The organism is Aerococcus christensenii, assembly GCF_001543105.1.
Taxonomy (GTDB): Bacteria; Bacillota; Bacilli; order Lactobacillales; family Aerococcaceae; genus Aerococcus; species Aerococcus christensenii.
In genome coordinates, this window is the sequence record NZ_CP014159.1 from 1498955 (window position 1) to 1556625 (window position 57671).

Here is a 57671-nt window from a genome sequence, read left to right on the forward strand (position 1 = left end):
TGGTCATTGGGAGTTTGATCTCGTGATAGGAAAGAAGAGCCGTGTATTATTACTCTAGTTGAACGGAAAACGCGAAAACTTCTCACCCAGAAGACTTGGAAGTGGGATGTCGCTTCAATTGTAAAATCCGTAAAAAAGATGATTCTCAAAGAGGACCAAGAGTATTTAAAAACCTTAACGACCGATAACGAAAGTGAATTTTCTAATCTGTCACAACTTGAAAACGGACTAAAAGATATAGAAGTCTTTTTCACTCACGTTTATTCTGCCTGGGAAAAAGGAACTAACGAAAGGCATAATCGCATGTTAAGAGAATTCTTGCCTAAAGGGACCAGCTTTAAAAATCTGATATAACAAGAGTTGGCACACTACACGAATACTATAAACAATCGCTTCAGAAAGATCTTAGATTATCAAACGCCCAATGACTGTTACATCATGGAAGTTGCGAAACTTCAGGATCCCCTTAGAGAAGTAGGTTAAAGTGCTTAACAAAGTTTAGAGATTCAGAGAGATTCAGGGTGGGCCAGTCAAGGGCCGCTACGCAGTCCCCTTGAATCTCTAAATGGTAATCAAGCGCTTTAAGCTTGAGAAAATGGGCCAAGAATGATTGATTTTATCAGCCTTTTAGCTATTTTGCATGAAACTGAAATTTTTGAATTTAAATATGCATTTGATATTGCAATTTACCAAAAGAAATAAAGTCAAAAAAATGTTTGACTTTTGTTGACATATTTTTTAAAAGATGCTATGATATAAACATGTTAGCAGTTGAAGTCGCCAAGTGCTAAAAGAAGGTGATGAGATGTTGACAAAGCGGCAAACGCTGATTTTAAAAGCGATTATTGATGCCTATAGTGCCAGTGGAGAACCTGTGGGATCCAAAACTTTGTTGGGTTTGACAGGCATCGAAGCGTCCTCAGCCACTATTCGTAACGAAATGGTACGATTAGAAAAACAGGGGTTAATTGCTAAGATGCATTCTTCTTCTGGACGGGTGCCCACAGAAGCGGGCTATCGTTACTATATTAACTTTATTATGCCAGAGTATGGCGGAGCTATTGATTCGGGACTAAGCACTGAAGATTCTAGGCGGTTGCAGGAAGTTTTCCAAGTTCCTTATCTTGCTTTAGGAGAGATTGTCAATCGGTCGACAAGCTTATTAGCAGAGTTAACCAATTATGTGGCAATTGCTTTAGGTCCTAGTGCAAGAGAGTTCCATCTAGCCGGTTTTCGATTAGTTCCTATTGCCTCCCACCAAGTGATGGCGATATTGGTTACAGAAGAAGGAGTGGTTGAAAATCAGATTTTTAGATTGCCGGTTTCTATTGAAGAAGAAGATCTTGAACAAATGGTTCGATTGATCAACCGAGAACTCGTAGGGTGTGATTTGACCACTGTTATGACCAAACTCAGGACAGATTTCTTCCATTACCTGAATGAATCCGTTCAACAGTTGATTGGTCAGGGATCCATGATGGAATACCTGCTGAATAAGGTCAATACACAGCGCGTATATGTTCAAGGAAAGAATAATCTCTATCATTATCTTTACGAATCCGACGATATTGATCAGATTGACTACTTGAATCAACTCTTAAGTAATCCTGATCAGATGAATCAGATGCTTACTCCGAGTGAGCAAGGCATCCAAGTTAAAATAGGACGTGACTTATCGATTGAAGGATTGGATCATTTAAGCGTGATGACTGCTCAGTTGGAAGGACCAAGCGCTCATCAGACAATCTCTGTGGCAATCCTTGGCCCTGAGAATATGTCCTATTTACGGATGGCCCAACTTTTCCAGGGTGTGAGAGTAGAGCTCTGCCACTACATCGATTCCTATTATCACTGTGAGGAGGGAAAAATGAATGGCAAAAACAGATGAAAAATTAAAACAAGAGGCGGTTACTGAAGAAAAAGTAGAAGCCAAAGAAGAAAAAGAAGACGTTTTGGAGGAAACAGCTGAATGTGAAGAAGAAAAGACTTCCCTTGAGGAAGAAGGGGCTGAAGAACCCCAAGAAGATGAACTCACTCAGCTGGAGCAAGCTCTTCAGGAGAAGGAGGAGCAAGTCCTTCGTTTATCCGCTGAAATTGCAAATATCCAACGCCGACATAAAACAGAAGTTCAGAACGCTGCCAAGTATCGTTCCCAAAGCCTAGCGACGCAGATGTTATCGTCTATCGATAACTTAGAGCGGGCCTTGGCCATTGAAGCGGACGATGAAGCCAGCGAAAATATGAAGCGTGGAATTCAAATGGTTCTTGAAAGTATGCAACATGCCTTTAAAGAAGAAGGAATTGAAGAAATTAACCCTAAAGGGGAAATCTTCGATCCGAATTTCCATCAATCGGTGTCTTCTGTTCCTCTTGAAGAGGGACAAGAAGCGAATACAGTCGTGGAAGTTTACCAAAAAGGCTATGTTTTGAAAGATCGCGTCCTACGACCAGCCATGGTTGTTGTCGCACAATAGTTGAAGAGAAAAGGGGAATTTATAATGAGTAAAATTATTGGTATTGACTTAGGAACAACAAACTCAGCTGTTGCAGTGTTAGAAGGGAATGAACCTAAGATTATTCCTAACCCAGAAGGTAACCGGACAACACCTTCTGTTGTTGCCTTCAAAGATGGGGAAATTCAAGTTGGGGAAGTCGCTAAACGTCAAATGGTGACGAACCCTGATACCGTTGCTTCCATCAAACGTCACATGGGCGAAGATGGCTACAAAGAACATGCAAATAACAAAGATTATACGCCACAAGAAATTTCTGCCATGATCTTACAATACTTAAAAGGCTACGCAGAAGATTACTTAGGGGATAAAGTCACCAAAGCTGTTATCACCGTTCCTGCTTACTTTAATGACGCTCAACGTCAAGCCACCAAAGATGCAGGTAAAATTGCTGGCTTAGAAGTAGAACGTATCGTTAACGAACCGACTGCAGCTGCTTTAGCTTACGGTCTTGAAAAAGAAAAGGACGAAGAGAAGATTTTGGTCTTTGACTTAGGAGGTGGGACCTTCGATGTGTCTATCCTTGAATTAGGGGACGGCGTCTTCGAAGTCTTATCTACTGCCGGAGATAACAAATTAGGTGGTGACGACTTTGACCACCGTATCGTAGAATACTTGATTGATTCCTTCAAGAAAGAAAACGGCATTGACCTTTCTAGCGATAAGATGGCTATGCAACGTTTGAAAGACGCTTCTGAAAAAGCGAAAAAAGATCTCTCAGGAGTTACCTCGACTCAAATCTCCTTACCATTTATTTCTGCAGGGGCAAATGGTCCTTTACACTTAGAAGTCACCTTAACACGTGTGAAATTCAATGAATTAACAGAAGACCTCGTTGAACGGACCACTAACCCTGTTCAACGGGCTTTACAAGATGCTGACTTGAGCAAGAGTGAAATTGACCAAGTTATCTTAGTGGGTGGTTCTACACGTATCCCAGCAGTGGTTGACCACGTTAAAGAACTTACTGGTAAAGAACCTAACCGTTCTGTGAACCCAGACGAAGTGGTGGCTATGGGTGCTGCGATTCAAGGTGGTGTGATTACAGGGGATGTCAAGGATGTTGTCCTCTTGGATGTTACCCCACTTTCCTTAGGGATTGAAACCATGGGTGGTGTCTTCACCAAATTGATCGATCGGAACACAACCATCCCAACCTCTAAATCTCAAGTCTTCTCCACTGCTGCAGATAACCAACCTGCCGTAGATATTCACGTCCTTCAAGGGGAACGTCCAATGGCTGCAGATAACAAGACCTTGGGCCGCTTCCAATTAACCGACATTAATCCAGCTCCTCGTGGAATTCCTCAAATTGAAGTCACCTTCGATATTGATAAGAACGGTATCGTTAATGTTTCTGCCAAGGACAAAGGAACCGGTAAAGAACAAGCTATTACTATTCAATCCAACTCCGGCTTAACCGATGAAGAAATTGATCGGATGATGAAAGATGCCGAAGCTCACGCAGAAGAAGACGAAAAACGTAAAGAAGAAGCTGATTTGAAGAATGAAGTTGATCAACTCATTCATCAAACAGAAAAGACCACCAAAGACGTCGAAGGCAAAGTCGATCAACCTGAAATTGATAAAGCCAACAGCTTAAAAGATGAATTGAAGGCTGCTCGAGAAGCAAATAACACAGAAGACATGAAGAAGAAGAAGGATGAATTAATGGAAGTCCTTCAACAACTTACCATGAAACTCTACCAAGCGAACCAAGCAGAACAACAAGCCGCTTCTGGTCAAGCAAGTGATAACAAGAAGAAAGATGACGGCACTGTTGAAGGCGACTTCGAAGAAGTAGACGACGACAAATAATAAATAAAGTATTCGAGATGTCCCTGTCGAGAGGCAGGGACAATCTTTTGTTAAAATAGAACCAAAAGGGGGAGGTTTATGATGGCAGGAAAACGTGATTACTATGACGTCCTAGGTGTCTCCAAAGACGCTAGCCAAAAAGAGATCAAGCAGGCTTATCGACAACTCGCTAAAAAATACCATCCCGATCTCAATAAAGAACCCGGTGCAGAAGAAAAATATAAAGAAGTAACAGAAGCTTATGAAGTCTTAGGCGATGAAAAGAAACGCCAACAATATGACCAATTTGGCCATGCCGGTGCTAATGGTGGCTTTGGTGGAGGTTCTTACCAATACTCTAGTCAAGGATTCTCTGGTTTTGATGATATCTTTAGTCAGTTCTTCGGAGGAGGCGGAGGCTTTGGCGGTTATTCTTCTGGACGTCAGGCCAATGCGCCTCGTCAAGGAGACGATCTCCAATATACACTCGATCTTAAGTTCGAGGAAGCCGTCTTCGGGACGGAAGAAACTATTCGCTACAAACGGGAAGAAGCATGTCATTCCTGTGAAGGGACGGGAGCCAAAGGCGGCTCAGGAAAAGAAACCTGTTCGCAATGTCACGGTCAAGGGATCGTTCAACAAGTCCGGAATACACCATTTGGACAAATGGCTACCCAAACAACCTGTCCAAACTGCCAGGGAACTGGTGAAGTCATTGTTGAGAAATGTACTTCTTGTGGCGGAAGTGGCCGGGAAGAGAAGAATCATACAGTGAAAGTCAAAGTCCCTGCTGGGGTGGAAGATGGCCAATCAATCCGTCTGTCCAGACAAGGGAACGCTGGCTATAATGGCGGACCGAACGGGGACTTGTATGTAGTCTTCAGTGTTCAACCTTCTGATATTTACAATCGCAAAGGCGCTCAGATTTCAATCGAGTTACCGATTAACTTTGCTCAAGCAGCTCTTGGGGATGAAGTCGAAGTGCCTACCGTTCATGGCAAGGTGAAGTTAAAAGTGCCTGCGGGTACTCAGAGCGGCGATGTGATCCGCTTAAGAGGCAAGGGAGCCCCTATCTTAAATCGAGATCAAATGGGCGATCAACTCGTCCACGTTCGTGTGGTTACGCCTAAATCTTTGAACGAAAAACAAAAAGAAGCCCTTAGAGCTTACGCGAAGGCTTCTGGAGATAATGTGACTGAAGCAGAAAAGAATTTCTTTGATAAATTAAGAGATGCTTTCTCATAGAAGGCAAGTTAAAAGGCGGTAGTACTACCGCCTTTTTGTGTGTCTTTTTAGAACTTAGCTTCTTCTTAGGAGGGCAGATTCGATGGAATGCATGATGGCGTCTACCATAGTGTCGCTGGGTTCCCCTTGACCGAATTCCTCTTGGTAAATGACTGTACAATCTATTTGAAGTGAGCCAAAGTAAGGTTCCCAGAGGTAGCGGTTGGTGAGGACGACATCTCCCTTTCCTAGATGAAAAGCGTCAGCGAATTCACGTGCCGAATCAAATTTATGGATGATTGGATGCATAGACAATTGTTTCATAGTTAAGCTCCTTTAATCCCTTAAAAATTAATCACTTTATAGTAAAGCGCTTTCTCACCGCCAATTTAGCACGCTTCGAGGAGCTTGTCAATGTCTTATCGATTTTTCTTTAGTGTGGGGAGGAGGGAAGGCCTATACAGAAGAGATTCTTCAAAATATAGGAGGAAGATTAGGCGAAGAGAGGGATTTCTGTTATAATAAAAAATGATTCTATTTGAGTGAACAAAGGAAGTGAAAGAATTAGTGAGTAAAACACTTGATATGAAAGAACTTCAAGAACGCCAGAAACGGATTCGTAATTTTTCGATTGTGGCGCATATTGACCACGGCAAGTCGACCTTAGCGGATCGGATTTTGCAGAAGACAGGTACCGTTTCAGACCGGGAGATGCATGATCAACTTTTAGATTCCATGGATTTAGAGCAAGAGCGTGGGATTACCATTAAATTGAATGCGGTGGAACTAGAGTATAAGTCTCAAGATGGAGAGACCTATATCTTCCACCTGATTGATACCCCAGGACATGTCGACTTTGCCTATGAAGTGTCTCGGAGTCTGGCAGCGTGTGAAGGGGCTATTCTCGTAGTAGATGCGGCGCAAGGGGTAGAGGCCCAAACGCTCGCTAATGCCTACTTAGCGGTGGAGAATGACCTTGAACTTGTCCCCGTCGTGAATAAGATCGACCTTCCTTCAGCCAATCCAGAGCTCGCCAAACAAGAAATTGAAGATATTATTGGGATCGATGCTTCGGATGCGGTCTTGTGTAGTGCCAAAACTGGGATTGGAATCGATGAAATTTTAGAGCAATTAGTAAGTAAGATTCCTGCCCCAACAGGAGATTTAGATGCTCCATTGCAAGCCCTTATCTTCGATTCGGTGTATGATCCTTATCGTGGCGTGGTGCTGAGTGTTCGGATTATGAATGGAATTGTTCAACCAGGAGATAAGATTGAGTTAATGTCGAACGGCAAACAATTTGATGTGACAGAGGTCGGCATTATGTCCCCTCAAGCGATGAGTCGGGATTACTTGATGGCTGGAGATGTGGGTTATATTACAGCTTCCATTAAGACTATCCAAGATACCAAAGTAGGAGATACGGTCACTTTGGCCTCTCGTCCAACTACAGAAGCTTTACCAGGGTATCGGCCTATGCTTCCTATGGTCTACAGTGGATTGTATCCTGTAGACTCGAGAGACTATTCAGATCTTCGGGATGCGCTCGAAAAACTCCAATTGAACGATGCCTCCTTGACCTTTGAACCGGAATCTTCTCAGGCACTCGGTTTTGGATTTAGGTGTGGTTTCTTGGGGATGCTCCATATGGACGTTACCCAAGAGCGGTTGGAGCGGGATTTTGGATTGAACTTGATCATTACAGCGCCTTCTGTTATTTTTCATGTCTTTAAAACAGACGGTGAAATGATTGAAGTCTCGAATCCTTCTCAAATGCCTGATTCTACTCAAGTGAATCGCATTGAAGAACCTTATGTAAAAGCGGAAATCATGGTTCCTCAAGAATACGTCGGAAATGTGATGGAATTGGCTCAGCGCAAGCGGGGAAATTTCGTCAATATGGAATATCTTGATGATATTCGAGTGAATGTGATCTACGAAATGCCGCTTAATGAAGTTATTTTTGATTTCTTTGACCGGCTCAAATCTTCCACTAAGGGATACGCTTCTCTGGATTACTCTATTGTGGGCTATAAGCCAAGTCAATTAGTGAAGTTAGATATTCTCTTAAGTGGGGATCCAGTTGATGCCCTCTCGACGATTGTTCATAAGGACTTTGCCTATGATAGGGGACGGAAGCTCACAGAAAAACTCAAGGAAGTGATTCCAAGACAAATGTTTGAGATTCCTGTTCAAGCGGCGATTGGTCACAAGATTATTGCTAGAACTACGATCAAAGCTTACCGCAAAGACGTGACGGCCAAACTCTATGGAGGAGATGTTACCCGTCGTCAAAAATTATTGAAGAAACAAAAAGAAGGGAAGAAGCGTATGAAGGCTGTAGGTCAAGTAGAGGTGCCACAAGAGGCCTTTATGGCTATCTTAGACATGGATGAAGAAAAATAGAGTTCTTTGCTGGAGAGAAGACGCACTCTCTATCCTAAGGTATAGAACGAACAAATGAAGGGAATATAATAATAAAGTTCGGAAAAACGACTAAATTTCAGGAAAATTTTCTAAAATTTAGTCATTTTTCTTACACTTTATAGTATACTAGACCTATTCTATTACCTATTCTATTGAAAATATTGGAGGGCAGCTATGGACAGTGATATTCAAATTGCACAAAATAATCAATCATTACCAATCGAAGACATTGCGAAGGCCTGTGGGTTAAAACCAGAAGAAATATTACCGTACGGGCATGATAAAGCGAAAATTAGTCATGAAGGCTTGATGCGATTACAAAGCCATCCACGCGGTCACTTAATTTTAGTAACTGCTATTAATCCAACACCAGCTGGGGAAGGAAAATCTACAGTGACTATTGGATTAGGAGATGCCCTTCATCGCCTGAACAAGAAAGTGATGATTACTTTAAGAGAACCTTCTCTTGGACCAACCATGGGTTTAAAAGGAGGTGCAGCTGGCGGAGGCTATGCGCAAGTCGTCCCTATGGAGGATATTAATCTTCACTTTACAGGAGATATTCATGCCATTACCGCTACGAATAACTTGCTGGCAGCTTTAATTGATAATCATATCCAACAAGGAAATGAATTAGGAATCGATAGTCGCCGCATTATTTGGAAACGGTGTATCGATATGAACGACCGGGTATTGCGTCATGTGGTCCTTGGTTTAGGAACGCCAGGCAACGGTTATGTGCGTGAAGACGGCTTTGACATTACAGTGGCTTCAGAAATTATGGCCGTTCTTTGTCTCTCTCGAGATTTAGAAGAAATGACAGACCGCTTTAATCAAATGATTGTGGCCTATCGGAGAGATAAGACGCCGATTCGAGTTCAAGATCTAGGTTGCGCAGGTGCCATGTCTTTATTGATGAAAGATGCGATTTTACCAAATTTGGTTCAAACTTTAGAACACACGCCAGCGCTCATTCATGGAGGGCCTTTTGCGAACATTGCTCACGGCTGTAACTCTGTGATTGCAACAGATACTGCTTTACGTTTATCAGATTATGTGGTTACAGAAGCAGGCTTTGGAGCTGACCTTGGCGCTGAAAAATTCATGGACATTAAGATGCCTGTTCTCGGTCAACATCCAGAGGCCGTAGTCATCGTGGCGACGATTCGTGCCTTGAAGCATCACGGCAAGGGGGACGACTTTGCGGCCTTAGAGCGTGGGATCTCTAACTTGAAGCACCATATTGTAACGATGCAAAAATATGGCGTTCCTGTGGTCGTGGCGGTGAACCGTTTTATTCAAGATACAGAAGAAGAACTCACTTTTGTTCATCAAACTTGCCAATCTCTTGGCGTCTCTTGTCATACGACAGAAGTCTGGGCTAAAGGTGGAGAAGGGGCTTTAAGTTTGGCAGAAGATGTTCTTCACCAAATTCATCACGCCCACCCCCGCTTTACCCCTCTCTATTCAGCAGAAGAAACCAGTATTGAAGACAAACTCGACTGCCTAGTGAAAGAAATTTATGGGGGCAATCAAATCGAATACAGTCCGCAAGCTTTGAACGAATTGAAGGAAATTAAGGCAAACGGCTGGGACAAACTGCCTCTCTGTATGGCCAAAACACAATATGCTTTGTCTGATAATCCTAAAGATCTGGGCGAGCCGCGTGACTTCACCTTGCATATCCGTCAGTTTATTCCGAAGTTAGGCGCAGGTTTTATCGTTTGTCTAACCGGAAACATCCTCACTATGCCTGGATTACCGAAGCATCCCGCCGCTCTCAATATGTCGATTGACAATCGAGGAAAAATAGAAGGTCTCTTTTAATAGAATTCTATGAAGCAGTCGTCAAATAAAAGTGGCCTGTGCTAAAATAGAATAGCCAAGAAAAGTCGTGAAAGAAATTTCTGGATCGACTTTTTTTATCCGCAATTTTAAGTGAGCGGGACGATTTTGAAGAAAATGAAAGAAACTTCTAAAAAAAATGTAAGTCGACGGGTGGTAGGCTTCGTTTCGTTGGAAATTATGATAAAATAAAACAGAATGTTAGAAGAGGAGCGATGCGTTTTGCGTGATTATCTAGCAAAGAATTGGAGTAAAAGCTACGGCATCAAGGATATTTTAAAAGAGGTATCCTTCTTAGTACGAGAGGGAGATCATATAGGTCTCATCGGGCCTAATGGTTCTGGAAAATCGACGCTTTTGCAAATTATTGCCGGCTATGACAGTGTAGATAGCGGAGAAGTAGATCATCAAAACGATTTTACGATTGGTTTGGTGAAACAAGATCCGAATCTGGATGACCAACAAACCGTTTTTGAAGCGGTTTATATGTCGAATAGCCCCTTGGTTCAAGTGGTTCGTGCTTATGAAGAAGCCGCTAATGACTTAGCCAAGGCTCCAGATGATCCGCAAAAACAAGCAGCCTATAAACGTTGTGAGCAAGCCATGAATACTAAGAACGGGTGGCAATTAGAGACCAAGATTCAAACCATTCTTTCGAAATTACAGATCAAAGATATCTATCAACCGATCGGTCAATTGAGTGGAGGACAAAAACGGCGCGTGGGAATGGCGAAGGTTCTCATTGATGAGCCAGACCTCTTGCTTTTGGATGAACCGACCAACCATATGGATTTTGAAATGGTGGAATGGTTAGAGAACTATATCGGCCAATACAAAAAATCGGTGATTGTCGTTACCCATGATCGGTACTTTTTGGATCGGATCTCTAAGCGTATTTTTGCTTTAGAGGGTGGAGAATTGAGAGAGTATCACGGCAACTACCAAGATTATCTGGATAAGCGTGCCATCGAATGTGAAGTAGCCCAGTCCACCCGCGAAAAGCAGAAAAAACTTTACAAACAGGAACTGGCTTGGATGAGGCAGGGGGCTCAAGCGAGAAGTACCAAGCAAGAAGCACGAATTCATCGCTTCGAAGACCTCAAAGAAAGTCTTAACCAACCAACCCTTACCCGGCAAAACTTGACCATCGATTTGGATCAAGAGCGGTTAGGTAAGAAAGTAATCACTCTGGACCATGTTTCTGTCGGCTATGATAAAGACAAGCCGCTTTTGGAAGATATTAATCTTTTAATTCAAAAGAGTGACCGAATCGGTATTATTGGAGGAAACGGCGTCGGCAAGACCTCTCTCCTTCATACGATTGCTGGGCTTATTCCTTGCTTAGAAGGGACGATAGACTTAGGAAGTACGGTGAAGTTAGCTTATTTCCAACAACTTCCAGATAACCTTCCAGAAGACAAACGGGTCATTACTTATATCCAGGAAGTCGCGGATGAATTTGTCTATTCAGATGGGCGAAAACTTTCAGCTTCTCAAATGTTGGAGACCTTCCTTTTTGATCGGCAAACGCATGGTCAATTTATCGGTAAATTATCAGGTGGAGAGAAGAAGCGGCTCTATCTCTTGAAGCTTCTGATGTCTCGTCCGAATGTCTTGTTTTTAGATGAACCGACCAATGATTTAGATATTGACACCTTGACGGTTTTAGAAGATTATCTCAAGACTTTCCCAGGGGCGGTCATCACCGTGAGCCACGATCGCTACTTTTTGGATAAGGTCGTTGACAAGTTATTAATCGCAACAGATCATCACTGCCAACTCTTCTATGGCAATTATTCCGACTATCAAGTCGTCAAAAAAGAAGAAAGCAAAAAACAGAAAGAAAGCCAGCCGAAGTCTTCCACTAAAGCATCCGCAAAAACGGATAAGCCTAAAAAGAAGATGACCTACCAAGAGAAGAAAGATTGGGAAACCATTGAAGAGGACATTATGGCTTTAGAAGAAAGTATTCAAGCCATAGATGAGGAAATGATGGCCTGTGGGTCTGATTATGGAAAGCTAGCAGACCTCCAAAAAGAAAAAGAAAGCCAGCAAGAAGAATTATTAGATAAGATGACTTATTGGGACTATCTTAGTGAATTAGCTCAATAAATAAGCCTATCAAAGTTTGGAAAGGACCGATAATTGTGAAACAATATCTCGATTTACTGCAATATATTCTAGATAATGGGGTCGATAAGGGAGATCGAACAGGTGTCGGTACCCGGTCTGTTTTTGGCTATCAGATGCGGTTTAACCTGCAAGAAGGATTTCCCATTTTAACGACGAAAAAAGTCGCATTTGGCCTGATTAAATCTGAGCTTTTGTGGTTTTTGAGAGGGGATTCGAATATTCGTTACCTCTTAGAAAATAAGAATCATATTTGGGATGAGTGGGCATTTAAAAACTGGATTGAAAGTGAAGATTATCAGGGACCAGATATGACAGACTTCGGCTTAAGAGCAGAGAAAGACCCCGACTTTAAAGCCCTTTATCTCGAAGAAAAAAAAGCCTTCTGTCAACGGATTCTAGAAGATGATACCTTTGCCCTTCAGTATGGAGAATTGGGAGATGTTTACGGAAAGCAATGGCGGTCTTGGAAAACAAGAGACGGCAAAACTATTGACCAAATTGCGATCTTGCTTGATCAGTTGAAGAATCATCCGAATTCCAGACGAATGATTCTTAGTGCTTGGAATCCAGAAGATGTCCCTCACATGGCCCTTCCCCCTTGCCACACCTTGAGTCAATTTTATGTCAGCGAAGGAAAACTTTCCTGTCAGTTGTATCAACGGAGTGGGGATGTTTTCCTAGGAGTGCCGTTTAATATTGCTTCTTACGCCTTGCTCACTTATCTGTTGGCTAGAGAAGTGGGACTTGAAGTGGGTGATTTCGTACATACTTTTGGAGATGTCCATATCTACAATAACCACTTTAATCAGGTGAAGGAACAATTGACACGGACACCAGGTGAATTGCCACAGTTAGTGATTCATAGTGACCGGTCGATGTTTGAACTCACTAAGGAAGATATTGTCTTAGAAAACTATCATCCGCAGCCAGCGATTAAAGCGCCGGTTGCCGTCTAGGAGGGAAGTTCATGTTAACAGCGATTTGGGCTCACGCCAAAAATGGAATTATAGGAAAAGATAATGCTTTGCCTTGGTCTCTCCCTAATGATATGCGTTTCTTTAAGCAACAAACGCTCGGCAAAAGTGTCGTGATGGGGCGAAGGACTTTTGAATCGATGGGATGTCGTCCACTTCCTCATCGAACGAATTATGTTTTAACTCAAGAAGAAGATTTTAAAGCGACTTGGGAAGGGAAGTTTGACAATTTACAGGTGATTACTGATAAGCAAACGATCCTTACTCTTCAAGAAAAAGAAGAAGTGATGGTAATCGGCGGAGCAACGATTTATCGCCTTTTCTGGGAAGATTTCGACCAACTACTCATTACCAATATTCAAGAAGATATAGAGGGAGATACGCAATTCTTACCAGACCTCCAAGATTTTGAATGTTATAAAGTCGAAGAAGGGCAGCAAGACGAGAAAAATTTTCTGACCCATCAATTTGAATTTTGGCGGAGAAAAGAGAATCCTAAACCATGACAAAGCACAGAAATGGTTGGAAATTTGCTTTTCTAACTCTCCTTTCTCTTCTTTTGTTAGGCCTTTTGGGAAGCTATGTCCTTTTTATGTCAGAGACTCAACCCTTATCTGCCTCTCCTAAAGAAAAGGAAGTTTCTTCCTCTCTTCAAGCTCTGCCAGTACATGCTCATTTAGAAGTGGATGATTTACTGACTTTGATTGAAGAAGCACATCCCGATCTTGATATTCAACGCCAAGAAAATCAATTGCTTTTGAGGGGGCAGAGCGTGATCATGAACCGAAGAGTCACTTATAGTGTCGGCCTCATACCTCTTACTAATGAAAAGAAGAATCTTTGCTTTGATATGAGCCATTTTAAAATTGGAGACCTTGAGATTCCTTTACAGGTTTATTGGCCAGCCGTGAAGGGATATTTTTCCCAGGATAAATTTTTACACGCGACGTCTGTTCCTGGACGTTTAGAGTTAAGATTGACAGATCTTTCGGTGAAGGGAGCGGTCCTTAAGGATTTCCAGATCGATTGGGAAAAGAATCAAGTCTTGCTTGATTTAGAGCTTCCTCATCCCAACATAAGCAAGTAAATAGAAAGAAGGCATGGTTTTGCGTCCTTTTTATCAATATGTACAGAAATATCGAAATCCCTCTGCTCAGCATCCAACAGCAGTAGAGGAACTGGCAGAATTAATTTATTTAGATAGCGATTTTCCAAAATCTTCTACGGAGTTTCACCAATTAAGTGATTATATCGAATTAAACAGTCGTTATTCTCACTTTGTAGGAACTTTTGATGACGTCTGGAAAGCTTATCTCAACAATGACTAACTTAGAAAGGAAGTGACCCGAATGCAAGCAGATCAACCCAAAGAATCACTCAATACATCCAAACAAACGCAAAATATAAATACAAAGGAATCAGAGGCAACATCTTCAACGCAACCCCTACTTCAAAAACACTTCCTTCTCAAATTTTTGAAAAAGAGATCCGTTCAAATCGGAGGGGCGATCCTCCTCACTGCTGTGGTGACTTTTTCCGCAACGAATTACTGGAATACAGGACTTTCGCCCTGGGAAAGTTTGGACGGAGACTGTTTCACTCTTCCAGAATTACAGAAAATTCAGCGAGCTTTTACAGTTTTGAACAAACAATATATGGGGAACATTGACCGTGAAAAAATGATCAATTCTGGTATTGAAGCTATGACCAAGTCTCTCGGAGATCCTTATACCGCTTACTTACAAGAGGAGGACTCTAAAGATTTGGATCAGACCATGGAAGCGAATTTTGAAGGCATAGGGGCCCAGATTAGTTCTGATCACCAAGAAATTGTCGTGATTAGTCCGATTAAGGGGAGTCCTGCTGAGAAAGCAGGCATTCAACCGCATGATGTCTTGGTCAGTGCAGATGGTCAATCCTTATCCGGCAAGACACCCGCCGAAGCTGCTAAAATGATACGTGGAGAAGCAGGAAGTGAGGTCCAACTCGTCGTTCGAAGGGGAGATAGCGAACAATCTGTCACCATCAAAAGAGGCAAAGTGCCCCTTCAAACGGTGCATAGCGAAAAAATAGCTGACCATCCAGAAATCGGATATATTCAAATTTCTACCTTTTCTGAGCCAACCGCTGCAGATGTACGAACAGCTGTCACAGAGCTTAGAAAACAAGGCGTGAAATCCTTTATTGTCGATGTTCGGGGCAATCCTGGGGGCTTATTGACTTCCGCTGTTCAGATTGCTAACTTCTTCTTGAAGAAGGGACAAACCATTGTTCAAGTGGAGAATAAAGAAGGCCAACGCAAAGTTATTACCGCTGGAAAAGATAGCGACTTTCATATCGATGAACCGACCGTCTTATTGGTAGACAAGGGCTCTGCTTCTGCCTCTGAAATTTTGGCAGGGGCCTTGAAAGAATCTGCCCATCTGCCTATTGTAGGAACTCAAACCTATGGCAAGGGGACTGTTCAAACGGTCTTTAAGCTTGATCCCAAAGATAAACTCAAAGTGACTTATGCCCACTGGTTAACGCCAGATGGTCATTGGATTCATAAAAAGGGGATTCAACCCGATGAAACCGTAGAACTGCCTGATTATGCGACCTTACATGTCATTGATACGCAGAAAGAATATCATGAGGGGGATGAAGGCGACGAAGTCAAAAATATTCAGAAATTTCTTCAAGTCCTTGGCAAATTGCAAGAAGATCAAGTGACTTCACATTATGATGCCAATACACAAAAAGCGGTCAAGGAATTCCAAAAAGAAAATCATTTGAGTCAAACCGCTACCATAAATCAAGAAACTGCGTTAAAATTAATCCAAGTTCTCAAACAAACCCTGCAAGCGAATGATCAACAAAAGCAAAAAGCAGTGGATTTATTGAGGAATCATTAGAAGGGATAGGATTATGAGAAAATTCATTGATGCTGTTGGAGAATTTATTATTATTATTGCTTTATCTTTACTTTTATATGTAGGGATTCGGCATTTTGTAGGGTTTCAATTTACAGTCAAGGGAGATTCTATGCTCCCAACTACTGTTAATAACCAACATTTAGTGGTCAACCGGATGGGGGACATCAAACGGTTTGATATCGTGGTCTTAGATGCGCCTGATAAGAGTGGCGACAAATACATCAAGCGGGTAATTGGGATGCCGGGAGATACCGTAGAGTACAAAAATAATCAGCTCTATATTAATGGCAAGCCCGAAGAAGAACCTTACTTAAAAACCTTAAAAGACAAAAATCCAGGAAAAAAAGTGACTCAAGATTTTTCTTTGAAGGATATTATCGGACAGGAAAAGGTTCCTGAAGGGGAATACTTTGTCTTAGGGGATAATCGACCAGTTTCTAAGGATGGACGCTACTTTGGAACCGTCAAAAAAGACTTGCTTTATGGGAATGTCCACTGGCGGATATGGCCTTTGAGTGAATTTGGCCGTGTGAATTAAGGAACGTATAGAAAGGCAGTTCATTTTTGGCTGCCTTTTTGTATGAATAACGAGGTGAAAATATGGCAACAATTCAATGGTTCCCTGGACATATGGCTAAGGCCAAGCGACAAGTTCAGGAGCAGTTAAAAGCAGTAGATGCAGTGATTGAACTAAGGGATGCGCGGATTCCCGAAAGCAGTAAAAACCCTTTAATTGACCACATCATCGGTAACAAACGTCGAATTATTGTGCTGAACAAGTCTGATTTGGCAGACCCAGCGCAGACAAAACTTTGGATGAAGGGCTTAAAAGGTCAAGAAACAGACGTGCTGGCTCTAGATAGTAAGAATCCGAATGCCATCAAACGTTTTAGAAAGGACTTACTAGCCATTACCCAAGATGAACGGGAAAAATGGCTGAAGAAGGGCATGAAGCACAAGCTGATTCGCTTGATGGTGGTCGGAATTCCTAATGTTGGAAAATCTACCTTCATTAACCAATTAACTCAAAAAAAGATCGCTCAAGTGGGGAATAAACCTGGAGTCACTAAGGGACAACAATGGATTCAAATCGATAAGGACTTTGCCTTATTAGACACGCCAGGCATTCTCTGGCCGAAATTTGAAGATGAAGAAGTGGGTAAGCGACTCGCTTTAACAGGAGCCATCAAAGATACTCATTACTATAGTGACGATATCGCTCTGTTTGCTTTAGAATTCTTGTTGGACTATTATCCATCCGCCTTAAGGGAACGGTGTCATTTAACAGAAGAGGAAGCTTGTCCACCTTACCCTGACTTATTGATGACCCTCACCGAAAAGCTTGGGATGAAGGATGACTATGAACGAGCAAGTGATTGGTTGATTCGAGAATTAAGAGAAGGACGCATCGCTCCGGTCACTCTCGATCGTTTTGAAGATTACCTGATGGTTTATGAGAAAGAGGAGATTTAATATGAAAGAATCAGCAGCCACCATCCAAGCCTACCTCACTCAAGATTTGAAACTAATTAATTCAGATAAGGTCCTCCAATGGCGAAAGGATGAACGAAAAACTGTTCAAAAAGCTTTGAAAAGTTATGACAGAAGGTGTGCCAAGGCCCAAGAAGAAACCCACCATCTTCTCTCTCTTCGCAAATTAGAAAGCCAACTCCACCAAGAAGGCTATCGTTATATTGCAGGGGTAGATGAAGTCGGAAGAGGACCTTTAGCGGGGCCAGTGGTTACGGCTGCTGTTATCTTACCAGAAGATATGCCTTTGGTTGCTTTTGATGACTCTAAGCGGCTTTCCCATGCTAAGCGTCAGGAACTGGTTCAAGCCATTAAAACCTACGCGATTGCCTATGCTATCGATGTACAGGGGCCAGAGGTGATTGATGCCATTAATATTTTGGAAGCAACAAAAAAATCTATGAAGGCCAGTCTCCAAGCCTTACAGCCCGCTTGTGACTATGCCGTAATTGATGCGGTAGGATTGGAAGGACTAAGCGTCCCTAGTCAACATCCCATAAAAGGGGATGCGACGGTCTATTGTATTGCAGCCGCTTCTATCCTGGCTAAGGAATATCGGGATGACTTGATGAGAGCTTACGCCAAACAGTATCCTCAATACGGCTTCGATCATCATTTTGGTTATGGGACTAAGGAACATTTAGAAGCGCTTGCTGCTTACGGACCTTGTCCGATTCATCGCAAGACTTTTGCTCCTGTTAAAGCCTATCTTTAAAAAATTCCCTCTTTCTTGAAATGTATCCTAGAAAAATTTACCTTTTTGGCGGATACATTTTAAGAAGGGGGATTCAAAATGTTATCAGAAATTTCTAGTGTCTCAGATGACTTAGAACGCGCACGTCAATTATTAATTTATCTTACAGAATCCGGCTTAGTCGGTTACATGGACCGGGTAAGTCTTTTTAAAGAAGCCTTAGAAAAAGAAGACCTCTTCTCTCTTGTCCAAAGACAATTAGGGGAGAAGAGGTACTTCCCTCGTCTAATGGCTTTTTTTGAGGACTATTCCTTTTCACATTATCTTAAGGAATATCAAAAACGTCACATTCATCCGATTACCTATTTTGATTGGAATTATCCGCCACTTCTCCAAGAATCCTATCGGCCAGCTCTCGTCCTCTTCACGCAAGGCCAGTGGCAATGGCTCCATACACCTTGCCTATCTGTTGTAGGAAGTAGAAAAGCCAGTCAAGAGGCTAAGCAAGTGATCGACTACCTGATTACTCCCTGTCTTCAAGAATTAACCATCGTGTCAGGTCTTGCCTATGGGGTCGATGTTCAAGCGCATAGGACGGCTATTGAAGGGGGCGGCCAGACGATTGCTGTGATTGGAACGGGACTTGCTCATGTTTATCCTTCTTCCCATCAAGAGATTCAGCAGCTCATCGCTAAGAATTACCTCTTAGTCAGTATCCTGCCCCTTTATGCTGGTGTAAAGCCTTGGCATTTCCCTTACCGTAATGAAACGATTGCCGGGCTATCCTCAGCTACCTTAGTTATAGAAGCCAAGAAAAGAAGTGGCTCCTTAATTACTGCTAACTATGCGCTTCAAGCCAATCGAGAGGTAATGGCAGTTCCTGGGAGTGTGCTTGATGAATGCCATGAGGGGTGTAACCAATTGATCCAAGCAGGCGCCTTGCCCGTTCTTCAGGCGGAAGATATTTTGGAACAATACCATCTCTATTAAAAGTATTTTTGTGTTCAGGAGAAGTCCTATACTTGAAATTTGAAGAATAACCAGTGTTAAATGCTTTCATTAATAAAAAAGTCATTTGACAAGTAAAAAAAAATCTCCTATTATGATAAGCGTTTAATACCTATTTAAGAAAGGAACATCTCCTTGGCAAAAACAACAAATTCAAAAAACAAGAAAGATTTAGTGATCGTAGAATCTCCTACTAAGGCCAAGACTATTGAGAAATATCTCGGTAGAAAATATAAAGTAGTTGCCAGCAAGGGCCACCTTAGAGACCTCCCTAAGAGCAATATGGGGATAGATATTGAAGAGAACTATGCCCCTCACTACATCACTATCCGCGGCAAAGGACCGATTATTAAAGATTTAAAAAAAGAAGCTAAAAAAGCGAATAAAGTTTATCTCGCATCCGACCCAGATAGAGAAGGAGAAGCGATCGCTTGGCATTTAGCTTATATTTTAGACTTAGATCCGGAAAGTGCTATTCGTGTCACTTACAATGAAATTACAAAAGAAGCTGTTAAAGAAGCCATTAAAAATCCTCGTTCTATCGACAAAGACCTCGTCGATGCCCAACAAGCTCGTCGTATTCTAGATCGCTTAGTGGGTTACAATTTATCGCCTATTTTATGGGCAAAAGTAAAGAAGGGCTTATCCGCAGGTCGGGTACAATCCGTTGCTTTAAAGATGATTGTCGATAGAGAAATCGAAATTCGTCAATTTGTTCCAGAAGAATACTGGACGATTGATGGCAAATTCAAAAAAGGGAAAAACGTCTTTGAAGCTACAGCTGCCAAATTCAAAAATAAGAAATTAGATCTCAAGAACGAAGAAGCTGTCAAAGAAGTTTTAGCTAGCTTAAACTCGGACAACTTTGAAGTTCAAAACCTCCAAGAAAAGGAGCGCCGGCGTCATCCTCAAAAACCTTTTACAACTTCTTCCTTACAACAAGAAGCCTCTAAACGTTTACGTTTTAGGACACGTAAAACCATGATGATCGCTCAACAACTCTATGAAGGGCTTAAAGTAGGGGACAGCGGAAGTGTCGGCCTTATTACCTATATGCGTACAGACTCTACGCGGGTTTCAGAAGGGGCGCATCAAGAAGCCAATCAGTTAATCTTCAAAAAGTACGGGAAAAATTATATTGGTAAAGGGACCTCGACCAAGAGTGGGCAAGGGGACCAAGATGCTCATGAAGCGATTCGCCCAACTTCCGTTTTCAGGACTCCTGAGGAAGTGGAGCCTTATCTAAGTAAAGATCAATACAAACTTTATAGCTTAATTTGGGCGCGATTTGTAGCCAGTGAGATGTCTTCCGCTGTTTATGATACGGTAGCCTGTGACTTGGTTCAAGGCGATCTCTTCTTCAGAGCCAATGGGGCCAAGCTCAAATTTGCCGGTTATCTTCGGGTCTATCCAGAAGCAACAGAGAAAGAAAATCTTTTACCTGAACTTCAAAACGGAGACGTCGTGACAAGTCAAAGTATTGATTCCCATCAGCATTTTACCCAACCCCCTGCACGCTATACTGAAGCTTCCTTAATTAAGACCTTGGAAGAATTAAAGATCGGACGTCCATCGACCTATTCTCCTATTATTGAAACCTTGATTAAACGTTACTATGTCAAATTAGAAGCCCGTCGTTTTGAACCGACTGAATTGGGAGAGATTGTCAATCAATTAATCTTAGAATTTTTCCCAGATATTGTGGATACGGGCTTTACCGCTTATTTAGAAAAAGAATTGGACGAAATTGAAACTGGCCAGAAAGAATGGGTAAAAGTTATTGATGCCTTCTATCAGCCATTTCTAAAAGAAGTTCAAAAAGCAGAGTCAGAAATGGAAAAAATCGAAATAAAAAATGAACCCGCCGGCTTTGATTGCGAAAAATGTGGTTATCCGATGGTTATCAAATTAGGTCGGTATGGTAAGTTCATTGCCTGTTCGAATTTCCCTGATTGTAGAAATACCCAAGCCATTGTTAAAGAAATTGGGGTATCTTGTCCAAATTGTAAGCAAGGTCAAGTAGTAGAAAGAAAATCGAAAAAGAATCGTCTCTTTTACGGGTGCAGCCAGTATCCAGACTGTGAGTTCGTTTCTTGGGATAAGCCCGTTGGAAGAAATTGTCCGAAGTGCCAAAGCTTCCTCGTTGAGAAGAAGAAAAAAGGAGCTAAACAAGTCGTGTGTGCTTCTATAGACTGTGATTACGAAGAAAAAATTCAAAAAGGCAACGACTAGGAGCCCTAAACGAGGTAAGAAACAGCCTCGTTTTTTTATAGGGAAAAGATATTGCCGTTCATTGAAATTTTAGAAGTCTTGTGTTAAATTTAATGAGGTAAGCGAGGCGATAAAGAGTGAATATTTCGCAACTTAGAAAGACTTTTCACCACTATCTTTCCTATGAAAGACAATACAGCGATGAAACAGTTAAAGCCTATTTAAGAGATTGGGACGACTTCTTTGACTTCCTTCAAGTAGAGTTAGAGCTCAAAGAGCTTAAAGACCTCCAATATCGAGATATTCGCATTTATTTAGGCAAAAAACAACGAGAGGGCTTAGGCCGCCGCTCTCTTGCTCGTCATCTATCGAGTTTACGGACGGCTTTTCAGTTTTATCTGGAACAAGGCATTGTTCAGGAGAATCCTTTTAAGTATATTCAATCTGCAAAAGCGGGGATGCATTTGCCTGATTTTTTCTATGAAGAAGAATTGAGCAAGATTTTAGACAGCCTGAAGGATAGGACTCCTTTAGAGCAGAGGAATCGTGCGCTTTTTGAATTTTTGTATGCGACAGGCGCTCGGGTAAGTGAATGTGTTGGCTTAAAGTTAAATCAGATAGATTTCGACCAAAACATGATTTTTCTACATGGGAAAGGGAGTAAGGATCGCTATGTTCCCTTTGGCACTTATTGTAAAAAAGCCTTGCTTCAATATGTAACAGATGGGCGGCCACAGTTGTTACAAAATAAGAATCATCAGTGGGTCTTTGTGAACGCAAGAGGGGGAGCACTTACGACAGCAGGTGTGCGCTATATTCTTGATCAAGTCGTTAAGAAAAGCGCCAGCTCTCTTTCTATTCATCCCCATAAGTTACGTCATTCTTTTGCAACCCACCTTTTAAATCATGGAGCAGATATTCGAACGGTCCAAGAGTTGCTTGGACATAGCTCACTTTCTTCTACTCAGATTTATACCCATCTTTCCAAGGAAAATTTAAGAGAGAATTACTTAAAGTATTTTCCGACATCTACTCGAAAAGGACCTAATTAATTCATAGGAGGAAATATATGGAACCTATAACTGAAAAGCAGGTTTTAGAAAAAATACGCGATATTAATGCCGTTGTACGTGAAGGCAATATTTATGATAAGAATACAATGGATAACCTTCCTTTTCAAAAACTAGTCCAATTTTTGGCAATTTCGCTACAATCTAATGCATACTTAATCAGTGAAATTGGAGAGTTATTGGGATATTTTGCTTCTTATGAAGAAGTTAATAGCGAACGCACACAAGCGATGATGGAAGCGAGGCAATTGGATCCCCGTTATCTCCAAAGTCTTGCCTTAATCGTCAATACCGTGGCTAATATTCCAATTACAGATGATCGAACCATTTTTGCTTTAGAGAGACGTGACCAATATCAAGAAGGAAATACCACGATTATTCCTATCTATGAAAAACGTCAAAAAATGGGTTACCTGATTCTTGCTCGACCACACGAGAGTTTTACGGATCTGGATTTAATCTTAGGCGAATATGTAGGGACTATCTTGGCTATGGAAATGATTTTTATTCAACGGCGCCGAGTGAGAGAGCAAGAAAAACATCGTCAAGAAGTCGATCTAGCGATCAGTTCTCTATCTTATTCAGAATTAAACGCCCTCTATGTCATTTTCAAAGATGTTCACGAGCCACGTGTTCGCATCACAGCTTCTAAAATTGCCAAAGAAGAAAATATCACACGATCTGTAATCGTCAATGCTTTAAGAAAGATGGAATCAGCGGGCGTCTTTTCTTCTCGATCGTTGGGAATGAAGGGAACCCATATTGATACGCGCACTATGGACAATTTAAACTACTTGAAGAAACGCTTAGCGGAAGAAGTTTAAATAAAAAAATCGCGCCGGGAATGTCGTCGCGATTTTTTTTGCTTATTTTTTCTCTTGCTCTTTGCGATAGCCGAGTCCAAAAGGAACTTTAGATTCGGTTCCCTTGAGGATGCGCTGAATATTCGTATGATGACGAACAATGATCAAAAGACTGACCGTCCAGATAAAGGCTCGAAGTAGCCCATCTGGGTATATACATACAAAACAGGAGGCAAAGACCATCGCCAAAACGCTAGAGAGGGATACCATTCGACTGATATAAAGAACGATGAAGAAAACCCCAATCGAAGCTAAAGGAAGAACAGGAGCAATCGCTAAGCCCACACCAAAGCTTGTAGCCACTGCTTTTCCTCCTTTAAAAGCAAGGAAAATAGAAAAGCTATGTCCCACAATAGCGGCCAAGCCGAATGCCAAGAGGGGCCAAGTAATGCCTGGAAGATTTCTTAAGAAAATTACCGGCAAAAAGCCCTTTAAGAGGTCACAAATAAAAACGAAAAGGCCTCCCTTAACACCTAAAGCTCGAAAAGCATTGGTTGTTCCAATATTTCCTGATCCATATTGGCGAATATCCGTATGATAAAATGACTGTCCAATCAAGAGTCCAGAAGGGATGGATCCCAGAAGATAGGAACAGATCAAAGCAAAACTATTGATTAACATAAGTATTAGTCCTTTCAACGAGGTAAGTATAGTATAGCATAAGTTTTCTCAAAAGAAGACTCAGGGCTTTTCTATTTCCCCCTTCATGATCTCTTAAAAGAAAGTAGGGGTTGATTATTTAGGAAAGTCGCGCTATTCTTTAACCACTTTAATAAAACAAAACCCTATGAAATTGAGGAGCAAACACACTATGCCAAAAAAATCTCAAAATAAATATGATGAATCCTCTATCCAAATTCTGGAGGCCCTAGAAGCGGTTCGCAAGCGCCCAGGAATGTATATTGGATCGACAGATTTTAGGGGGCTCCATCATCTGGTTTATGAAATTGTTGATAATTCGATTGATGAAGCCTTAGCAGGATTCTGTGACCACATTGCGGTCACTCTTCATACAGATAACAGCGTGACAGTTGTCGATAACGGACGTGGGATGCCAATCGGAAAACATGCCACTGGAAAACCCACTGTCGAAGTTATTTTAACGGTTTTACATGCTGGAGGGAAATTTACAGAGAATGCCTATAAAACCTCTGGCGGTCTGCACGGGGTAGGGTCAAGTGTGGTGAATGCTTTATCTGATCAGTTAGATGTTGAAGTCCATCGAGATCACAAAATCTATCGACAGAGCTTCTATCAAGGCGGTCAACCTAAACGTCCGCAAACTCAATCGCTCAAATCTTCCAAAACAGGGACAAAAATTCATTTTCATCCTGATCCTGAAATTTTTGGCGAAGCTCAATTCAATACGGAAATTATTGCAGAAAATCTTAGAGAAAAAGCTTTTTTAACGAAGGGATTAACCATCCAATTCAAAGATGAGCGAAAGCAAGTCGAAGAAGTCTTTCACTATGAGCAAGGGATTGTTGAATTTATTGACTACTTGAACGAAGGCAAGGATACTCTCACAGATACTCTCTATTTTCAAGAGACAGACAAAGCCTTTGCTATTGAGATGGAATTAGCCTTCCAATATAACGATGGCTATTCTGAAAACATTCTCTCTTTCGTCAATAATGTGCGTACCCCAGACGGAGGGAGTCATGAAACTGCCCTAAAATCTGGCATGACGAAGGCCTTCAATGAATACGCCAGAAAAGTCAATCTCATCAAACCTAAAGAAAAGAACTTAGAAGGCAGCGACGTCAGAGAAGGCTTTACGGCTGTTCTATCCGTTCGAATTCCTGAAGAAATTCTACAATTTGAAGGGCAAACTAAAGGGAAACTCGGAACCCCTCAAGCACGACCGGCTGTTGAAAATATGGTCAGTGAACAGTTAGTGATCTATCTGATTGAAAACGGCGAAACCGCTCAAATGTTAGTCAAAAAAGCCCTTAAGGCGAGACAAGCTAGAGAAGCAGCGCGTAAGGCAAGAGAAGAGAGTCGATCAGGCAAGAAAACTAAGAGCAAAGAGACCATTTTATCTGGGAAATTAACCCCCGCTCAAAGCAAAAATTCTAAAAAGAACGAACTCTTTTTAGTCGAAGGGGATTCTGCGGGAGGCTCTGCCAAATTAGGAAGAAATCGTAAGTTCCAAGCCATCCTTCCTTTGCGAGGAAAAGTGCTTAACACAGAAAAGGCGGGACTGGACGATGTCTTGAAAAATGAAGAACTTAATACAATTATCTATACCATTGGTGCGGGTGTTGGGGCAGAATTTAAGTTGGAAGAAGCCAACTACGACAAAGTCATTATCATGACCGATGCGGATACCGATGGGGCCCATATTCAAATCCTTCTGTTGACCTTTTTCTATCGGTATATGCGACCTTTGTTAGGAGCCGGCCGAATCTATATTGCCATGCCGCCTCTCTATAAGGTATCTAAGGGGAAGGGCAAAAAAGAAATCATTCGCTATGCTTGGACCGATGAAGAATTGAAGACGGCTACTCAGTCTGTCGGAAAGGGTTACATCCTTCAACGCTACAAAGGGTTAGGAGAAATGAACGCCGACCAATTGTGGGATACGACCATGGATCCTGATAAGAGAACTTTGATAAGGGTAACCTTAGATGATTTAGCTTTATCTGAAAAGAGAGTCTCTGTCTTGATGGGAAACCAAGTGGAGCCCCGAAGAGAATGGATTGAGAAAAACGTTCAATTTACCATGGATGAAAAAGATCAACTTCTCGAACAAGTCACTCAAGAAGATTCTTCCTACACCAAAGATTTTTCCAAGGAACCGTCTGCCCATGGAGCAAGTTCAGCTTCCTCATCGAAGAGAAAGGCTGCCACTGGTGAGGAGAATCACTATGATAAAAACGGACAAATGTCTTTATTTGGAGAGGAGTAGGCCATGAGTATTGATATTCAAGAACTGAGTTTAGATGAAGTGATGGGAGACCGATTTGGACGTTATTCCAAATACATTATCCAAGATCGTGCGCTCCCAGATATTCGAGATGGCCTCAAGCCTGTTCAACGTCGAATTCTCTACGCCATGTATCACGAAAGCAATGATGCCAGCCATCCCTTCCGTAAATCCGCCAAAACAGTCGGTAATGTTATTGGGAATTATCACCCCCACGGCGATTCCTCTGTTTATGAGGCAATGGTTCGGATGAGCCAGTCCTGGAAGAACGGAATGCCTCTCATCGATATGCACGGGAATAATGGGTCGATGGATGGAGACCCAGCAGCAGCCATGCGGTATACCGAAGCTCGCCTTTCTAAAATTGCCGAAGAATTACTGAATGATCTCAACAAGAAGACAGTAGAGATGATGTTAAACTTTGATGATACAGAAGAAGAGCCAACAGTGTTACCCGCTGCTTTCCCTAATCTTTTGGTGAATGGGGCCCAAGGCATTTCAGCAGGTTATGCTACGGAAATTCCCCCACATAACTTAGCGGAAGTGATTGATGCGGTAATCTACTTGATCGGCCATCCCCAAGCTTCCTTAGAGAAATTAATGACCTTTTTACCCGGACCAGATTTCCCAACAGGAGGAATTATTCAAGGTAAACATCAACTCCTCAAAGCGTATCAAACGGGCCGAGGGAAGGTAGTTGTCCGCGCCAAGAGCACCCTCGAAAGTCTCAGAGGGGGAAGGGAGCAGATCGTGATTACGGAACTGCCTTTTGAAGTGAATAAGGCGGATCTCGTGAGAAGGATGGACGAACTTCGCTTGAACCATAGCATTGAGGGCGTGGCTGAAGTCAGGGATGAGAGTGACCGAGAAGGCCTAAGAATCGTCATCGAATTAAAAAAGAATGCGGACAGTCAACAGATTTTGCAATATTATTATAAATATTCCAACCTCCAGATCAATTACAACTTCAATATGGTGGCTATCAACCGGCAACGTCCTGAACAAGTCGGACTCTTAGCCATGTTAAGGGCTTATATCGCCCACCGCAAAGAGATCGTCAGACGTCGGACGCTCTTTGACTTGAAAAAAGCTGAAAAGCGGCGTCATGTCGTGGAAGGCTTAATTAAAGCGATCTCTATTTTGGATGACGTCATCGCCCTTATCCGTCAAAGTAAAGATAAATCGAATGCTAAAGAAAACTTGAAGAAACAGTTTGGCTTTAGCGAAGTGCAAGCCGAAGCCATCGTTTCCTTGCAGTTATATCGGTTAACTAATACAGATATTACCGCCCTCCAAGAAGAAAAATTGGCTTTGAATGAAGCGATCGCTAACTTCCAAAAGATTCTGGAGGACGAGGGCGTCATGATGAAATTGATTCAATCAGAACTCAAAGCCGTGAAGAAACACTACGGCAAACCTCGTTTAACGGTCATTGAAGAAGAAGTCGAAGAACTTAAAATTAAGAAAGAATTTCTTATTCCTGATGAACAAGTGATGACCATTGTCACACGAGAAGGCTATGTGAAACGAACCGGACTGAGAAGCTACCAGTCCTCCAATTTCAAAGACCTCGGTCTAAGAGAAGGGGACCACGTGCTCTATCTCGCTCAACATTCTACCCTAGATAATCTTATTTTCCTTACGAATAAAGGAAATTATATCTATCAATCTGTCTATGAATTACAGGAACTCCGCTGGAAAGACCTCGGCGAACATCTCTCTCAACGGATTAATTTGGGCAATGATGAAAAACTCATTCAAGTCTTTCCTGCAGATGCCCAGTCTACATCTTGTGTGGTAATGGCCAGTCGAGGCGGGATGATTAAGCAAACCCCACTTGCTCAATTCAAGACCTTCCGCACCCATAAAACCAAAACACAAGAAGCCATGAAACTTCAAGATACGCTCGACGAAGTCGTGAATGCCTATCTCGTTACAGAGAGTCAAAAAGACCAAGCCGAGGTGATTCTCTTCTCCCATTTGGGCTTTAGCTTACGCTATCCAGTAGCTGAAATTAGTCAAGTAGGACTCAAGGCCAAGGGCGTTATCGCGATGAATCTCAAAGGAGGGGACCATGTCGTTAATTTCGTTTACCATGATGCTCCTCAAGATAAGGATCAGATCTTGATTGCCAGTCAGCGGGGCTTCATGAAGCGAATGGTATGGGGGGACATTCAACCCATGACACGGGCTAAGCGTGGACTTATGGTCTTCAAAGAGATCAAAAGCAAACCTCATCGTCTCGTTGAAGCCTTAGGCGTACGTTCTGAGACAGAAGTCTATGAGCTCTATGGCTCAAACGGGGAACTCCTCCAAGTTCAAGCAGGTGACGTTCCTCTCAATCAGCGCTATTCCAACGGCACTAGCCTGGTAGACGAAGAGACATTCGGTTCCTTACTCCGCGTACTTCCTTTGCCTTATCAAGAGGCAATAGAAGGGGACCCATCCTCTGAAAAATAACACTAATCTTTTAAAATTCCCTGGGATTCCTTGGCTATGAGTAGTCATGAAAGGGGATCTATGTTAAAATAATAAAAGTGAATGCTTATAGAATAGAGGGATAAATGTGAAAAAAGTTTTAGTTTTTGGTCATCAAAATCCAGATACTGATGCCATTAGTAGCGCCATTTCTTATGCTTATTTACTCAACCAAATAGGAGTAGCAGCTGAGCCAGTTGCTCTAGGAGAATCAAATGCCGAAACGAACTATGCCTTAGAACACTTTCATCATACAAAACTTCGTGTGGTGAACAAGGCGAGCGAAGAGACAGATACCGTTGCTCTTGTAGATCACAACGAATTCCAACAATCTATTTCAGATATTCAAGAAGTAACTGTTTACTCTGTTGTAGACCACCATAAAGTCGGAAACTTTGAAACTGCTGCACCACTTTATTATGTAGCTAAACCTTACGGATGTACTCAATCTGTCATCTATGGCCTCTATAAAGAACATGGCCTTGCTATTCCTAAAGATATTGCCGGCTTAATGTTATCCGGGATTATTTCCGATACCCTTCTTTATTCTAGCCCAACCTGCACCGATCAAGATGTAGCGATTGCTAAGGAATTAGCCAAGATTGCGGATGTTAACGATGAAGAATATGGGCATGAAATGCTAAGAGCAGGGGCTAACGTGGATGATCGGACAACTGAAAGCATCGTAGACGGCGATGCTAAATCCTTCACCATTGCAGGCAAAGAAATTCGAGTAGGTCAAGTAAACTGCGTCGATGTCAAAGACGTGCTCAAACGTAAAGAAGAAGTGCTCAAAACTATGGAAAACTTCAACCAAGAAAACCATTACGATGCCTTCTTCTTAGTGATTACCAATATCTTAACCAACGATTCAGAAGGTTTACTGGTTGGGGATGATGCCCTCGCTGGTTTCTTCGAAAAAGCCTTCAACAGCACGCTTAGCGACCATCAAATGGCTTTACCTGGTATCGTTTCTCGTAAAAAACAAATTATTCCTCCATTAACCGCTGCTTTTGAAGGTTAATCAGGAATAATAGATCTTTTTTAAGCGTCCTATTCCCTTCGAATAGGGCTTTTTTGTTGTAAAAAGCAGGTAGAGAAGGGAAAATGTCCCTTTCTTTGAGATGGACTTAAAGAGAAGGAGCATAACATGGTACAATAAAAGCAAATTATTTGATAGCTATACGAAAACTGGAGACTGTTAAGGAGGTTAGTCCATGAAAATTCTCATTGTAGAAGACGACCAAATCATTGCCCAGACCCTACAAAAAACCTTAAGGAGATGGCAATTCGATGGAGTAATAGCCGATGATTTTTCAAATATTGTTCATTTATTTCAAGAGATAGCACCCAAGCTTATTTTAATGGATGTGAATTTACCCACTTTTAATGGCTACTACTGGTGTCAAAAGATTCGAGAAATTTCAAAAGTTCCCATTCTCTTTATTTCTTCTCGAACAGAAATTATGGATATGGTGATGGCTATGCAGATGGGAGCAGACGATTACATTCAAAAGCCCATTGATTTAACGCTCTTAGTGGCCAAAATCCAGGCACTTCTAAGACGATCTTATCAGTTTTCCATGGATATTCAACAACTGACTTACCAAGCGATCACCTTATCTCTAAGTCAAGGAAGCCTATCTTACCATGATCAGTCATTGACTTTGACGGGAACGGAACTCAAACTTTTAGAGCCTCTCTTTAAAGAACCCGAAAAGTTTATTAAAAGACAAACCTTGATGGAAAACTGTTGGCTAGGGGATGACTACATTGATGACAATACCTTATCCGTCAATATGTCTCGCTTACGCAAAAAATTAGCCACTCTAGGACTAACACAAGTGATTGAAACGAAGAAGAATTACGGTTATCGGTTAGTCTTTCGAACCGATCAATGAAAGAAGGGCATAGACATGTTTAAAGCGTTTTTGAAGATATATTGGTCAAGACTTTTACTAGTCGGAGAGCCTTTAGGAATATTTGCCCTTATTTTTTATTTAATAGATGGCAATTGGGCCTATTATCGATTGGGGGCTGAGCTTAGTTTATTTTTGGTGGGGATTTATTTGGCATTTAGTTTTTTATTCTTTAAGAAGCAACGATCCCTCCAAGACCAATTAAAAGAGAGTCAAGATCAGCTGAAGCAGTTAACTTACCAATCCAAGAAAAATTACCAAGAGATGGAAGATTACTTTATCACTTGGGTTCATCAAATCAAAACGCCCCTAACAGCCTGTGATCTTCTTTTGAACAGTGAGCAAGAAAACCGCATTACTTTGTTAAGGCAAGAGCTGATTATGATTGAAAATTATACCAATATGGCCATGAGCTACCTTAAATTGAAAAATCCGTCCGCTCAGTTAACCATAACAAAAGTACCTTTGGATCAACTTCTAGCTCCTCTTCTCAAAAAATATCGTTTATTTTTTATTGACAAATCAATTCACTTACATTATCAGCCCATCCTGGATGAAGTCGTCACAGATAATCAATGGACCAGTCTCATGATCGAGCAAGTTTTAAACAATGCTCTTAAATATACCTCAAAAGGGGATATTTGGATAGATTATCATATTCAATCAGAGAAGATAGGATTACTCCGTATTCAAGATTCTGGCATAGGAATTTTGGATGCAGATCTTCCAAAAATTTTTTATAAAGGTTTTTCCGGCTATAACGGCGCTATGAATCAAAGGTCATCCGGACTAGGGCTCTTTCTGGTTAAACAAATAGAAGGCTACTTAAATCAACCTGTTTATGTTTCCTCTAGCTTAGGGAAGGGTACATGCTTTACGATAGAACTCCATCGACAAATTCACTTTGAATAATCAAAAGCTCTCCCTTACAAAAGTGTAAGGTTAAGAGCTTTTTTGTTAGTTAAGCGCAAAGCTTCCCTTTTATAGAAGGCATATACTGTTTATAACCACTTAAAGAAATAAACAGAACCAAAGGAGGAAAGAACATGTTTTTAGAAGTGAAAGACTTACAAAAAGTCTATGGTAAAGGAAGCGGTCAAACTATAGCGCTTCGTCAAATTGACTTAACTGTCAAAAAAGGAGAATTTGTGGCTATTATGGGGGAATCCGGCTCTGGAAAATCAACTCTACTTAACATTATTGCGACGTTAGATCACCCCACCCACGGTCAGGTTCTTTTAAATGGAAGAGATATCACTCAATTAAAAGAAAAGGAAGTTGCTGCTTTCAGACGCGAAAAATTAGGATTCGTATTTCAAGATTTCAATGTCTTAAATACTTTTAACAATCGAGATAACATTTTACTCCCTCTGGTCTTATCAAATGTATCTCTTAGAGAAATGGATAAAAGATTGAGCCAGTTAGCTCCCTCATTAGGAATTGAACAATTCTTGGATAAGTATCCTTTTGAAATATCTGGCGGTCAGAAACAGAGGATAGCCATCGCTCGTGCGCTCATTACGCAACCAGAGATTATCTTAGCGGATGAACCGACAGGCGCTTTGGATTCACATACTTCTGACCAGATCATGACCCTCTTTCAGCAAATTAACGCACAAGGGAACACTTTATTGATGGTGACACATTCTGTTCGTTCAGCAGCATACAGTCAACGAGTACTCTTCATTAAGGATGGCGTCCTCTATAATGAACTCTACCGTGGAGAGGATTCTAATCGAAATTATCAAGAGCGGATTGCAAATGCACTTTCTCTTTTAAACAAAGGGGGAGCTTAAGATGCGAAGGGGACTCTCTTGGAAATTTGCTTTTCAACAACTTGGAACTTTAAAACATTTAAGCCTTCCTTTTATTTTGTCCAGTGGAAGCATGTTCAGTTTGGAGTATATTCTGATATCTTTGATGAATAACGAATACGTGAACAAGCGACATGAAATGTTACCTATGTTGATCAAGATAGCGATCATTTTAGTGACTGCCCTAACGATGATTTTTGTCCTTTACGCCAATAATTTTTACCATAAACAGCGGCGAAAGGAATTCGGCCTTTATACAGTCTTAGGGTTAGAAAAGCGACATATTAGGGGAATTTTAGCCAAAGAAAAAATGCTACAATTTGTCTGTTTAGCTCTTTTTTCTACGATAGGTGGTCATTTATTGGGAAAACTCATTTTTATGGGCTTAAACAAATTAATGAATGATACTGGAGCTACTCTAATGGATTATCCTTTTAAGTGGAATAGTGTCCTTATCACTTTAGGGCTTGTAGCGGTTACTTTATGCCTATGTCATTTTTTGAACTCTTGGTCCATCTATCGGCTGTCTCCTGTAGAATTACTTCATACACAACATGTTGGGGAGAAAGAACCACGATCGAAAAAATTATTAGGACTTGTAGGACTCCTCTTAGTAGGGAGTGGCTATTATATCGCTCTAACCCACGCAGACAATGTCCTTTCTGCTTTGCAAATGATTTTAGTGGCTATTCTTTTAGTTATGGTAGGAACTTATGGCATCTTTATGTCTGTGACTATCATGATTTTAAAAGGATTGAAACGCCATCGCTCCTTCTACTATCGTCCCGTTCATTTTCTGTCGATTTCAGGCATGCTCTCTCGAATGAAGTCCAACGCCATCTCCTTAGCTAGCATTTCTATTTTATGTACGGGAATTTTGCTGACACTCGGATTAACCCTATCTGTTTATCGCGGCATAGAAGATCAAATTAATCACTCAAATGCTTATGACTATACCTTTGTTCAAAATGAAGAAGCACAAGAAGGGAATAAGGACACCTTAAATCACGTATTGGGTCAAGTTAAAGACTATGCTAAGGTCCAAGACGCCACTATCACACAAGAATATTTAGAATTTGTTTATGTCCAAGGTGAAAAATTAGAAAAGCTCCCGAACATTAACGAAGTTGATAGTTCTTCCATCAATGAAAGACAAATTTATGCTCTTCGTGCACTTTCACTCAGTGATTTTAATGACTACTATCATCAAAATTTCCACTTGGAAAAGGGGAAAGTCTTAATGACTGCCACCACTAAGGAAAAAGCTGATCTCAAAGAACTAACTATCATGGATAAGTCTTTTAAAGTTCAGCCCATTACTGAGGATTTTTTGAATACGGGTTTAGCAGTTGATCACTTCCTTATTGTTTTTCCAGACTCTGTGCCTTTAGATCAATTCAATGATTTTTACAATCTGAAAGTAGAAGTTAACCATAAACCGACTATAGAAGGTCCTAAGTATTCCTTGAGTTTCAATGTTAAAGGGAGCAGCGAAGAACTCGATAAACATAAAGAGGAACTTGAAAAAGAGTATCATCTCTCCATAAGTTCCAGAAAAGAAAAAGCTAAGTTGATTTATGAATTAGATGGGGGGTTGCTCTTTTTAGGATTAGTCGTTGGTTTGATTTTAGTGATTGGAGTAGGGCTTATGCTCTATTATAAGCAAATCTCAGAAGGGCAAGAAGATCACGAAAAATTTGTTATTATGGGGCAAATCGGATTACCTGACTCTCTAATCAAACAAACCATTCGCCGGCAAATTCTCACCATATTCTTGTTGCCGATCTTATTTGCTTTAGCAAATATTGCTATTGCTTCTAAAATCTTACAAGCACTTCTTCGTTTAGTAGCCGTTCGAGATATTATGTTGGTTCAGTTTAGCTTTTTAGCTGTTACGATAGGTTTTGTCGTCCTATACGGGGTCTTTTACGGATTAACTTCCCATACGTATTATCAGCTCGTTCATCCAGGGAAACACAAAGACTCAATTATAAAGTCTATTTAAAATAATATAATAATTATCAAAAAGCATCTTATCTTGAGAACGATGAGATGCTTTTTAAATAATCATATTTACAAATTTAGCTTTGATAAAGAGAAAAGTAATTTCATAGAAATGAATCATTGTAAGAATGTAGAAGAATTTTGCTGATCTTCTATTTTTTTCATTGTATAAGCAATTAATATTTCAAAATAAATAAGAGTTCTTCCAAAAAAGAGCTGTGGTTTATAAGTGTTATAACGAAAAATCGTATAGCTCTCTGTACAAATAGTTAAAGAAGCAGTTTGACTAAGTTCGGCACTAGGGTTGCCTGTAAATAAAAGAGAAGTGACACTATTTTTAGAAGCAATATGTGCTAAATGTAAAAGATACTCTGTATTACCAGAATTAGAAACAAAAACAATAAGGGCTTTATCAGAAAATTGTTGCTGAATAAATTCTTCGTAGGTATTGCAAATCGTACGAAATCCAAATGCTGTTAATAAATCCGACATATAATGAGCTAAATGCAGAGAAAATCCTACTCCCATAAAAACAATAAGTTTATCTTGATAAGTGATCAACAATTTAGAAAATTCTTCACCGTATTGCTTAATAAGTGATGATTCTGTCATATTTGAACTTATTTTTTCTCGTTCGCGATTAAATGAAAACAAAAGCTCACTATAACCAGAAAAATGCATTTTTTTTGCAAGATGAATAATAGTAGCAGGGGAAACAAAAGTTTTTTCTGCCAATTCACGAATAGTAATTTGTGCAGGTGCTTGTGTTAAATAAGTCAAAATATTAATTTCGGTAGGCGTTAAATGAAATTTAGTAATAACGTTATCAAGATTCATGACGCACTCCTTTCTAAATTATTTATCTTATTATAGCATGAAGCAAATAAACTCTTAGATGTGTTTATTTATTTATTGAACATGTTCAATACTAACTTCCAAAGGTAGCTATTTTTAAATAAAATTTGTTATAGTATTCACGAAGTGTGCCACACGAAAAAATAAAATATGGGGGTTGTATTATGACAAAAGTGAAATTTATACCTGGAATATATAAAACACGTGCCACTGGACATAACGGTTCTTTACCAATGGAAGTGGAGTTATCTGAGAAACGAATTGAAGCTATTCGTATTGATACAAGTGGAGAAAGTAAAGGAATTACTAATCCAGTTTTTGAACGCATTCCAAAATTTATTATTGAGGGACAAACATTAAATGTAGATACTATTAGTGGGGCTACAGTGACTAGTAAGGGAATTTTAGAAGGGGTTGCGCAAGCGATTCAAAAAGCAGGAGTTAATCCAAAACTTTTACAACAAAGAGACAAATATCCAGTAAATCAAAAAGAATATCCTTCAGAAAAACAAGTTGATGTGCTAGTTATCGGTTCAGGAGGTGCAGGCTTATCTGCAGCTATTTCTGCTCTTGATGAGCACGCAAAAGTTCTAATAATAGAAAAATTTCCTTCATTAGGAGGAAATACGACACGCACAGGAGGACAAATGAATGCAGCTAATCCTTCTTGGCAAAAGCAATTCAAATCTTTCCCAGGTGAAAAAAAGAATTTGGAAAGAATTTACAATATGAAAGAAAAAGATATTCCTTATGACTATTTACCAACATTTAAAGCTTTAAAAAAGGAATTGAATATATATTTTGAAGATATAGAAAATGGTAAAGATTACTTATTTGATTCAGAAAATCTATTCTGTATACAAACTTTATTAGGTGGAATTCGAACAAATCTAGATGGGAAAAAAACACAAGGAAACTATGAATTAGTATCCAATTTAGCACATGAAGCTGTTCATACAATTCAATGGTTGAAAGAGAAAGGGGTTAGTTTTAGTGAAGATCATGTGACAGAACCAGTAGGAGGTTCCTGGAGACGTGCAATTGAGCCAAATCCAGTTGGCGGATACGGATTTATTCATCCACTTCAAAACTACTTTATAAGTCACGGCGGTGAAATTTTTACAGAATGTAGAGCAAAAGAATTACTCATGAAAAATGGCAAAATTACTGGAGTAAAAGCAGAATTTTATAATGGAAGTCCAATTACTATTAATGTAAAAAAAGGAGTAGTAATGGCTACTGGGGGATTTAGTGCAAATTATGAAATGATCAAAAAATACGATAATTATTGGGGCAATTTACCAGAAAATATTCCAACTACTAATTCTCCTGCAATGACAGGTGATGGAATAAAAATGGGGTTAGCGGTAAATGCTGATGTGGTAGATATGGAATTTGCACAATTAATGCCAAGTGCAGATCCTATTACAGGAAATATTTTTAGTGGAATTGATTGTCCGCCATCAGATTTTGTATTTGTAAATACAGAAGGTAGAAGATTTGTTAATGAATACGGAACAAGAGATGAATTATGTCAAGCAATTTTCGATCAGGGGGGCCTTATCTATAATATATCAGATAAACAAATAGCATCTACTCGATTTAATTCTACTGATGAACAATTAGAAAATGATATTAAAAATAAAGCTTGTTTTAGAGCGAATACTATTCGAGATTTAGCTGAACAGATCAATATCGACCCTGATATTTTAGAAGAAACCATTAAAAATTATAATCATTATGTTGAAGAAGGAAATGATCCAGAATTTAATAAAAGTTCCTTTAATTACAAAGTTGAAGTCCCACCTTTTTATGCAACACCAAGAAGTCCTGCAACGCACCATACGATGGGGGGATTAAAAATTAATGTCAATGCTCAAGTCTTGAATAAAGATGGCAATATAATCAATGGATTATTTGCAGCCGGGGAGGTCGCTGGAGGTATTCACGCTGGCAATCGCTTAGGTGGTAATGCGCTCATTGACATATTTACTTATGGAAAAATAGCAGGGAAAAATGCTGTAAAAAATAATCAAGAATAAAGGAGGAAAATCACATAATGGAAATTATTGGTATAATTGGATTAATTATAGCGATAGTAGGAATAATTTATCTTTCTTTTAAAGGCTTAAATATGGTTGTCGCTGCACCTATAGCAGCTTTACTCATTATCTTATGTAATCAAATGAATATTTGGGGGACCTTCATTGGACCAGAACATTCCTATATGGCAGGATTAGCAAGCTTCTTAATTAAAAATTTTGGAATTTTTATTCTTGGAGCTATTTTTGGAAAGTATATGGACAAATCACATGCCACAGTTTCTATTGCAGATTTTATCTTATCTAAAATAGGAACTGATAGTCCTTATAAAGTTTTAGTTGCTTTAACTTTAATTGGAGCTATTTTAACATTTGGAGGAATTAGTATATTTGTCGTATTCTTTACATTGATTCCTTTAGCTCGGCCAATATTTAAAAAACTGGATATTAATTGGAAGCTTTTGTCTATCCCACTTTATTTAGGTGCTGGGACATTCACTATGTCGATGATTCCAGGGACTCCTTCTGTTCAAAACGCTATTCCAACAACAGTATTAGGGACTAAACTAACAGCTGCGCCAAGCTTGGGAATTATTTCAACAATCATCATGCTAGTATTTGGCTTATGGTATATGAAAATAGCTCTTAAAAAAAGTCAAACAAATGGAGAAGGATTTTATAGTTATTTAGATGAAGGAGAAAAGAGACCAGATGAAAATGATGAAGAATTAGTAAAAGAGAATCTTCCGTCTTTTATGATAAGTATTTTACCGCTTATTGTTATGATAGCAACCATTATTTTCTTCAACAATGTCAAAAATATTATTTTAATTGCTTTAACTTTTAGTATTGTTTTATGTGCGATTTTATTTAGAAAATATTTACCTAATCAAATCGATGTTTTAAATGCAGGTGCAATAGGGTCCATTGGATCTTCTTTTGTAGCAGCAAGTGCAGTAGCATTTGGAATGGTTTTAACAAACGCACCTACATTTAATATCGTTAAAGAATTTATTTTACATATTCCTGGACCACCTTTAGTTAGCTTAGCGGTTGCAACTTCTATTCTTTCTGGAGTAATGGCTGCTTCAGGTTCTATTGGAACAGTAATCACACAATTAGCACCTACATATTTAGCTATGGGCATACCTGCTGAAATTATTCATAGAATTGTCGTTATCGGAGGCGGAGTTATTACAGTAGTTCCGCAATCTGGAGTTGTTTTAACATTTAACACTATTAGTGGCTTAAACTTTAAGCACGGATTTAAAGAAGCGTTTATCGTAAGTAATGGGGGATTCCTTATTTCTTTAATTATTACGGTTATTGTTGCTCAACTTTTTTATCTGTAAATTAGTATTTAACAATATTTATAAAATACCTCTAAAAGTTATACTTTCAGTCCGACTTTTGGAGGTATTTATTTTGTCAAAATTTTCTTTAGATTATGTTTTTTTATTTCACACGAATGATACCGATCCTTGTAGGTTAAGAATAACTAAGAGAATGGGAGAAGTGATTAATTTTAAAAATAAAGGTCTGAAATTAAAATCTACTAATAACTTTATATAATGTGTGTTATGTTAACTAAGTATTGTGAAAAAACTAAAGTGAAATAAATAAGTTACTCACCAATTAACAACATATAATTTATGCGAAGATCTAAATTAATTTAAACAAAGGCTGTCAATTTAAGACCGCCTTAATCTATGCTTTCCTTTATTTTATTTCATCATGATTAGAATTTCAACATCTATTTTTGAATAACATGTTTAATATTATGTAAAAGCTGCAAATGGTGCAAAAAAACAAACCACGCGCTTTTAACTTATTTTTGATATATTAAAGCGTATTAGTTTGTTTTTAGTATCTAATCCCAAATACTCCCAAATTATTTCGTATTTTTTCGATTCGACCGGTAAAAATGGATATATTGAGTATATTCTTTTGCATAATTATCAATATAAGGTTGATAAAAAATACGAATTCGTTGGTAAATACTGTAGTCATTAAAAGAATATAAAGGTTTAATTCGATGCGTATCAATGTGATAGTTTAACTGCGTAGGTGACATAGAAAGAATTTCTCTGGCTTTTTGAGGCGAATAAGCGTATGTATCATCTAATTGCCATTTTAAAAGATTAAAGAAATCTTCAGGAGACAGTCTAGTAATACTGTGTTTAATAAAAGTAAGAGTGTCTGTATTAGTGGATTGAAGCGTGTGGTAAATCTGTTCGATGGATTTGTTTGTAGAGTCTTGTTGCTTTCTTTTCATTGAAAACACTCCCCCTTTCTATTACCTTTGCTGCTTTTAGTGCTTCTTGACAGCTTTTTCTTCCAACGAAGGTACTCATTCTTTTAAAAGCTTGAAAAGCACTTGTGTAAGTTACTGTAGCTAGTTTTTCAAAACGAAGAAGTGTCTTAAAATGTTGTATTCCAAAATATTTGGCGATGTAAGGAAAAGAAAATTTATGTTCAAGACTTATTTTTATTGCCGTGTTTCGAAGAAATGTAGGAGTTAAAGGAGAACAAATAATTTTTCCTAAGAAATGGAGATAATCATAGATAATAGATTCCTTTATGAACGGAAAGAGATAATGTGAAGTTAATATATTATCGTGTTGTTTGCTCCAAGCAATAAGGTAAATCCTTGCTCTCCTCTGCAAACGCAATATTTCGTTTTCTATCTCCTTGTCCTACCCAAAAATTGCCATTTTTATGATCAATATCAGTTGTTTTAATATTTAATACTTCTCTGATATAAAGACCCGTTATTAATCATAAGAGAAATAGCAGCTTTATAAGTTATAGGAATGGAAGAATTTTTTAAAGCTAGTTTTAAACGATTAATTTTATAAAGAGATAAATGTAAAGGTAATGGCTGATGTTGCGCTTACTAAACAGTGGTAAATAAGGTCCCTCAATAAATCTTAAATAGCGAATAAAGCTATTTATAGCAGCAATTTCAAAGTTTATGAAACCTAAAGTCTTTTTTTGGGACATACTTTCAGAAATATATAATCGAAAAGCTTTCCTTAATTCTCTTGGATGAAGGAATAATTTCCTTTGATAATTATTAAAGTAAATTTTTGGAATTCTGTTCAAAATATACCGATAAGATTTCAATGTAGAAAAAGAAACGTGCCTAATAGATAGCATGTATTGAGCATACGTCATTGTATTATCCATCATAATAATGAATCCCTCCTTTTTACAAGTTATAAGTAAGTATAACAGATAATAAAAAGAAGGGATTTTTACATATTTTTCAGAAATGAAAGGTGAAACGGATGTAAAAGTTATTATTTAATAAAAAGGTCCGACCTGTTTCGTTGAAATCTCATGTTTAATCCTCAAAACAAAAACTTAATTTTTTATCGTTTTGAAGTACTAAAATAGCTTCAAATTTCTTTTTCTTTTTACTTACGAAAGTCTTCTTTTTTGTTCGACCACTCGTCAATAACTCTTTTATATCCGATAAGGAGAGTTTGCCTCCTGCTATAGTTTTAAAAATATAAAATTTCTCTGTATTATTGCTTATTTCAAAACTTTTATTTTTTTCTATTACTTGATACCCATTAATACATGCTGTTTTATCAGTATTAATCCCTTTGACTTTTGAAGGGTCAATTGCTTTTACTTCTTGTTGCATTTTGTCAAAAATGCTAGGGATTCCTTCCTTAATTTTACCAATGAAAGTTGCAGAATCATTTTTCCCCTCCCCTATTCCTTTCAAGTAAATTTCCCACTTTGCTGTCATTTCAGGAGAGCCTACTAAAAGATTTTTGGTGTAATCGTAGAGTAATAACCCTCTTGGGGTTGGAACAAGTTTTGTTTTTCCGTCATTTTTTATATATTCCCTTGATTTTAATGTTTCTATTATATCTGCTCGTGTGGCTGGTGTTCCTAGATTTAATTTAGCCATCAAGCCAGTTTCACTAACCAATTTGGCTTCAGTGATTTGTTGAGGAGGAGTCGTTTCTTTAGATTCTACTTCAATTGTAAAAGGTATTGTTTGTCCTTTCCCTAATTTAGGTAAACTTGAATTTCCTTTCTTCTAAGAACTTATATCCGCTGTTATCACTTTCCATCCTTCTTTAAAAGATTCATTTCCATTCGTAACGAAAGGAATTCCGTTTGCATTAATTTTTACAGTAGTTTTATAGTATTGATAATCTTCTAAAAATATTGCAAGGGTTTGTTTGATAATTGCTTTATAAACTTTCTCTTCAGTTTCTGTTAGGTCTTGGATTTTATCGAAAGAATCAGTTGGAATAATTGCATAGTGTTCTTTGACTTTATCAGAATCCACATATTGTTTTCTGGGTTCTCTATGTGCAATTGTTAAATTGGTGTGGATGTAGTCTTGATATTTATCAATATTATCTAAAAGATACTTAAATTCATTATCTGTAATAAGTGAGGAGTTCGTTCTAGGATATGAAGTAAGTCCTTTAGTGTATAGGGTTTGAGCAATATATAACGTTTTTTTAGCGGTATACCCGAATTGAGTACTACAATAACTTTGCAATCCACCTAAAGAAAACAGATGAGGGGTACATTTAGCTTTCAATTCTTTTTCAACGGATTCAACTTGTACTTCAGATATTTCATTTAAGGAACAGCGAGCGACTAATTGCGTCACTTCATTCTTATCAAAATACTTTCTATTTTCTTTATCTTCTACAAAGCGAATGTCTTCATTATTCACTTTAGAAGTTCCTATTAACTGATAGTAGGGAACAGGTTTAAAATTTAAACGCTCTAAGTAATTCTTACATATCAGTGCATTAGTGGGCGTTTGAACTCGTCCGATTGACCAAGGCTTCCCTTTAGGCGAATGAATTTTTTGTGATTGAAGCAGGAGAGAAAAATATCGTGTTAAATTCATTCCAATAAGCCAATCAGCGGTTTGCCGAGTTCCTGCTTCTACAAAGTAGTTAAAGGTTTCTTTACTATCTCTCAACGAACGAAACCCTCTTTTAATTTCTTTCTCTTGCAAAGAATTAATCCACAAACGCTGTTTGGGCTTTTTCCAAATATTTGATCCACACATTCTAAAAATGCTATAAGCGATGTTCTCTCCTTCTCTATCTGGATCTGTCGCTATGATAATCCGATCCGCTTTTTTAATTGTCCTTTGACAATATTAAATTGCTGACGAGTGGATTTATTAATCCAATATTTCATTGTTTCAGGGATAATGGGTAAGTCATCAATTACCCACTTTTTATATTTCTCATCGTAGACATCAGATTCTACTAAAGATACTAAATACCCAATTCCCCAGGTAACTATAGAATGACTTTCCTTTTTCTCCTGTTCCACAGCGAGAGAGAACAAGATAAATGACTTGATCAAGTTGATAAACAGAATTTGCAAAACTTTTTAAATATGATTTTTTAATTGATGGTCTAAATAAGGAATAAGCGTGACTGAAATCTTTCACCTCATAGTTTTGATAAATAAACGGTGAGGATGGCATAGGTTGAGATAGATGTTGATTGGCATTGAGTTTATATTCTGGAGATAGCAATTCTTTCACCGCCTCTTGAAAAGGCAGCTGATAGTAATATTCAACGAATTTAATAGCATCTCCCCCCTCAGATGTTGAAAACCGCTGCCACTGTCTTTTGACATTACCTGGAAATAGAACCAAACTATCCATTTCTTTTAAATGAGGATTCTCAGGGGACCCTTCTAACTCAATTCCTTTGGCTTGACAGTAATCAACTAGAGAAACAGATTGAGCATTTTTGATTTCTGCTTTTGTAAACGGCTTCATTCTTTAATCCTCCCTCTAACGCTCTTGTGCGCGTTCAACATCAATCATCATGTCGTGATAATCTCGTAAAGCCCTTTGTCCTTCTTCATACGCACTTTTTCGTAAAACACGAGTTAATTCTCTTTCTGATCTTTTACCGGCTATCCATAATTTTTTAGCTAAATGAAATCTTTTTTGAACCTTTTTATTAAAAGGCTGACTTCTTATTTCTCTCCATAACTTATCTTTGGGATGACTTTCCCTAAAACGCTTGATTTTTTTTGCTCTATCTTCTCTATCAAAAAAAGGCATTTCTTTTGAAAATACCTTTTTTGATTCATGTTCTTTTTTATCGCTATTCTGTGAAAAATCACTTAATGAATATTTTTTATATCGACCTAACTCTTTTAATACCGCATTACCTAACCGCTCTTGTAAGTCTTTTTTTCGCGTTGCTTTAAATTCTCCACTAGGATCCTTCTTCTTCCCATACATTTTTATAAATTCTTCATTGAAATGATTGATCAACCGATCAAAATTTCGTAATTCCTCTTTAAGAGCTGGATCTTTTTCAGCTAATTGTTTAGGAATAGTGTCAATGAGATTTCTCACTTTTTTGTAGCTGAAGTGATTAAATGCTACTTTTTTATACCAATCTGGTTGGACATGTTGATCAAGCCACCCAATAACAGGATGATAAACAGGATTTTCGCTTTTCCTTTGAAGATAGCTTTTCAAGTGATTAAGTGCAGAATCACGCTGACGAGAAACAGCAATAAATAAATCATCCATTTGCATTAATTCTTGCCCAAATCTCGTTTTCATTTTATTGATCGTTTAGAAGGAGTTTGTTCAACCGTAGCTAAGTGAATATGAATATTATCTGTATTGCGATGAATGCTTGCCATCCATCGCGCATCATGTAAATCATCTTCCTTAATCAAAACAGTCATCATTTTTCTTGCTGCCATTTGAAGGCGCTTCTCATCCAGCTCTTGTGTTTTGGAGTTGTAAAGACCATGCTTTTCTAAAAACTGATTGTCAAAGGAAACCACATCTTCCCATAAAATGGATCCCTTTTTTTGAGCATTTGTGAGAACTTTTGAGAAGATCAGCTGATCTTTTTTTGCTCATCTGTTCCTGCTTATCAGAAAAGACACCAGGTAAAATCTTTTCTCCTTTCTCATTTGTTTTATCCATTTCTTTAATCGCATAAGCACGCGTCATGTAATAAATGTATTTTCCGTAGTCTTTTAAGTCGTCAGGAGAATTTCCTTGAATAAGCCGATGGTAATCAATAATTTCTTGAGCTTCTTTACTTCGATTATCTAAACTGTCTTTGTCTTGAAACAATGCTTTTGAACGACTTATATAGTGTGCATAATCACCAAAAGGCTTAGATGAATTAGGAGGAGAAAATTCCATAGTTAAAATAATTCCTGGTTTACCCATAAATTGATTTCCTCCTTATTAATTGGCAAGAAATTTGAGAAAATAGCTTCACGAGTAGAGTTGTCATACTCAACATTAAGACCTAGAGTATAAGCAATATATCTTACTGGAATCATAGTTCTTCCTTGGTCTACATAAGTTTTTACATCCATATAGAGTGTTGTCTTACCATCTTTATTGATAATGTTATAAAAGTTTTTGTCTACTTGGAAAACTGCAAATTCTTTTTTATCTTTAACTTGTTTTTTGCCTTGTTGTTCCTCTTGCTCTTTCATCTTGTTAAGATCAAATTGATTTAGGATATTCTTGTCATCAGCTTTTAAAAGTTCATCTAATTTCTTAGATAGGTCTTGGTTTAGATTTTTTTAGTTTATATGCTTTAAATTTACCAACTCGGCTTTTGTGTAATCGCCCTTGAAATATTTGTAGATATTATTTATAGTATCTGCCGCCCCTTGCTTGAAGGCATCTTGTGAATAGAAAGCTATGTGCGGGGTTATAAATACCTTCTCTAGATTGATAAGTTTATTATTGTAAACATCTGGCTGTTCGGTGGAAAGTACATCTAAGATTGCATAAGAAAGTTTCCCTTCCTTTAGAGCCTCATAGAGGTCATCTTCATTTACCACTCCTCCTCTTGAAGAATTGATAAACACCGCTTCTTCTTTTACAAGAGAGAAAAGCTTTTTGTCTATAAGTTTTTCTGTACTTTCATTTAGAGGAAGATGGGAGGATATATAATCGCATTTTTCAAATATTTCTTCAAGGCTCGCTTTTTTTACACCAAGTTTTTCAAAGTCTTCATCAGAAACAAAAGGATCATAAGCTAAAACATCTGCTCCGAAGGCCGCTAATCTCTTTGTAACTAATCTTGGTATGCTTCCAAAGCCAATGAGTCCAACCTTTTGCTTGGCTAATCTTCTCATACTTGGAAATAACTCATAGTCCCATTTTTTGTCAATTTTTACAGAATTATTGAAATCATTCAATCTCCTATTGTGCATAAGGATGGATCCCAAGACCCAATCAGCTACTTCTTGTGTACAATACTGGCTACAGTGGCCCACTGGAAGTTTGATTTCGTTAGCAAAGTCTAGGTCAATTGAGTTAAATCCTATAGACCTGTACATAACCATCTTTAGATTTGGTAAGGATTCTAAAACCTTCTTTGTTAAGGGTTCATAAACAGCTATGATTACATCAGCATCTTTTGCATTTTCAATAACTTCTTCTTCTGTTGTGGATGGTCTTACCAAAACTTCAGCACAAAATCCCAATTCTTTTATAGTTTTTTCTTCGACTTCATTCATATTATCTTCGAATAATCTAACAATTTTTACCATATATACCTCCTAAGCTATTAATTTTACGAACAAAACGACAAATGGTAGAGCTATAAATGTTCTTTCCAAAAAGATAATAATTACATCAATAAATCTTGGAACCGTTTTTGTAGATGTAAGTAAGGTTGCTGTTTCTGATAGGTAGATTATAGATATAATACTCATCATCGCAACTATTACTCTAGTTTGAACACTTTGGATTGATCCTCCTATAATAACTGGCAAGTAGTTATCTGCTATGCCTGACATTATAGCACTTGCAGCCACCTTAGATTCCTCAACTCCCATAAGAGATAAAATCCACTCTATTGGTAAAGATACATAGGAAATAACTGGTGTATGCGTTGCTAAAATAAGGGCAGCAGTCCCCCAGAAAACTATTATTGGTGTTAACCAAAATATATAGAAGGTCATATTATCAATCTTTGAGATGAAATTTTCACTTGTTACTTGGGATGCTCTGTTTGAAGCCTCCTCAGTTGCTCTTGCTATAACACTTCCTTGCTTAGCTGTATCGTTTTTAATGCTTGTTGCCTTATTACTTTCTGAATATACATCAGCATAAGAAGAAACTGGTTTTATTCTAACAGATATGAAGGCAACTATAATAGAGACTACAAATAAACCCAATAATATAGAACCAAAGTAATCCATAACTCCGAGTACTGAGGAAACAACAACTACCCAGCCTATACTACCAGTTGTAAATTGTGTAGATATGATTGCTGCTTCTCTAAGAGTGTAATATCCTTGGTCAAACAACTCGCTAGTTCCCATAATCGCTGCATTTCCAGGTCCTACCCAAGCGCTTATTATACTTGTCGCACAAATTTCTGAAACTTTAAAAAGCGGTTTTACTATCTTTCCAACAAACTGTCCCAAAAATTCCATAGCTCCAAATTCTAGGATAAAGGTTTGAAATAAAAGCATGGATGGAACAACAACAGAAAGTTGACTTGCTAATGATAACATAGAGCCACCAGTATCTTCTGAAATAATAAAGTCAGGTCCTACTGTAAAGTAAATCATAAGTGCTAAAATAGCTCCTATAATCCTATTTGCTACATAAAATGGTGATGTAACAAATAATTTTTTCATAAGCCTGTTATTCGCAAAGTAAGTCCTATTATTAAACAAGTTAAACAAGGAAATTAAGGCACTAACACAAATGCACAAAATTACCAGGGGTGTAAGAATGTTATTGAACTTACTTACAAATAATTTTACATAGTAAAATAGAACAGTATCTACTTTCCCATCAAAATTAAAAGGCACTAAAACAAAAAATACTCCAAATAAAGTTCCTAATATAAATTTAATTATATTACTTTTTTCAACGTTCTTAGTCATACAATCTCCTTTCAATCTCCTTTTTTATTTTCGGGCGCCGTCCCTTATTGTACATTATATATTATTGATATTTTTTTTACAATTAAAATCTTAACTTTATAACATATTTTTTTTATATATGTATTAAAAAATATATAGGAAGGAGGCTATAATGAGCCCAAAATCGGATACCATTCAGTCAATTATAAATGCTGGAAAAATTATGGATTTTATAAATGCCAAGGGACAGGCTGGGGTAAGAGAGATATCAAAAAAATTGGATATTCCAAAATCAACTGTTTTTAGAATACTAAAATCCTTGGAAGAAGTTGATTATTTGCTTTCAACAAGTGATAATGAATTTTTAGCTATTTCAATTAAATCTTCAAGTATAAGCGTTCCCAAACCTTTGTTTCTATACTCAGGATTTAGAACTATACCCAACTAACAAACATTTTGTTCTAAGTTCACATCATAAATCATACCCACTCCTATATTTACACCATTTAATGAAACAATAAATAAAGAATTGTTAGAGGTACTGAAAAATTCTATTGTCTTTAATATTGAACTCATTTCTATAATTCCCTTTTTATTTACTGCAATGCTATTTATTGTTGGTTCATTATATAAGCTAAACAGAAATTTAGCATGCATTTTTTTCGCTTCATCATAGGTAATTTTAAATTTATTATTTCTCAACATCAAACACCTCGTGAAAATTACTTACAGCAGGAAGTTTTCTAATATTTTTATTTAAAGCCCAGTAAATCGCAACTAAAAGGATAATTACACTTGCTATTAGTATTGCCCTTGGACTTGATAAATATTCTCCCAAGTATCCACCGAGTAAGGCTCCAAGTGGTGCCATAAGAGTCGAAATACCAACTATATCACCCATGGTAGAACCGATTTTTTCACTTGGCACAATCATCTGCACCATGGTTTGGGCATAAACATTAACTATTCCTACTACAAACCATCCAAGACCGTATAAGGCGACTGCAATTTTTATATTTGTAGCAAAATAGAAAACAGATATCCAAAATAAGGATACAACAAGCTTTCCATAAATATAAAATTTTCCTAATGAAACATTTTTTAGTTTTGGAAGACCTGCGAACAAAGATCCCAAAAGGACTCCTCCACCCATGCCTGCAAGATAAGACTGTAAAATATCTCATCTTTGGCAAAGGCAGGTAAGACTGCACTTATAGATGTTGCAGAAAAATTTATAAAGACTACTCCAAGGACAAGGGCAAAAATTCTAGAATCCTTAAATAGGTCTAGACCCTCTTTAAGACCCTTAAAGTGATTTTTAATAAGTGAACCTTGTTTTTTATTTTCTCTTTCATTTTAAGTATCTTGAGTTTATAATGTTATATACCTGTTCTCTTGCATAAGATGTACCCCTTTCAATTCCAAGGTCATTTAGGATTAACAAGGGAATATTAGAGAGGTTACTTATAATTTTGTTTGAATCTAGCTTAAATGTTGATTTTTGTATTTGGTTTATAACTTGAGATAAATTCATAATTTTAACTTTAACTTGCTTTCTTTCGATTAATTCATTTGCAATTGAACAAGCAAGATAGGTCTTTCCACTGCCAACATCTCCATAGAATAAAAGTCCTACATTGTCTTTTTTCATTTGTTCAAAGCTTTTAGCATAGTTGTAAGCAACCTTGTAAGCTTGACCTTTTTCATTTAAGAATTTCTCAAAAGTATATTGGTGTTGGATAGGTGATGAGAAGCAATCTCTTTTTAATGACGATATTTTCATCAGTCTTTCTCTTTCTTCATTTTCTTTATCTCTTTTTATTTCACATTCACATTTAATTCTGGGAATAAACTTTGTAAAGCCAAGGTCAACTAATTCTCCATCGACTCTTTTACCACATACCTTACAATAGATATGTCCAATATCATTTTCTCTTAATACAAAATCTTTTAAGCTTGTCATAAACTCTCTCCTATATCGTAATTCATTTTCCTTGTTGTATTATCATTAATGTTTTTTGCCTGATCATTAAGATACCCATTAATTATTGTTGCCTTGTGATCTTGATACACTCTGTTATTTGCTTTCATATATGACGACAACCTATCAATATATACACTAATCCTGCTTCCTAACTCATTTATCAAGTCCTTGTATTCTTCATCAGTCAAAAATATGTTTTTATATATTCCATAAGTTCTTTGCCCTTTACTAAAATCATTCTTTCTTAACTCATTATTACTAATATTGTTATAGTTACCTTCCGATTTTCGAAAATCTTGACTTTCGATAATCGAATCTCTTGAATTTCGATTATCGAACTTCTTGATTTTTTAATTTCATATTATTAAATATGCTCATAAAGTCTTTAACATAAATTCTGTTAGGCTTTCCAAGTCCTTGTCTTTTCTTTTCAATCAGTCCTATTCCTGATTTAATATCAAGCTCAGCTATTAATTTATTCGCTTTTTCACTCGCACAATTAAATTGATCTTTTATACTTTCAATTGTGTAGTAAATAAAGACTTTTCCATCTTCATCTATCCGGCCATTTTTATATGAAAGACCCATTCGATTAAGCATATATGAATACAAAACTTTAGCTTCAATAGAAATGCTCTCAAAAACTTCATCTTCCATTAATACCATAGGTAACCTAATGAAGTTATACATCTCAGATTGCCTATTATAAAAATAATCAAAATTCATTTCTGCCTCCTTTCTTTGAAATAAAAAAGACGACAGAATTATTACTTTCTATCGTCTTGTATCTTTGGTATTTAGTTTTATTCAGCCAGGCAAACTGAGGTTTATCGGTTTCTTTTTATCATCAATGGAGACCCGTATTCATCTATTCCATTGTCAGAGAAACCAAGCGATTCCCAAAATCTATGCGAATCCTCTTTTGCGTAGTTAAGGGCGTAATAAATTGCGCCGTCGTTTTTTGTGTATTCTCATTTCAACATCCTCCTCAAATTCAAAATTTATCTATACTACCCTTATCCTATCATTTATCACCTCAATAAAGGCTATGACTGTCGCTCCTATCATCGGCAGTCCGTAAGGACTAAATAAGAATCCGATAATAAGTCCCGATATTCCTGTTCCGACTTCACCCTGAATGAAAGAAGCTATTGCTCCGAATATGCAGAACAGCACAATGATATACAAAAGTGTCGTCCCTATGCCAAGTAGGAATTTCAGAAAAGCTGTCAGGACTCCTAAGACAAGACTAATCGGAAATAAGATAATTTTCAAAATCCATAGCATACACTACCTCGTTTTTCTCTTTGGCTTGTGTGCTGCTTAGAACCTTTATTTTGGTAGATAATGGCTCTAAGCAACACGCAAACTTTCAGTTTTTTCGGTTTTTGATTTTGGTAGAACTCTTGAACTCCTTATATTTACATAACTATTTGCCTCTATCACTATTATGACACGAAACCCGCAAGTAGCGTCAAGTAATCGGTCGTTATAGGTTATCTCTAATAAATCATACATAAATGAAGTGATATGCTCTGGAGTAAATACTTGACCACTTTCAGACTTTTTCTTATATCTATTATGTTAACTAAAAATTCTAAAAAAGTAACTCTAAATAAAAGAAATAAAATTAGCTAGCTATTAAAATATTTCACTTAAAAGGATCGCATCAACAAATAAATAAACTCACATCATTCTTTATTTTATTAGACAGTTAGTTATCCGTTCCATATAAGTTAATGAATTATCACAGACTATTTTAACAGCTAATCGATAAATTCAACTTCAGAAATAAATAAGGACAATCTTCAGTCTGAATAAATACTAAAGATCGTCCCATTTAATGTAACGCTTTTTACAAATAATTATTCTAATCTTGCATAACAAGACCGCCATCTACATAAAGAACTTGACCTGTCATCATTCTACTCCAATCAGAAGCTAAAAAGAGCGCTGGGCCTACAATATCTTCGACGTGAACGATTCTTTTGAGTGCAGTGGATGCTATCAGTTTTTCTTTTAACAATTCTTTGGTGACATAGGTACTATCTGTTGGATAAACAAGACCCGGAGCGATAGCATTCATGCGAATTCCCATGCTTCCCAAATCTTTAGCCATGCTCTTCGTATAGCCAACAATACTAGCCTTGGCAGCAATGTAATCAGTATAAGGGACGACTGGATCAGCCACTAAATTAGAAACCATATTGATAATGCTTCCTGAACTGTTGGCCATCATACTTGGTAGAACCGCTTGTGTAAGCAAACAAGTGGCTTTTAAACCGCCCTGAAGTTGATAAGCATAATCCTCCCAAGGGACTTGCCAAGCTTTTTTTCTTTTTTCGGCGTTAAATTGAAAAGGTGCAAAAACATTATTAATTAAAACATCTATGTGTCCAAAATTATCTAAAGCTTCATTCACGACCTTATTAACGCCTTCTTCTGTTGTGACATCTCCTTTAGCTAAGATCACTTCAGCACCTTCCGCTTGACAATAATCTGCCACTTCTTTTGCACATTTATCATTAGATCTATAGTTAATGACGATGCATGACTTTTCTTTAGCAAATCCCCTTGCAAGAGCTGCTCCAATGCCTCGACTAGAGCCACTGATTAGAATTACTTGATTAGCTAGCAAAACGTTCACTCCTCTGTTTAATCTTCTATAGATATAATAAATTTATTCATATCTAATTTATTCTTAATCAAACCTAATTGATAATAGGCATCTGCACCTTTTTGGATCAAATCTTTGTCCATTTCTCCAAGTTTGCCGTCATTTGATAAGCTTGATTTATTTCTCAAATCAATAATTTTTCTATCGAGGGTTTTATCTTGGCCATCAATCGCTTTATCTGCAGCGACTTCTACCGCTTCATCAGGATGATCCATCATCCATTGCGCACTTTTTTCATAAGCTTTCACAAAATTCTTATAGAGTTCTTTATTTTTTTCATAAGTTGAACGTTTCATAACAAAGAAGTCACTTGGAATATTTAAAGAATCTTTGACATTAAAGATTTTAGCATCGGTTAAGCCTGCATTTTTTGCTGAAGCAAGCGCAGTATCTGTTGCAGCGGTTGCATCGACATGACCTTGAAGCAAAGGTCCAAAATTAGAAATCCCTACTTCTAATAGTTCTACATCTTTTTCTGAAATTCCTGCTTGATGCAAGAGCACGAGTAAGTTTTGATAGGTACCACTTGCTCGACTATAGATCCCAATTTTTTTGCCCTTTAAATCTTTAGGAAATTGGATCTTTTCATCCTTGGTGATCACATTGAAGACATTTTGAGGATAAACGGTATAGAGGATAACCAAATCTTCACCCTGAGCTAAAGCGCTATATACAGCACCAGGATCGCTTAAGGCAACGTCCGCTTTATCAGCTAACATATTCTTTAGAGCATCTTGTCCACCTTTACCAGGAATTATTTTTAAGTCAATTCCCTTTTCCTTAAAAAAGCCCCTTTTCTCTTCAGCTAATAAATTCGTTTGCTCTACAATTAATTGGCTCCAATTCGCTAAAGTCACGTTTTTTTGAGCAACTTTAGCTTTTTGACAAGCTGATAAAGTTTCCAAACTCAACACAAACAAAACAAATAAACTTAACAGACTGAATAGTTTTTTATTTTTTATTTTCATGTTTTTGACTCCTTCTATACCATAGTTTATTTTCAATGGCATTAATTAAACCATACATAGCTAAACCAATAACCACTAAAATAACTAAAACCGCAAACATTAACGCCGTGTCCATCTTTCCTTCTGAGGCAATAATTAAAGCACCTAGGCCACGATGGGCACCGATAAACTCACCAACGATTGCCCCCACTAACGAATTAATAACAGCTACTCGCACCCCTTGCATAATCGTAGGTAGTCCGGATGGTAATTTTAAGTGCCACAAGGTCTGCAGACGAGTTGCCTTAATCACTTTAAAGAGTGACAATTGATCCTTACTTACTTGCTGAATGGCCGTAGCCGTAGCTTCCATCAAAGGGAAAAAACAAATCAGAGCAGTAATGACCACTTTCGCCAAGATACCATATCCAAACCACAACATAAACAAAGGGGCGATCGCAATTTTTGGAATAGCTTGCGAAATAATAATATATGAAGAAAAGACACGTTTAAGAAATTCGCTCTCCCCTATCATAATCCCAACAAATAAACCTAAAAAACCTCCTAACCCTAATCCTAAAACTACTTCCAACAAGGTCGTCAATATATGCGGATAAAAATAACCCAAACGAAACCCTTGGATTAACTTCTTGAAAACAACTACGGGAGTCGGCAAGACTAACGGAGAAAGTTGTTTTGCCATGAATTCCCAAAGAATTAAAAAAGCCATTCCCAACCCCAAACTAAAAAGATGTGCTTGCCACTTTTTTTTCATGTTAGTTCTCCATTTCTTGTCGAATTTTTTTGCAAAAATCATGATAAGTCGATGAATTTTGCCAATTGGACAAATCAACTTGTCGTTCAGGACCTTTTAAACAATTTGAAAAATGGTGATGATTTAAAATTCCCACTTGATCTGCTAGAAAAGCAGCTTCTGTAATATCATGCGTCACAAAAATCATTGACATTTTCTGCTTTTCTTTCAGCTTTAATAAGAGAATTTGAAGTTCTTCACGCGTCATATAATCTAAAGCAGAAAAAGGTTCATCTAATAACAGTAATTTGGGATTCATCATTAAAGCACGTGCAATACTGACTCTGCTTCTCTGCCCACCTGATAAAGTTTCAGGTAGACGATCTTCTAAATCATCAATTTGAAGCAACTTCAATAGATGCTTGGCCTTTTCTATTTCTGAGGGTTGAACCTTTCGATGAAGAGAAATAGGAAGTAATGCATTTTCTAATACGGTTTTCCAATTTAATAAATTAGGGGTTTGAAAAACAAAACCAATAGGCGAAACCGTTTCATCCGTTGGCCTATCTTGATAATGCATATTTCCTGAGGTTGGAGAAATTAAACCCGCTACAATTTGTAATAAAGTTGTTTTACCACATCCACTTTTTCCTAACCAACAATGCAGTTCATTAGGAGGAAGTTTCCAGTTCACATGGTCTAAAATCATTTTTTCCTGTTCTGGATAGTGATAAGAAATATCTTCTAATACTAATTCCACAAATCCACCTCCTAATCTTTATAGGAATTCCATCGCTCAGAATCCAACAAAACATTTTGATCAATATCAACGAGGCGAACTAACTCTTTTAATAGCGCATGTCCGTCTGAATTCCATCCGGGATGAACTTGCGTCATCGTTTGCAAACTGGTCAAACGACTCACTCCAAATTTTCCAAAGAAATTAGCCATCTGAAATAAGTCTTTTGTCGGCGCAGCAATTCCCACAGTTTGTAAAATAGAAGCTTTATTGTCTAATACACGTGCAATTGATTGCCAATTCTCTACAGCGATCACTTGAATCACCCGAGAAAGAGGAGAAGGCGTAAAGTCTAATTTTTCGCTATAAGTCACTAACCATGCAGAGGATTTTACAGGGAATATTTCTATGTCTCCTTGCCACTCTTTCTCTTCTTTCCATTGAGCACGTTCATAAGCTTCATCCAGAGATAATTTGCCAACAGGATATCTTGTTTGATAAGCCTTCAATTCTCCAGATAGCATCATGGCCCATTCTCTTGGGGAAATAAGTCCCCCCTTTTCTACAAAATAAATCTGAGGGGAATAGCAGCCTTGTTGATCATAATAGACAATAGATTTGGCAGCTTCATGCACTAATTGATCAGATTTTTGACTATCTAAAATGTCATGATGAATAAGGCCATAACTGAGTTTATTGCCGAAAGCAATAAAATGACTTGTTGGCGTGATTTTCTCTTGAATGGCAGACATTGTCCTTTCATTGCCATAAGCAATGACATAGTCTGCTGCTTTAATAAGCGCTTCCTCTCTCTCTTTGTCTCCTCCTTGCCAAGAAATAATGGCTATTTTATTCGCAAATTTCGGTTCAATCTGCACCAACAATTGACAAAAGAGCCCAATAAAACTCGGTTCACTCGAAGAAACTTTACCAATAAGCCGCCCTTTCACTAAGAGAGTGGCAACTAAACTCCACAAAGGAAGCGCTGGGACATTGCCAGCCCAAATATTCGCACATAAAGTTGGCCCAAAAGCTCTACTAAATCCTCCATGATAGCGAGGAACAAACTCTTCTAATATCATAGGCTGTTCAAAATCTTCCGCCAACCACCTTTGTAACTCATGCCGCCGGAAATTCATCAAAAAATGCGTCAATCCTAACCGAAGCATTTCTGAATCATATCCTGTTACTTGAGGCAGGAGTTCCTCTATTTTTTGCCTCAGAGGATAGGTTCGATCCAGCAAGCAAGCAACCGCTTGGTCAATCGCATGGATAGTTTCTTCTAGACTAATGGAAGTCGTTTCTGCCTTCATACGCTGGATTAATTCTTTTAATTGTTGACTGGTTGGAAAAGGAATTTCTATTTGAAGGTCCTCAAATTCGATATAACGGGATGGAATATCTAAATCGTTTGCTATTGGCGGGAGGTAACCGCAATATTCCCTACTCATGATGATCCTCTAACCATTCTTTTGCGGATAAAGAACATCCCTTAGCTCCCGCTCCTTTTTGACGTCCTATTAATTCAAACCCATCGCCACGATCAATTGCTAAATCTCCTGTTTGAATAGCTGGTACAGAATTAACATTGGCTAGATCCACATGAACTAAGATCCCCACTTGCCCCGATTGAACTTCTTCTCCATTTAAGGGATCGATCACCTTAAATCTTATCCAATGAGGGCCCTTCTTAATTTGCACTTTGCCTTTTTCGACATGCGTATAATATTCTGTAGACAATTCCGTCATGCCATACATATTGATAGGCGCCGTTTGAACTGGAAAAATCGTTAGTAATTTTTGATAGAAGTCTTCTAAAGAATACGCCTTGGAAAAATTCTTAAATCCGCCTGTATCAAACAATAAGCTGTCTGGATGAATAGGCAAACTTTCCCCTTCCTGCAATCCTTCAAATAAATGAACAAAACTATAGCTAGCTCCCAAAATAATAACGGGATGATCCTTGTGACGACCTAACCACTCTTTGAAGGCTTCTATCTCCAACCCCTTTTCCGTGATGAAGTGTTTGGAATCTTCTTGCCCATCCTTTCTTAAAATCTTTAGATAATGTGCTAAGGACGAGTTCGGCATCTCTTGTTCGTCTGGAAACAGAATAGCCATCGGTAATTTTTCACTGGTCACAAATTGTCTGAACCCTGTTTTCGCTGACAAATCATAAATTTCAACATCTTTGTGATAATGCTTCCCGCTAATTCCTGTCGTTGTTCCACTCGTCATAAAAATACGTGAGCAGTCTTCTTTAGGAGTTGCACTTAAAAAATTCGTCTTAAAGGCGTCTGTCGACACTGCTGGAATATCCTTCCAGGTTCTAACTTGCCGAACCCCAATGCCGCGTCTTTGACAAAATTTTTGGTAAGCTAAATTATGGTGATAGAGATAATCAAAAAGTTCTAGAGCAACTTCATCAAACTTTTCTTTTTTCTCAGGATGCTGAATAAAATCTTTTATAAGTGCTTTCATTTTTTCCTCCAAAAAAAATAAGACTAAATTCTTCTTGACATTCAAAATGAATTCGCCTTATCACTTTTTCTAGATTTCCCTCCGCAACTGGATTGATCAGGTTCCACGGGTATACTCTCAGCCATAAGGCACCCCGAATCTCAAGTAAGTAACTAAATTTTAGCATAAAATAAAAGTTTATACAATCCTAGAAAATGAAGAAAAGCTTATCACAAAAACAAGTAGAAAGACTTTCGGACGATTTTTTATCAGAAGTCGAAAAATCATTTCGTATTTTCTATGTAAAACGGGCATACTCTTTTTTTACTTTCTATTTCTCTTTAAATTTATCGCTATTTTTATCGTTATTTTTGCAGTCCTGTGCTATAATCATTGTGAGGTGAGATTTATGAATTTAGTCAAAGAAATTACTAATCAAACCATATCCATTACTGAATTTAACCGTGGATTTGCTGGACGAATTTTTAACGATGTTAAGGCTAATGGTGCAAAAGTCGTTTTAAAAAATAACACACCTGAATGTGTTCTTATTTCTCCAAATGATTATCTCAAACTCATGGATGAATTAGAAGATGTTAAGGACATTTTACTTGCCAATCAACGCTTAGGAGATCTAAAACAAGACAACATCATTTCTCAAAAAGACTTTGAACAAACTTTTTCTATTGATTTTGAAAATATTGACCCTCTAGATGAGAGTGAATTTGAATGAGTTACAAACTAGCTTTTATCAAAGAAGCCCTCAATGACTATCAAAAGCTTGACGGATCGCAAAGAATTCTCGTTGATAAAGCCTTAAAGCGAATTTTATTAAACCCATTACCACAACAAGAAGGTGGCTATGGCAAACCACTTGCTAATCGATTTCAAACCAAGCTCACCGGTCTCATGAAGGTCAAACTCAAACGTTCCGGGCTTAGAATCATCTATCGTCTTGAACGCCATGAATATCAGCT

At 38.2% G+C, this 57671-nt stretch carries 54 protein-coding genes, 4 pseudogenes and 1 riboswitch (2 of these 59 running past the window's edge); of the genes and pseudogenes, 33 read left to right on the forward strand and 25 right to left on the reverse strand.

Features of this window, described 5'->3' with window-relative positions:
- The 6 genes from AWM71_RS07175 to dnaJ form a co-directional block, all read left to right on the forward strand.
- A protein-coding gene (locus tag AWM71_RS07175; RefSeq protein ID WP_060777295.1) for a hypothetical protein crosses the window boundary here: on the forward strand, positions 1-58 show its end. 137 nt of this gene lie to the left of the window's left edge; the window shows 58 of its 195 coding nt (coding positions 138-195); its start codon lies off the left edge, out of view; its stop codon occupies positions 56-58.
- The gene (locus AWM71_RS07180; protein ID WP_236701170.1) at positions 49-354 is read left to right on the forward strand and encodes an IS30 family transposase; all 306 of its coding nucleotides are present in this window, start codon (positions 49-51) and stop codon (positions 352-354) included. The genes AWM71_RS07175 and AWM71_RS07180 overlap by 10 nt, the downstream gene beginning before the upstream one ends.
- 451 nt (positions 355-805) lie before the next feature.
- Positions 806-1888 carry a heat-inducible transcriptional repressor HrcA gene (gene hrcA / locus AWM71_RS07185; RefSeq protein WP_060777297.1) on the forward strand — a complete coding sequence of 361 codons (1083 nt, stop codon included), beginning with the start codon at positions 806-808 and terminating at the stop codon, positions 1886-1888.
- Positions 1872-2474, forward strand: coding sequence for a nucleotide exchange factor GrpE (gene grpE / locus AWM71_RS07190; RefSeq protein ID WP_060777298.1), 603 nt, complete (start codon positions 1872-1874; stop codon positions 2472-2474). Before hrcA ends, grpE begins: the two co-directional genes overlap by 17 nt.
- Positions 2475-2498: 24 nt before the next feature.
- Positions 2499-4331 carry a molecular chaperone DnaK gene (gene dnaK / locus AWM71_RS07195; protein ID WP_060777299.1) on the forward strand — a complete coding sequence of 611 codons (1833 nt, stop codon included), beginning with the start codon at positions 2499-2501 and terminating at the stop codon, positions 4329-4331.
- Between the two features lie 81 nt (positions 4332-4412).
- A complete protein-coding gene (gene dnaJ / locus AWM71_RS07200) occupies positions 4413-5555 on the forward strand; it encodes a molecular chaperone DnaJ (RefSeq protein WP_060777484.1) in 1143 nt (380 codons plus the stop codon).
- 54 nt (positions 5556-5609) lie between these two features.
- Here the strand turns inward: dnaJ and AWM71_RS07205 are convergent, their stop codons facing one another.
- Positions 5610-5858, reverse strand: a complete 249-nt coding sequence (locus tag AWM71_RS07205) for a hypothetical protein (protein WP_060777300.1) — start codon at positions 5856-5858, stop codon at positions 5610-5612.
- A gap of 261 nt (positions 5859-6119) precedes the next feature.
- Here AWM71_RS07205 and lepA point away from each other — a divergent pair, with 261 nt between their 5' ends.
- From lepA to AWM71_RS07280, 15 genes are all read left to right on the forward strand, one after another.
- Positions 6120-7940 carry a translation elongation factor 4 gene (gene lepA, locus AWM71_RS07210; RefSeq protein WP_060777485.1) on the forward strand — a complete coding sequence of 607 codons (1821 nt, stop codon included), beginning with the start codon at positions 6120-6122 and terminating at the stop codon, positions 7938-7940.
- 195 nt (positions 7941-8135) lie between these two features.
- Positions 8136-9788: a formate--tetrahydrofolate ligase gene (locus tag AWM71_RS07215; RefSeq protein ID WP_060777301.1), complete on the forward strand. Its 1653-nt coding sequence runs from the start codon at positions 8136-8138 to the stop codon at positions 9786-9788.
- A 240-nt stretch (positions 9789-10028) separates the two neighbouring features.
- On the forward strand, positions 10029-11918 hold the full coding sequence (locus AWM71_RS07220; RefSeq protein WP_060777302.1) for an ABC-F family ATP-binding cassette domain-containing protein: 1890 nt from the start codon (positions 10029-10031) through the stop codon (positions 11916-11918).
- Between the two features lie 35 nt (positions 11919-11953).
- A complete protein-coding gene (locus AWM71_RS07225; RefSeq protein WP_060777303.1) occupies positions 11954-12895 on the forward strand; it encodes a thymidylate synthase in 942 nt (313 codons plus the stop codon).
- A gap of 11 nt (positions 12896-12906) precedes the next feature.
- The gene (locus AWM71_RS07230) at positions 12907-13419 is read left to right on the forward strand and encodes a dihydrofolate reductase (protein WP_060777304.1); all 513 of its coding nucleotides are present in this window, start codon (positions 12907-12909) and stop codon (positions 13417-13419) included.
- On the forward strand, positions 13416-14000 hold the full coding sequence (locus AWM71_RS07235; protein WP_060777305.1) for a DUF2140 family protein: 585 nt from the start codon (positions 13416-13418) through the stop codon (positions 13998-14000). The genes AWM71_RS07230 and AWM71_RS07235 overlap by 4 nt, the downstream gene beginning before the upstream one ends.
- Positions 14001-14013: 13 nt before the next feature.
- Complete coding sequence (locus tag AWM71_RS07240) at positions 14014-14241, forward strand: YozE family protein (RefSeq protein WP_236701123.1); 228 nt, start codon at positions 14014-14016, stop codon at positions 14239-14241.
- A gap of 21 nt (positions 14242-14262) precedes the next feature.
- Positions 14263-15807 carry a S41 family peptidase gene (locus tag AWM71_RS07245; RefSeq protein ID WP_082632767.1) on the forward strand — a complete coding sequence of 515 codons (1545 nt, stop codon included), beginning with the start codon at positions 14263-14265 and terminating at the stop codon, positions 15805-15807.
- A gap of 13 nt (positions 15808-15820) precedes the next feature.
- On the forward strand, positions 15821-16366 hold the full coding sequence (lepB, locus tag AWM71_RS07250; protein ID WP_060777306.1) for a signal peptidase I: 546 nt from the start codon (positions 15821-15823) through the stop codon (positions 16364-16366).
- Between the two features lie 62 nt (positions 16367-16428).
- Complete coding sequence (gene ylqF, locus AWM71_RS07255; RefSeq protein WP_060777307.1) at positions 16429-17301, forward strand: ribosome biogenesis GTPase YlqF; 873 nt, start codon at positions 16429-16431, stop codon at positions 17299-17301.
- Between the two features lies 1 nt (position 17302).
- Positions 17303-18073 (forward strand): ribonuclease HII, encoded by a 771-nt coding sequence (locus AWM71_RS07260; RefSeq protein WP_082632766.1) that lies wholly within the window; start codon positions 17303-17305, stop codon positions 18071-18073.
- A gap of 78 nt (positions 18074-18151) precedes the next feature.
- On the forward strand, positions 18152-19042 hold the full coding sequence (dprA, locus tag AWM71_RS07265; RefSeq protein WP_060777309.1) for a DNA-processing protein DprA: 891 nt from the start codon (positions 18152-18154) through the stop codon (positions 19040-19042).
- A gap of 153 nt (positions 19043-19195) precedes the next feature.
- Complete coding sequence (topA, locus tag AWM71_RS07270; protein ID WP_060777310.1) at positions 19196-21292, forward strand: type I DNA topoisomerase; 2097 nt, start codon at positions 19196-19198, stop codon at positions 21290-21292.
- Between the two features lie 116 nt (positions 21293-21408).
- On the forward strand, positions 21409-22323 hold the full coding sequence (locus tag AWM71_RS07275) for a tyrosine recombinase XerC (RefSeq protein WP_236701124.1): 915 nt from the start codon (positions 21409-21411) through the stop codon (positions 22321-22323).
- Between the two features lie 17 nt (positions 22324-22340).
- Positions 22341-23165, forward strand: coding sequence for a hypothetical protein (locus AWM71_RS07280; RefSeq protein ID WP_060777311.1), 825 nt, complete (start codon positions 22341-22343; stop codon positions 23163-23165).
- Positions 23166-23207: 42 nt separating this feature from the next.
- Here the strand turns inward: AWM71_RS07280 and plsY are convergent, their stop codons facing one another.
- The gene (plsY, locus tag AWM71_RS07285; protein ID WP_060777312.1) at positions 23208-23825 is read right to left on the reverse strand and encodes a glycerol-3-phosphate 1-O-acyltransferase PlsY; all 618 of its coding nucleotides are present in this window, start codon (positions 23823-23825) and stop codon (positions 23208-23210) included.
- Between the two features lie 190 nt (positions 23826-24015).
- On the opposite strand from plsY, the gene parE reads away from it, so the two are divergent.
- From parE to AWM71_RS07320, 7 genes are all read left to right on the forward strand, one after another.
- Positions 24016-26115, forward strand: coding sequence for a DNA topoisomerase IV subunit B (gene parE / locus AWM71_RS07290; protein WP_082632765.1), 2100 nt, complete (start codon positions 24016-24018; stop codon positions 26113-26115).
- Between the two features lie 3 nt (positions 26116-26118).
- On the forward strand, positions 26119-28593 hold the full coding sequence (gene parC, locus AWM71_RS07295; protein ID WP_060777314.1) for a DNA topoisomerase IV subunit A: 2475 nt from the start codon (positions 26119-26121) through the stop codon (positions 28591-28593).
- A gap of 106 nt (positions 28594-28699) precedes the next feature.
- Positions 28700-29635 (forward strand): manganese-dependent inorganic pyrophosphatase, encoded by a 936-nt coding sequence (locus AWM71_RS07300; RefSeq protein ID WP_060777315.1) that lies wholly within the window; start codon positions 28700-28702, stop codon positions 29633-29635.
- A 193-nt stretch (positions 29636-29828) separates the two neighbouring features.
- Positions 29829-30512, forward strand: coding sequence for a response regulator transcription factor (locus tag AWM71_RS07305; protein ID WP_060777316.1), 684 nt, complete (start codon positions 29829-29831; stop codon positions 30510-30512).
- A gap of 15 nt (positions 30513-30527) precedes the next feature.
- Complete coding sequence (locus AWM71_RS07310) at positions 30528-31442, forward strand: sensor histidine kinase (protein ID WP_060777317.1); 915 nt, start codon at positions 30528-30530, stop codon at positions 31440-31442.
- A gap of 134 nt (positions 31443-31576) precedes the next feature.
- Positions 31577-32326, forward strand: coding sequence for an ABC transporter ATP-binding protein (locus AWM71_RS07315; protein WP_060777318.1), 750 nt, complete (start codon positions 31577-31579; stop codon positions 32324-32326).
- A 1-nt stretch (position 32327) separates the two neighbouring features.
- A complete protein-coding gene (locus AWM71_RS07320) occupies positions 32328-34349 on the forward strand; it encodes an FtsX-like permease family protein (RefSeq protein WP_060777319.1) in 2022 nt (673 codons plus the stop codon).
- Positions 34350-34465: 116 nt separating this feature from the next.
- On the opposite strand, the gene AWM71_RS07325 is transcribed toward AWM71_RS07320, so the two are convergent.
- Positions 34466-35185 carry a MurR/RpiR family transcriptional regulator gene (locus AWM71_RS07325; protein WP_060777320.1) on the reverse strand — a complete coding sequence of 240 codons (720 nt, stop codon included), beginning with the start codon at positions 35183-35185 and terminating at the stop codon, positions 34466-34468.
- Positions 35186-35367: 182 nt separating this feature from the next.
- Here AWM71_RS07325 and AWM71_RS07330 point away from each other — a divergent pair, with 182 nt between their 5' ends.
- Positions 35368-37245 (forward strand): flavocytochrome c, encoded by a 1878-nt coding sequence (locus AWM71_RS07330; RefSeq protein ID WP_060777321.1) that lies wholly within the window; start codon positions 35368-35370, stop codon positions 37243-37245.
- Positions 37246-37262: 17 nt separating this feature from the next.
- Positions 37263-38597 carry a GntP family permease gene (locus AWM71_RS07335; RefSeq protein ID WP_060777322.1) on the forward strand — a complete coding sequence of 445 codons (1335 nt, stop codon included), beginning with the start codon at positions 37263-37265 and terminating at the stop codon, positions 38595-38597.
- A gap of 539 nt (positions 38598-39136) precedes the next feature.
- On the opposite strand, the gene AWM71_RS07340 is transcribed toward AWM71_RS07335, so the two are convergent.
- The 10 genes and pseudogenes from AWM71_RS07340 to AWM71_RS08510 form a co-directional block, all read right to left on the reverse strand.
- Entirely contained in the window at positions 39137-39520 is a 384-nt protein-coding gene (locus AWM71_RS07340; RefSeq protein ID WP_060777323.1) for a hypothetical protein, read from the reverse strand.
- 1071 nt (positions 39521-40591) lie between these two features.
- Entirely contained in the window at positions 40592-40897 is a 306-nt protein-coding gene (locus AWM71_RS08505) for a topoisomerase C-terminal repeat-containing protein (RefSeq protein ID WP_236701172.1), read from the reverse strand.
- Positions 40898-40948: 51 nt separating this feature from the next.
- A pseudogene (locus AWM71_RS07355) lies at positions 40949-42379 on the reverse strand (DNA topoisomerase); the annotation flags it as partial.
- A 117-nt stretch (positions 42380-42496) separates the two neighbouring features.
- The gene (locus tag AWM71_RS07360; protein ID WP_060777327.1) at positions 42497-43030 is read right to left on the reverse strand and encodes a hypothetical protein; all 534 of its coding nucleotides are present in this window, start codon (positions 43028-43030) and stop codon (positions 42497-42499) included.
- Positions 43031-43045: 15 nt separating this feature from the next.
- Positions 43046-43807: a relaxase MobL gene (locus AWM71_RS07365; protein ID WP_158320039.1), complete on the reverse strand. Its 762-nt coding sequence runs from the start codon at positions 43805-43807 to the stop codon at positions 43046-43048.
- A gap of 23 nt (positions 43808-43830) precedes the next feature.
- Entirely contained in the window at positions 43831-44064 is a 234-nt protein-coding gene (gene mobL / locus AWM71_RS08740; protein WP_060777329.1) for a relaxase MobL, read from the reverse strand.
- The gene (gene mobL, locus AWM71_RS07375; protein ID WP_060777330.1) at positions 44051-44461 is read right to left on the reverse strand and encodes a relaxase MobL; all 411 of its coding nucleotides are present in this window, start codon (positions 44459-44461) and stop codon (positions 44051-44053) included. The genes mobL (AWM71_RS08740) and mobL (AWM71_RS07375) overlap by 14 nt, the downstream gene beginning before the upstream one ends.
- A 32-nt stretch (positions 44462-44493) precedes the next feature.
- Positions 44494-44826: pseudogene (locus AWM71_RS07380) on the reverse strand (stalk domain-containing protein); the annotation flags it as partial.
- Positions 44827-45804 carry a C-terminal binding protein gene (locus AWM71_RS07385; protein ID WP_060777332.1) on the reverse strand — a complete coding sequence of 326 codons (978 nt, stop codon included), beginning with the start codon at positions 45802-45804 and terminating at the stop codon, positions 44827-44829.
- A gap of 9 nt (positions 45805-45813) precedes the next feature.
- On the reverse strand, positions 45814-47154 hold the full coding sequence (locus AWM71_RS08510; protein WP_060777333.1) for a YjiH family protein: 1341 nt from the start codon (positions 47152-47154) through the stop codon (positions 45814-45816).
- A 151-nt stretch (positions 47155-47305) separates the two neighbouring features.
- Here AWM71_RS08510 and AWM71_RS08745 point away from each other — a divergent pair, with 151 nt between their 5' ends.
- Positions 47306-47581, forward strand: coding sequence for a helix-turn-helix domain-containing protein (locus AWM71_RS08745; RefSeq protein ID WP_060777334.1), 276 nt, complete (start codon positions 47306-47308; stop codon positions 47579-47581).
- Here AWM71_RS08745 and AWM71_RS07400 read toward each other — a convergent pair.
- From AWM71_RS07400 to AWM71_RS07450, 12 genes and pseudogenes are all read right to left on the reverse strand, one after another.
- Complete coding sequence (locus AWM71_RS07400; RefSeq protein WP_060777335.1) at positions 47578-47838, reverse strand: hypothetical protein; 261 nt, start codon at positions 47836-47838, stop codon at positions 47578-47580. The two genes, AWM71_RS08745 and AWM71_RS07400, sit on opposite strands and share 4 nt — an antisense overlap.
- Positions 47825-48268 carry an MFS transporter gene (locus AWM71_RS07405; protein ID WP_060777336.1) on the reverse strand — a complete coding sequence of 148 codons (444 nt, stop codon included), beginning with the start codon at positions 48266-48268 and terminating at the stop codon, positions 47825-47827. The genes AWM71_RS07400 and AWM71_RS07405 overlap by 14 nt, the downstream gene beginning before the upstream one ends.
- Before the next feature lie 219 nt (positions 48269-48487).
- A pseudogene (locus AWM71_RS07410) lies at positions 48488-49096 on the reverse strand (DnaA ATPase domain-containing protein); the annotation flags it as partial.
- Positions 49093-49843, reverse strand: a pseudogene (locus AWM71_RS07810) (replication initiator protein A). The pseudogenes AWM71_RS07810 and AWM71_RS07410, both read right to left, overlap by 4 nt.
- 279 nt (positions 49844-50122) lie before the next feature.
- Complete coding sequence (locus tag AWM71_RS07420) at positions 50123-50404, reverse strand: CD1845 family protein (protein ID WP_060777338.1); 282 nt, start codon at positions 50402-50404, stop codon at positions 50123-50125.
- Positions 50405-50470: 66 nt separating this feature from the next.
- The gene (locus tag AWM71_RS08195; protein ID WP_236701125.1) at positions 50471-50635 is read right to left on the reverse strand and encodes a hypothetical protein; all 165 of its coding nucleotides are present in this window, start codon (positions 50633-50635) and stop codon (positions 50471-50473) included.
- Between the two features lie 352 nt (positions 50636-50987).
- A complete protein-coding gene (locus AWM71_RS07425) occupies positions 50988-51755 on the reverse strand; it encodes an SDR family oxidoreductase (RefSeq protein WP_060777339.1) in 768 nt (255 codons plus the stop codon).
- 17 nt (positions 51756-51772) lie between these two features.
- Positions 51773-52762 (reverse strand): ABC transporter substrate-binding protein, encoded by a 990-nt coding sequence (locus AWM71_RS07430; RefSeq protein WP_158320040.1) that lies wholly within the window; start codon positions 52760-52762, stop codon positions 51773-51775.
- Positions 52746-53516 carry an ABC transporter permease gene (locus tag AWM71_RS07435; protein WP_060777341.1) on the reverse strand — a complete coding sequence of 257 codons (771 nt, stop codon included), beginning with the start codon at positions 53514-53516 and terminating at the stop codon, positions 52746-52748. The genes AWM71_RS07430 and AWM71_RS07435 overlap by 17 nt, the downstream gene beginning before the upstream one ends.
- 1 nt (position 53517) lies before the next feature.
- A complete protein-coding gene (locus AWM71_RS07440) occupies positions 53518-54255 on the reverse strand; it encodes an ATP-binding cassette domain-containing protein (protein WP_060777342.1) in 738 nt (245 codons plus the stop codon).
- Between the two features lie 11 nt (positions 54256-54266).
- Complete coding sequence (locus AWM71_RS07445; protein WP_060777343.1) at positions 54267-55685, reverse strand: acyl-CoA reductase; 1419 nt, start codon at positions 55683-55685, stop codon at positions 54267-54269.
- Positions 55678-56715: a LuxE/PaaK family acyltransferase gene (locus AWM71_RS07450; protein WP_060777344.1), complete on the reverse strand. Its 1038-nt coding sequence runs from the start codon at positions 56713-56715 to the stop codon at positions 55678-55680. Before AWM71_RS07450 ends, AWM71_RS07445 begins: the two co-directional genes overlap by 8 nt.
- Positions 56716-56774: 59 nt before the next feature.
- A riboswitch (TPP riboswitch) is annotated at positions 56775-56861 on the reverse strand.
- 242 nt (positions 56862-57103) lie between these two features.
- Between AWM71_RS07450 and AWM71_RS07455 the strand changes: the two genes are divergently transcribed.
- Both AWM71_RS07455 and AWM71_RS07460 read left to right on the forward strand, forming a co-directional pair.
- Positions 57104-57427 carry a type II toxin-antitoxin system Phd/YefM family antitoxin gene (locus AWM71_RS07455; RefSeq protein ID WP_060777345.1) on the forward strand — a complete coding sequence of 108 codons (324 nt, stop codon included), beginning with the start codon at positions 57104-57106 and terminating at the stop codon, positions 57425-57427.
- A protein-coding gene (locus tag AWM71_RS07460; RefSeq protein ID WP_236701126.1) for a type II toxin-antitoxin system RelE family toxin crosses the window boundary here: on the forward strand, positions 57424-57671 show its 5' portion. 115 nt of this gene lie beyond the right edge of the window; the window shows 248 of its 363 coding nt (coding positions 1-248); its start codon is at positions 57424-57426; the stop codon falls past the right edge of the window. The genes AWM71_RS07455 and AWM71_RS07460 overlap by 4 nt, the downstream gene beginning before the upstream one ends.

What these genes read in the sequence shown, in the direction of transcription:
- parE (WP_082632765.1), top strand. Translation starts at nt 24,016, where the DNA reads ATGCCAAAAAAATCTCAAAATAAATATGATGAATCCTCTATCCAAATT.
- AWM71_RS07330 (WP_060777321.1), top strand. Translation starts at nt 35,368, where the DNA reads ATGACAAAAGTGAAATTTATACCTGGAATATATAAAACACGTGCCACT.
- AWM71_RS07340 (WP_060777323.1), bottom strand. Translation starts at nt 39,520, where the DNA reads ATGAAAAGAAAGCAACAAGACTCTACAAACAAATCCATCGAACAGATT.
- AWM71_RS07215 (WP_060777301.1), top strand. Translation starts at nt 8,136, where the DNA reads ATGGACAGTGATATTCAAATTGCACAAAATAATCAATCATTACCAATC.
- AWM71_RS07280 (WP_060777311.1), top strand. Translation starts at nt 22,341, where the DNA reads ATGGAACCTATAACTGAAAAGCAGGTTTTAGAAAAAATACGCGATATT.
- AWM71_RS07430 (WP_158320040.1), bottom strand. Translation starts at nt 52,762, where the DNA reads ATGAAAATAAAAAATAAAAAACTATTCAGTCTGTTAAGTTTATTTGTT.
- AWM71_RS07315 (WP_060777318.1), top strand. Translation starts at nt 31,577, where the DNA reads ATGTTTTTAGAAGTGAAAGACTTACAAAAAGTCTATGGTAAAGGAAGC.
- plsY (WP_060777312.1), bottom strand. Translation starts at nt 23,825, where the DNA reads ATGTTAATCAATAGTTTTGCTTTGATCTGTTCCTATCTTCTGGGATCC.
- AWM71_RS07240 (WP_236701123.1), top strand. Translation starts at nt 14,014, where the DNA reads ATGGTTTTGCGTCCTTTTTATCAATATGTACAGAAATATCGAAATCCC.
- hrcA (WP_060777297.1), top strand. Translation starts at nt 806, where the DNA reads ATGTTGACAAAGCGGCAAACGCTGATTTTAAAAGCGATTATTGATGCC.
- AWM71_RS08505 (WP_236701172.1), bottom strand. Translation starts at nt 40,897, where the DNA reads ATGCAACAAGAAGTAAAAGCAATTGACCCTTCAAAAGTCAAAGGGATT.
- grpE (WP_060777298.1), top strand. Translation starts at nt 1,872, where the DNA reads ATGGCAAAAACAGATGAAAAATTAAAACAAGAGGCGGTTACTGAAGAA.
- AWM71_RS07435 (WP_060777341.1), bottom strand. Translation starts at nt 53,516, where the DNA reads ATGAAAAAAAAGTGGCAAGCACATCTTTTTAGTTTGGGGTTGGGAATG.
- AWM71_RS07450 (WP_060777344.1), bottom strand. Translation starts at nt 56,715, where the DNA reads ATGAAAGCACTTATAAAAGATTTTATTCAGCATCCTGAGAAAAAAGAA.
- AWM71_RS07235 (WP_060777305.1), top strand. Translation starts at nt 13,416, where the DNA reads ATGACAAAGCACAGAAATGGTTGGAAATTTGCTTTTCTAACTCTCCTT.
- AWM71_RS07205 (WP_060777300.1), bottom strand. Translation starts at nt 5,858, where the DNA reads ATGAAACAATTGTCTATGCATCCAATCATCCATAAATTTGATTCGGCA.
- AWM71_RS08510 (WP_060777333.1), bottom strand. Translation starts at nt 47,154, where the DNA reads ATGACTAAGAACGTTGAAAAAAGTAATATAATTAAATTTATATTAGGA.
- AWM71_RS07360 (WP_060777327.1), bottom strand. Translation starts at nt 43,030, where the DNA reads ATGAAGCCGTTTACAAAAGCAGAAATCAAAAATGCTCAATCTGTTTCT.
- parC (WP_060777314.1), top strand. Translation starts at nt 26,119, where the DNA reads ATGAGTATTGATATTCAAGAACTGAGTTTAGATGAAGTGATGGGAGAC.
- AWM71_RS07310 (WP_060777317.1), top strand. Translation starts at nt 30,528, where the DNA reads ATGTTTAAAGCGTTTTTGAAGATATATTGGTCAAGACTTTTACTAGTC.
- AWM71_RS07335 (WP_060777322.1), top strand. Translation starts at nt 37,263, where the DNA reads ATGGAAATTATTGGTATAATTGGATTAATTATAGCGATAGTAGGAATA.
- AWM71_RS07305 (WP_060777316.1), top strand. Translation starts at nt 29,829, where the DNA reads ATGAAAATTCTCATTGTAGAAGACGACCAAATCATTGCCCAGACCCTA.
- AWM71_RS07400 (WP_060777335.1), bottom strand. Translation starts at nt 47,838, where the DNA reads ATGTTGAGAAATAATAAATTTAAAATTACCTATGATGAAGCGAAAAAA.
- dnaK (WP_060777299.1), top strand. Translation starts at nt 2,499, where the DNA reads ATGAGTAAAATTATTGGTATTGACTTAGGAACAACAAACTCAGCTGTT.
- AWM71_RS07230 (WP_060777304.1), top strand. Translation starts at nt 12,907, where the DNA reads ATGTTAACAGCGATTTGGGCTCACGCCAAAAATGGAATTATAGGAAAA.
- lepA (WP_060777485.1), top strand. Translation starts at nt 6,120, where the DNA reads ATGAAAGAACTTCAAGAACGCCAGAAACGGATTCGTAATTTTTCGATT.
- AWM71_RS08745 (WP_060777334.1), top strand. Translation starts at nt 47,306, where the DNA reads ATGAGCCCAAAATCGGATACCATTCAGTCAATTATAAATGCTGGAAAA.
- dprA (WP_060777309.1), top strand. Translation starts at nt 18,152, where the DNA reads ATGTTATCAGAAATTTCTAGTGTCTCAGATGACTTAGAACGCGCACGT.
- AWM71_RS07365 (WP_158320039.1), bottom strand. Translation starts at nt 43,807, where the DNA reads ATGCAAATGGATGATTTATTTATTGCTGTTTCTCGTCAGCGTGATTCT.
- AWM71_RS07445 (WP_060777343.1), bottom strand. Translation starts at nt 55,685, where the DNA reads ATGAGTAGGGAATATTGCGGTTACCTCCCGCCAATAGCAAACGATTTA.
- lepB (WP_060777306.1), top strand. Translation starts at nt 15,821, where the DNA reads ATGAGAAAATTCATTGATGCTGTTGGAGAATTTATTATTATTATTGCT.
- AWM71_RS07260 (WP_082632766.1), top strand. Translation starts at nt 17,303, where the DNA reads ATGAAAGAATCAGCAGCCACCATCCAAGCCTACCTCACTCAAGATTTG.
- mobL (WP_060777330.1), bottom strand. Translation starts at nt 44,461, where the DNA reads ATGGGTAAACCAGGAATTATTTTAACTATGGAATTTTCTCCTCCTAAT.
- AWM71_RS07385 (WP_060777332.1), bottom strand. Translation starts at nt 45,804, where the DNA reads ATGGTAAAAATTGTTAGATTATTCGAAGATAATATGAATGAAGTCGAA.
- AWM71_RS07420 (WP_060777338.1), bottom strand. Translation starts at nt 50,404, where the DNA reads ATGCTATGGATTTTGAAAATTATCTTATTTCCGATTAGTCTTGTCTTA.
- AWM71_RS08195 (WP_236701125.1), bottom strand. Translation starts at nt 50,635, where the DNA reads ATGTATGATTTATTAGAGATAACCTATAACGACCGATTACTTGACGCT.
- AWM71_RS07320 (WP_060777319.1), top strand. Translation starts at nt 32,328, where the DNA reads ATGCGAAGGGGACTCTCTTGGAAATTTGCTTTTCAACAACTTGGAACT.
- AWM71_RS07245 (WP_082632767.1), top strand. Translation starts at nt 14,263, where the DNA reads ATGCAAGCAGATCAACCCAAAGAATCACTCAATACATCCAAACAAACG.
- AWM71_RS07325 (WP_060777320.1), bottom strand. Translation starts at nt 35,185, where the DNA reads ATGAATCTTGATAACGTTATTACTAAATTTCATTTAACGCCTACCGAA.
- dnaJ (WP_060777484.1), top strand. Translation starts at nt 4,413, where the DNA reads ATGGCAGGAAAACGTGATTACTATGACGTCCTAGGTGTCTCCAAAGAC.
- AWM71_RS07455 (WP_060777345.1), top strand. Translation starts at nt 57,104, where the DNA reads ATGAATTTAGTCAAAGAAATTACTAATCAAACCATATCCATTACTGAA.
- ylqF (WP_060777307.1), top strand. Translation starts at nt 16,429, where the DNA reads ATGGCAACAATTCAATGGTTCCCTGGACATATGGCTAAGGCCAAGCGA.